At 53.6% G+C, this 46,005-nt stretch carries 33 protein-coding genes, 1 tRNA gene and 1 pseudogene; 11 read left to right on the forward strand and 24 right to left on the reverse strand.

The genetic code is table 11. The features are described 5' to 3' along the window. The 3 genes from ABJ99_RS07060 to ABJ99_RS26725 form a co-directional block, all read left to right on the forward strand. Positions 1–584, forward strand: a 584-nt coding sequence (locus tag ABJ99_RS07060; protein WP_122234984.1) for a Hachiman antiphage defense system protein HamA, incomplete at its 5' end; no start/stop codon positions are given. Further along, positions 577–3,207 (forward strand): DEAD/DEAH box helicase, encoded by a 2,631-nt coding sequence (locus ABJ99_RS07065; RefSeq protein ID WP_054085217.1) that lies wholly within the window; start codon positions 577–579, stop codon positions 3,205–3,207. The genes ABJ99_RS07060 and ABJ99_RS07065, both read left to right, overlap by 8 nt. A gap of 284 nt (positions 3,208–3,491) precedes the next feature. Further along, the gene (locus ABJ99_RS26725) at positions 3,492–4,457 is read left to right on the forward strand and encodes a hypothetical protein (protein ID WP_080378059.1); all 966 of its coding nucleotides are present in this window, start codon (positions 3,492–3,494) and stop codon (positions 4,455–4,457) included. A 351-nt stretch (positions 4,458–4,808) separates the two neighbouring features. Here ABJ99_RS26725 and ABJ99_RS07075 read toward each other — a convergent pair whose 3' ends face one another. Continuing rightward, positions 4,809–6,518, reverse strand: coding sequence for an ATP-dependent nuclease (locus tag ABJ99_RS07075; protein WP_054085218.1), 1,710 nt, complete (start codon positions 6,516–6,518; stop codon positions 4,809–4,811). A 903-nt stretch (positions 6,519–7,421) separates the two neighbouring features. Here ABJ99_RS07075 and ABJ99_RS07085 point away from each other — a divergent pair. Further along, positions 7,422–9,581: a YecA family protein gene (locus ABJ99_RS07085; RefSeq protein WP_054085220.1), complete on the forward strand. Its 2,160-nt coding sequence runs from the start codon at positions 7,422–7,424 to the stop codon at positions 9,579–9,581. Positions 9,582–9,699: 118 nt separating this feature from the next. Here ABJ99_RS07085 and ABJ99_RS07090 read toward each other — a convergent pair whose 3' ends face one another. From ABJ99_RS07090 to ABJ99_RS29030, 4 genes are all read right to left on the reverse strand, one after another. Continuing rightward, positions 9,700–11,082, reverse strand: a complete 1,383-nt coding sequence (locus tag ABJ99_RS07090) for a hypothetical protein (protein ID WP_230080989.1) — start codon at positions 11,080–11,082, stop codon at positions 9,700–9,702. A 312-nt stretch (positions 11,083–11,394) separates the two neighbouring features. Then, on the reverse strand, positions 11,395–12,618 hold the full coding sequence (locus ABJ99_RS29020) for a hypothetical protein (protein ID WP_230080990.1): 1,224 nt from the start codon (positions 12,616–12,618) through the stop codon (positions 11,395–11,397). Between the two features lie 32 nt (positions 12,619–12,650). Continuing rightward, complete coding sequence (locus ABJ99_RS29025; protein ID WP_230080991.1) at positions 12,651–13,595, reverse strand: tetratricopeptide repeat protein; 945 nt, start codon at positions 13,593–13,595, stop codon at positions 12,651–12,653. Positions 13,596–13,854: 259 nt separating this feature from the next. Further along, entirely contained in the window at positions 13,855–15,360 is a 1,506-nt protein-coding gene (locus ABJ99_RS29030; RefSeq protein WP_230080992.1) for a DUF4365 domain-containing protein, read from the reverse strand. A 277-nt stretch (positions 15,361–15,637) separates the two neighbouring features. Here ABJ99_RS29030 and ABJ99_RS07100 point away from each other — a divergent pair, with 277 nt between their 5' ends. Further along, positions 15,638–18,514, forward strand: coding sequence for an AAA family ATPase (locus ABJ99_RS07100; RefSeq protein ID WP_054085221.1), 2,877 nt, complete (start codon positions 15,638–15,640; stop codon positions 18,512–18,514). Between the two features lie 134 nt (positions 18,515–18,648). Here the strand turns inward: ABJ99_RS07100 and tnpA are convergent, their stop codons facing one another. From tnpA to ABJ99_RS07110, 3 genes are all read right to left on the reverse strand, one after another. After that, the gene (gene tnpA, locus ABJ99_RS29750; protein WP_080378060.1) at positions 18,649–18,870 is read right to left on the reverse strand and encodes an IS66-like element accessory protein TnpA; all 222 of its coding nucleotides are present in this window, start codon (positions 18,868–18,870) and stop codon (positions 18,649–18,651) included. Positions 18,871–19,125: 255 nt separating this feature from the next. Beyond that, on the reverse strand, positions 19,126–19,635 hold the full coding sequence (locus ABJ99_RS07105) for a DUF7380 domain-containing protein (protein ID WP_230080993.1): 510 nt from the start codon (positions 19,633–19,635) through the stop codon (positions 19,126–19,128). 114 nt (positions 19,636–19,749) lie between these two features. After that, positions 19,750–20,226 carry a helix-turn-helix domain-containing protein gene (locus tag ABJ99_RS07110; protein ID WP_054085223.1) on the reverse strand — a complete coding sequence of 159 codons (477 nt, stop codon included), beginning with the start codon at positions 20,224–20,226 and terminating at the stop codon, positions 19,750–19,752. Positions 20,227–20,511: 285 nt separating this feature from the next. Between ABJ99_RS07110 and ABJ99_RS07115 the strand changes: the two genes are divergently transcribed. The 5 genes from ABJ99_RS07115 (at position 20,512) to ABJ99_RS07140 (ending at position 23,219) form a co-directional block, all read left to right on the forward strand. Next, positions 20,512–21,246 (forward strand): metallophosphoesterase family protein, encoded by a 735-nt coding sequence (locus ABJ99_RS07115; protein WP_054085224.1) that lies wholly within the window; start codon positions 20,512–20,514, stop codon positions 21,244–21,246. Beyond that, positions 21,243–21,539 (forward strand): hypothetical protein, encoded by a 297-nt coding sequence (locus ABJ99_RS07120; protein ID WP_054085225.1) that lies wholly within the window; start codon positions 21,243–21,245, stop codon positions 21,537–21,539. Before ABJ99_RS07115 ends, ABJ99_RS07120 begins: the two co-directional genes overlap by 4 nt. Positions 21,540–21,881: 342 nt before the next feature. After that, positions 21,882–22,250 (forward strand): DUF6957 family protein, encoded by a 369-nt coding sequence (locus ABJ99_RS29755; protein WP_375232685.1) that lies wholly within the window; start codon positions 21,882–21,884, stop codon positions 22,248–22,250. A 48-nt stretch (positions 22,251–22,298) separates the two neighbouring features. After that, a complete protein-coding gene (locus ABJ99_RS07135) occupies positions 22,299–22,931 on the forward strand; it encodes an HAD family hydrolase (protein ID WP_080378061.1) in 633 nt (210 codons plus the stop codon). Positions 22,932–23,015: 84 nt separating this feature from the next. Next, complete coding sequence (locus ABJ99_RS07140) at positions 23,016–23,219, forward strand: hypothetical protein (RefSeq protein ID WP_054085228.1); 204 nt, start codon at positions 23,016–23,018, stop codon at positions 23,217–23,219. Positions 23,220–23,239: 20 nt separating this feature from the next. Here ABJ99_RS07140 and ABJ99_RS07145 read toward each other — a convergent pair whose 3' ends face one another. Further along, positions 23,240–23,425, reverse strand: coding sequence for a hypothetical protein (locus tag ABJ99_RS07145; RefSeq protein WP_054085229.1), 186 nt, complete (start codon positions 23,423–23,425; stop codon positions 23,240–23,242). A gap of 74 nt (positions 23,426–23,499) precedes the next feature. Further along, positions 23,500–23,868, reverse strand: a complete 369-nt coding sequence (locus tag ABJ99_RS07150) for a histone-like nucleoid-structuring protein, MvaT/MvaU family (RefSeq protein WP_024678831.1) — start codon at positions 23,866–23,868, stop codon at positions 23,500–23,502. A 355-nt stretch (positions 23,869–24,223) separates the two neighbouring features. Between ABJ99_RS07150 and ABJ99_RS07155 the strand changes: the two genes are divergently transcribed. Continuing rightward, complete coding sequence (locus ABJ99_RS07155) at positions 24,224–25,000, forward strand: hypothetical protein (protein WP_054085230.1); 777 nt, start codon at positions 24,224–24,226, stop codon at positions 24,998–25,000. A gap of 199 nt (positions 25,001–25,199) precedes the next feature. Here the strand turns inward: ABJ99_RS07155 and ABJ99_RS07160 are convergent, their stop codons facing one another. The 14 genes and pseudogenes from ABJ99_RS07160 to ABJ99_RS07220 all read right to left on the reverse strand — a co-directional run. After that, on the reverse strand, positions 25,200–26,192 hold the full coding sequence (locus ABJ99_RS07160; protein WP_005755336.1) for an SIR2 family protein: 993 nt from the start codon (positions 26,190–26,192) through the stop codon (positions 25,200–25,202). A 440-nt stretch (positions 26,193–26,632) separates the two neighbouring features. Beyond that, positions 26,633–27,679 (reverse strand): site-specific integrase, encoded by a 1,047-nt coding sequence (locus ABJ99_RS29035; RefSeq protein ID WP_230080994.1) that lies wholly within the window; start codon positions 27,677–27,679, stop codon positions 26,633–26,635. Positions 27,680–28,042: 363 nt separating this feature from the next. Then, complete coding sequence (locus ABJ99_RS07170) at positions 28,043–29,944, reverse strand: hypothetical protein (protein WP_054085231.1); 1,902 nt, start codon at positions 29,942–29,944, stop codon at positions 28,043–28,045. Beyond that, on the reverse strand, positions 29,941–30,279 hold the full coding sequence (locus ABJ99_RS07175) for a hypothetical protein (protein WP_229610940.1): 339 nt from the start codon (positions 30,277–30,279) through the stop codon (positions 29,941–29,943). Before ABJ99_RS07175 ends, ABJ99_RS07170 begins: the two co-directional genes overlap by 4 nt. Continuing rightward, positions 30,266–30,940: a hypothetical protein gene (locus ABJ99_RS26735; protein WP_080378062.1), complete on the reverse strand. Its 675-nt coding sequence runs from the start codon at positions 30,938–30,940 to the stop codon at positions 30,266–30,268. The genes ABJ99_RS07175 and ABJ99_RS26735 overlap by 14 nt, the downstream gene beginning before the upstream one ends. Positions 30,941–30,942: 2 nt before the next feature. Further along, positions 30,943–34,356, reverse strand: coding sequence for a site-specific integrase (locus tag ABJ99_RS07180; RefSeq protein WP_054085232.1), 3,414 nt, complete (start codon positions 34,354–34,356; stop codon positions 30,943–30,945). Continuing rightward, positions 34,353–35,771 carry a tyrosine-type recombinase/integrase gene (locus ABJ99_RS07185; RefSeq protein ID WP_230080995.1) on the reverse strand — a complete coding sequence of 473 codons (1,419 nt, stop codon included), beginning with the start codon at positions 35,769–35,771 and terminating at the stop codon, positions 34,353–34,355. Before ABJ99_RS07185 ends, ABJ99_RS07180 begins: the two co-directional genes overlap by 4 nt. Positions 35,772–36,653: 882 nt before the next feature. After that, positions 36,654–36,727: transfer RNA gene (locus ABJ99_RS07190), tRNA-Gly, on the reverse strand. A gap of 251 nt (positions 36,728–36,978) precedes the next feature. Further along, complete coding sequence (locus tag ABJ99_RS07195) at positions 36,979–37,860, reverse strand: alpha/beta fold hydrolase (RefSeq protein ID WP_054085233.1); 882 nt, start codon at positions 37,858–37,860, stop codon at positions 36,979–36,981. Positions 37,861–38,145: 285 nt separating this feature from the next. Continuing rightward, complete coding sequence (locus ABJ99_RS07200) at positions 38,146–38,838, reverse strand: pseudouridine synthase (RefSeq protein WP_054085234.1); 693 nt, start codon at positions 38,836–38,838, stop codon at positions 38,146–38,148. Between the two features lie 38 nt (positions 38,839–38,876). Continuing rightward, positions 38,877–39,110 (reverse strand): cysteine-rich CWC family protein, encoded by a 234-nt coding sequence (locus ABJ99_RS07205; RefSeq protein ID WP_054085768.1) that lies wholly within the window; start codon positions 39,108–39,110, stop codon positions 38,877–38,879. Between the two features lie 41 nt (positions 39,111–39,151). After that, on the reverse strand, positions 39,152–42,487 hold the full coding sequence (locus ABJ99_RS07210) for a dermonecrotic toxin domain-containing protein (protein ID WP_054085235.1): 3,336 nt from the start codon (positions 42,485–42,487) through the stop codon (positions 39,152–39,154). A gap of 349 nt (positions 42,488–42,836) precedes the next feature. Then, positions 42,837–44,652: pseudogene (gene atzF / locus ABJ99_RS07215) on the reverse strand (allophanate hydrolase). 35 nt (positions 44,653–44,687) lie between these two features. Further along, on the reverse strand, positions 44,688–46,005 hold a 1,318-nt coding region (locus tag ABJ99_RS07220; RefSeq protein ID WP_154864408.1), incomplete at its 5' end, for a carboxyltransferase domain-containing protein.

Consider the following 46,005-nt stretch of genomic DNA (forward strand, 5'->3'; position numbering starts at 1 on the left):
CAACTACCTTGAAAAACGCCGCTTCAGTGAAGGATGGCCTCCTTCACATCTTTTTTCTTGAGTCAAAATTGGCTGGTACTGCCGCGAGCGGCACTGCTGATTACGCGGAGTCGATTGCGGGTTTTGGAAGCAACAAAAAGCAATACCTGCAAGAGTATGGGCTGGCGCGCGATTTGGGGAATCTGGACGCATTGCCTCAAGCAGATAAGGATCGTCTGATGGAGTACCTGGATGTCTTCAATTCCCCTAACGCACCCAAGCGTGAGCGGTCAGTCGGTGTCATCTGTTACTCGGAGTCCCAGCACTTCGCGAACAAATTGCCGGTAGATGATGGTGCCTTGGATAAGCACGAGGTGCACTTTGGAAATCTGTACGCTAACGACCACAAACGGCACCACAAGAATGTAAGTAATCAGCTGGAAAAGCATGGCGTCGATGCGAACAAATGCATGCTCTATCTGGTAGCTGTACCCGATGTCGATGAGCTAAGAGAATTGTTCTATGACTCCTTGGGGATCTTGCCGGCGCAGTCCGATACGGCGTTAACTGTCCCATCGCCTGGGGAGGATGTGAGCGATGAGTAGTTTTGCATCAGCACTGTCTGCCCGCATGATCAGGAACGTCGATTTTAAAAAGGCGCTAGGCGCTCTACAGTCCGCTGGAGCAGCCAATACGCTGCCAAGTAATATCGCAAGATCTCAAGCTGACCCTGATATCGAGGCTTTGGGTAAGCTGCTTTACTGTGCCTCAGTATTCGCACAGTCACCTGTAGAAGGCCATGTAGCGTTAGCCCAGGCTATCGCTTTCAATGCGATGCTGGTTAGCAAAGAATCCAGCGTTTTGGAGCGATGCTCATCAGTCTTGACCGAACTCGGAAATTTCCCGGGCCTCAAATATGCTGAGCTTAACTTCAAGTCAAAGCTAACCAGCCTAGCAGGTATGATTCAACGCCATGTGGTTGAGCATCTCAATACAATCAATGTGCATGGAGAAAATATAGCCCTCACAGACTACCAAAAAGGGGTATGGGACTCTTTGGAGGGGGGCTCTTCGCTGGCGATATCTGCCCCTACCTCCGCTGGCAAATCGTTTTTGGTAATTGAGCATCTATGCCGCCGTGCTGTTTCGACCAGCGGCTTCACGTTCGTCTACATTGCTCCGACTCGCGCACTGCTATCTGAAGTCCATATGAAGATCAAGGCCCGTTTGGCGAGTGACCCTGAAATCCGTGTGACGGATATCCCGACTTTCGAGCAGATGTCCAAACAGATTTTTGTGCTGACCCAAGAGCGGTTCCAGGTTCTTCTCTCTACCACTTCTGCGAGGATTGATCTTGTGGTAGTGGATGAAGCCCAGAATCTTTCTGATGGGGCCCGAGGGATGATCCTCCAAGACTGCATAGAGCAGTGTGTTGAGCGCTACAGGCGCGCACATGTCGTGATGCTCGCGCCAGGTGCGGAAGGCTTCAAGGAAGCGCTCGAAAGCCTTGGGTTACCCGAGATCCGAGAAATAGCCACGACAGTCTCCCCCGTCCTCCAAAACAGAATCGTTGTGACTAAGGGTGCAAGCACGAGCGAGCTGAATTTCAAACTACTCTCCCCAAACGGCACAGCATCGATTGGCTCGCTTACATGTGACGTGGGAATGTCTACGCGTGAGAGTCGTTTAGCTGCGGTCGCGCTTCAACTCGGTCACAACGGAGGGTCTTTGGTATATGCCAAAACTCCTACCGAAGCCGCGTCGTTAGCTAGCTCGATTGCGATGGGCGTAACTGACCCTGACTCCCTTGGGAAGAATGATGATCTGGTTGCATTTATCAAGGCGCACATTCACCCTAAATACCATCTCATTCGGATGGTTGAGAAGGGTGTAGCTTTCCATTACGGACAGATGCCCGCATTGCTTCGTGAGGCAATTGAAAACGCTTTCCGACTAGGTTCGATAAAATTCTTGGTTTGCACTACCACTTTGTTTCAGGGTATCAACCTGCCTGCACGCAATGTTTTCATCGATACACCTGCCCGTGGCAGAGGTGATAAACAGCTTCTCGAACCAGCCCTTCTGTGGAATTTCGCTGGACGGGCGGGGCGTATGGGTAAAGACATAGTCGGGAATGTATTTTTGGTGGATTACGATTCGTGGAGTGACCATCCCATGGATAGGTTTACAAAATTCACCATAAAATCCGCCCTAGGCGAGGTAATTACTAATAACGCGCATGACGTCCTAAAATTTTTAAGAGAGGATGTTTTCTCCGCGAAGCCTCGTGACGAGGGTCGTAAAAACGCTGTTGCATCTGCTGGGATGCTAATATCCAAAGCAAGACAGGGTAGCGTGCAGAGTTTTCTCGAACGAGTGGCGCCAGAGTTAGATATTCTGGACTCTCGTTTGCTTTGCAACGCATCTAAAGCCGCTTCAGAACGTTTGGAGTTACCGCTCAATGTTCTCAATGCCAATTGGACTTTAGATCTGTTTGCTTTGAACGGACTTATGATTTTTTTGAAGGGATCTTTGGCCGATGGTAGCATCGAGCAGATGATTCCACGTCACCCCGCTGATCTGGGCAGTAAATCATTCAAGTATTATCGAGATATTTTCAACGTAATTTTCAAATACATTAAAGGTTTTGAAGGGAATTTAGGCGGTTACGTCTCAAGAATCGCGATTCGATGGATGGAGGGAAAGCCTTATCCAGTAATATTAAAGTTTGAGATTGAGGCCAAAGAGGTAGGGATTCAGAAAAAGCGTGACATTGAAAGTATGAATGTTCGTACCGTCAAAGGTTACAGGGCCAAAAGCATCAAACCACTCAATCCAAGCAAGGTGATCAAAGATACATTCGATACTATCGAGGACGTAATTCGCTTCCAGTTGGTGCAGATGGGCAAAGCCTATATTGATATTTTGGCCCACATTATGACTGAAAATGGACTGAGCCACAGGGTGCCGGAGATTTTTGATTTCGCGCTTGCGTTGGAATTGGGAGTCAATACCGTCACAGCGCGTGCTTTCCTTGAGCTTGGCCTATCTCGTATCGCGGCGGCAGAGCTGCAGCGCATAGTGCCCAATAGCGAACTCGATAGTGCCGCAGCCCGGCAGATCATTCTGGAATTTGACGGTACGGCCCACACTTTGAGCCAGGTGATCATCGACGAGATAGCGAAGGTGCGTGCGGCGCTACTCAGTAGTTCCGTGACAGCAGATTAAGGTGGACGGGCGATAGCCAGAGGGGGCGCGGCTCTGTAACTTCGCCTTCACCGGCAGCGATTGATGGATCTCGCACTGCGTTCGGCGAGGCTACTCTGCATCATATGCTAAGCTTTGAACGCAGAGTTCTGCTTACGTCAATCGAGTGACGACTCCCCGACCCGCTGGCCTCCTGGGGGTACACGTGCGACGATCGCACCGCCTCCAGGGAGCAAGCCATCTGGATTCTGGGCGAGATAGTACTTGAAGGTAGGGGCAACGCTGAACTCAACCTCGGTGATGAGATGAAAGACCGCGTATTTTACTCTTGGCAATCCGACAGCCCCGGCAACACCAATAGAAACTTCATTTTGCAGGCGCTGGAAATAGCGATCGCAGACATACACAAAGACCAGACGACCGACGTTGAACCGGTCATCGATCGGGACACCCTTGGTCTGGCTGGGTCACCAGACATTAGCCACTCCATTTTCGAAAAGATTGATGCCGCCTCAGTGTTCGTGTGCGATGTCTCGATCATCGACCTCTCGACAGCCAGGTCAACACCGAATCCAAATGTGCTGGTTGAGCTAGGCTACGCGATCAAGGCCTTAGGCTGGAACCGCATCATTATGGTGATGAACATCGCGTACGGCGGGCCCGACAAGCTTCCCTTCGACCTGAGATCCAAACGAGCGCTGACGTACACTATCGAGGCTGACGCAGATGAGAAGGCTCCCGTGAGGAAAGGCTTGACGAAAACGTTTGTGGCGGCTTTGCAACTGATTTTCGAATCCCATGGGTCTCGTAAGACAGCCCAAGCAAGCGTTGAGGCAGCCGGCACTGAATCCCCACCACGCTCGACCGATGCTGCGCTTTTCGAGCGATTCAAAACCGAGCTCCCCTCCAAAGGAAGCATCAGCTTTATTGATGAACATAACATGGCTGGGTTCTTATGGCGCCTCTCTAACCTCGACCAGTTAAGCCGTTTTTACCATGAGTGGGATGACGTCGAGCACGAGTTCATCGATGCCGAAATGGAAAAGATGCGCTCTCAGCTACATGGATTGGTTGGCGACTATCTGGGCCAGATCGCTGTCAATACGTTCCCTGCCTATAATCCGGACTTCCAAACCGTCCCTCCGGAATGGGAAGAGACAAAGCCTGAGCACTTTTTTTCAGTAGTCAATCGGTTGCACGCAACTGCAGGAGAGATTGTCAAATTGCACAATGATCTCTTCCGACTTGGCAAGATGAAATTCGATCGCTGAGCATCCAGACAGGTACGCTCCAACTGCCAGACGCTTAGCAGAATCGGTCTGAAGCCACCACAATGTGATGCGGTGGCTTAACCAAAACTGCGATGCGCGTTTCCATATGAGGACGGGTCAGGAATCTACGTTGGCATCTGCCAAGCGGCTGTTGCTTGAAAAGCTCGCACTCGCTTTATCGAATGCCCAGCTGTAAACCGTCGTGTATGGCAAGCTAGAGTGACGATCTAGGGAAAATTTGTCGAGTAAGGACGGGTTACATGATAAGCGAGACTGACGTACACACCCGTCCCAATAGATCTCCGGCGAATTTCCGTAATTGGTAGTTCTGTCTCAATGCACTGAATTAGCTCATGCTAGAAGTTCCAGTGCGGGTGCTTGTTTCGGGGTGGCTCGTGAGTAGAGCTTTTTGTAAGCCTTCTCTATTCGTTCGTCTAATGCCTCAAGCAAGCTGTCAAACTTCGGAGGATGACTGTCAAAGTAAGGGTTGTTGCGCATGTAGTCGAGCATAGTGTTCATAAATTGTTTCTTGTGACTGTCCTCTACCTCAACGGAGATGATTGTCTTCGCCGCATCATAGTCTATTTCCAGCCAGCTAGGGTGTTCTGCTTTGACTTGATAAATCCAGTCGTCTGGAAATACGCTTTCAATTGCACCTCCAGGAACATATGTGTAATCTCTATCGGGGAGAAAGCCACCCCTAGTTCCTAGATATCCCTTCAGCTCCTTAGTAGCTTTAAGACCCGCATCGTCGCAGTCAAAGAGGGATACTGCAACCACTTCCTTTCGTATGAATTCGTAGTTAGCTCTTAAGAAACCAACCAGATTACTGCAACCTCCAAAACTGGTTACCCGCAAATCACAACTCTGCATGAAAAGCTTGCGTTCATGCTTGTGATTATAGCTTTCCATGGCGGCTTTTAGATACTCAACGTCTGTCTCGCCTTCTACGAATATATTTACTTCGGAAAGGCTGAAGTAATCTGAAAACTTAACGCCCAGCGCGCCTCTGATATCAGACGTTGCATCGTGGATAGTTTTATACGTTGTGATCGTGGTACTGTTTGCCTCAGGGCTGAATGTTATGCCTGCAATATTTAGTGGATCATTTGGTAAAAAGCTCAGGCTATGTGTGGTTTTGACTACGGTTGAGGATTTGCCCAGTCGTCCCAATACCCGAGATGCCTTGTTTGCTAAGGCAGGGTGCATATAGGTTTCAGGTTCTTCGATCAGCCACACGATATGATTATCTGACTGTTGCTTTGTAACCCATTCTAGCGCTGAAAAAAGTACAGTTGACTGGACTCCCATTCCTTTAGAGTAGATTGAGGTCTTAGATCTGTCGTCTACTTCTAAATCAAGCGTGGCTATAAGGTTTTCCAGTGCATCCTCAGGATAGTCTAACGTGACGTTAACGTTTTCTACCCCTGACTGAAGGAGAGTGTCATTGATGCTGGAGCTCAAGGATTTTATACTGTTTTTTATCACTTCATGATATGGGCTAATAGCCTTGGCTATTTCTTTCTTAACAAGCGGCATTACGAAATCTGAATATATTTTTTCTACGGATTTTTCAGATGGGATTCTGTAACATTTAAAATAACTTAGTACTTTGTCTATGACATGGCGTTGTAGGTCTGAGTACTCCAGACGTCTTTTTAAGTTTTGTTTGACGCCTGGAAAGATTTGGTATACTGGTACTGGTCTGAAGACTAGGTTTAATGAAAAGCTGGTCGCGATATCATCTTGTTTTTCTTCATCCAAAAGCTTTTTCATTTTTATCAAGGCTTTGTGAATGTCGTTATCGAATGGGTCTGATAAGTCAAGTGAAAAGAAGCAGGTCAAACTTGTCTGAACACCGTCGTGGCCAAATGGGAGATCAGCTTCAGCAGAATATCCAACTTGATCAGTTCTGGCCGTGAAAAAATAGTACAGGGCCAGTAGTGTGTTAGATTTTCCGCTATTGTTCGGGCCTACAATCGTCATCCCATCTTGGAGGTTGATTGTTTGATCGCCGGTGATTGTGCGAAAGTTCTTAATTCTAAAACTTTTGATTTTCATAGGTGCTCCATCACTTTTCCCGATAATGGCACAGTGCCTGGTTTGCTGTCACCAGCGAGCTATGAGCAATCGGCTGTCCGGCACCTCTTGGTCAATGTCGATCACTTCCCCTCTGATCGTTTGCCTACTTGGCTTTTTCAAGTGGGGAGCGCTTTCATGGCCGTTGGGATTGTTCTCTTTTAGGGTCTGAATACATACCTTGAGGGGTTATGGGCAATTTTCGTCCACGCGCTGTGATCGTGGGGAGGTGGTTTTGGCAAGGGAATACGAATGGAGGCCATCGTTTTTTGGCCGTCTGCTCACGGGCCGCCGCCGCGGTCGTTGCGCTTGATAAACGTGCGTTTCGAATTGGACGTGAAGGATGAGAGGGTCGAGATCGATCTCGAAAGAGGTGATCACATCAGTGCTCGCCGAGGTATTCTCTGGGGTCGCCTGTCCTTCCTGGATGGGATGTTGAGGGGCCTACCCAAAACATCTGTGGCGAGGCTCAACGAAGAAATTGCAGGCGTGATGAGTTTTCACCAGCGCCTTGTAGCGGAGAGGCTGGTGGAGGCCGAGCGACGCAGGCTCGTGCGAGTCGAACTCTTCAGGTCTGCGTATGCACTCGTCACGACGTGGTTGGCCGTGGCAGACCGCCTGTTGAATGATTCGATAGGCGAAGGTTTAGCGTGTAGGCTGAATAATTGTGTTTACCTAAAATTTTGGTCAAATGTTCTGAGGGGCGCTCACGGTCAAAAATCAGGTGTGTGAGCTCCTGAATAGGCCTTCAAAATCTAGCTACCCTCAGGCAGACCTAAGCTGGGAGTGCCCGCCAATCGGCTGAATAGCTAGCCTTCAGGGAATAGGCGCTTCGGAGCTCAGAACTACCAGGAGTTTCCTCGCAACCCCCGGCGGAGTACCAAGATGCGTGCTGCAAATCGAAGTGAAGCTGAAGTCATTGAAGAGCTTGTCGAACTGACAGCCCAGTCTGGTTACGTTCATGCGATTGCCGGGATCTGCTACCGAGACAATATGGTGTCCTTTCAGGGGGAGCATGAAGCTTCCGATCTCAGCCATATGTACGATCCTACTCGTCTTAATCGGAACGAAACTACCATGCTGTTGGGGCTGATGATGAGGCAGCACCTTGATTTGACCGAGCCTGACAACGCAACGCTCTTGAGTTATGTAACGCTTACTGATGGCCTGATGGAGGAGCTTCATCAGTCAATGAGTGGAGCGGCCATGGGGGAAATGATCAGCCACGTCGGCAACGCAGAAGGCATGGACGATTTCTGGCAGGGTGAAATGATGAAGGAGCCAATTTTCTATGGCGCCGAGTCCGCTTACAGCTTCCAGTACCGAGATTTCTTTGTGGAGAAGCATGCTGTCGATGACGACTGGCTTATCCGAGTGAAAGGTTTTTCCAGCGGGCAAGCGTGTCGGATCGCGAGAGCTATGTGTGATTTGATGGACTCCAGAGCGACGAAGGACACTCGGTCGAGTTTCGACTTGAAGGCAGGAGAAATACCACTAGAGTCGGTGGTGAGTTTTTATGAATTTACTGCGGCAGAGGTTGCTCAGCGTGCCAGTCAGGATCTCGCAGTGGTTGAGGCATTCTTCGACGTTTTTTCGTTTAGCGGCAACAATGCCGGCTTCAAAGAGGTGGGTGACTTCAACCAGGTGAATGCGACTCCGCTGCTTCCGACTGGAAGGGGCTCAGTACTGCTGTTTTCTCACTACGCAATTTATGAGGCGCTGTACGAGTCGCCTTTTTTCTGGATGAACCAAGACAAGGCTTACAAGCAGCAGGCGTCCGACAACCGTGGCGCGTTCACTGAGCGATTCTCTTACCGTCGTTTAGTTGCGGTGTTCGGTGCGGCAAATGTCCACACCAACGTCAATTTGTACGAGGGGAAAAGGATCGTTGCTGAGGCTGATGTACTGGTTGTTTTCGGCGACCGGGTGATCATCGTCCAAGCCAAGTCTAAAAAGCTGACGTTGGCCGCCCGCAAGGGCAGCGATGGACAAATCAAGGCCGACTTTGCAGCTGCGATTCAGAAAGCCTACGACCAGGGGGCCGAATGTGCGACGGCGATTCTTTCAGGTAAGTGCCGGCTTGAAAATGATCGGGGCCAGACGGTCGATTTACCGGAAAACATCAGAGAAATCTATCCGCTCTGCGTGGTGTCGGATCACTACCCTGCGCTCGCCTTCCAGGCTAGTCAGTATCTGAAGTATTCGGCTGATGCGATCATCCGCCCTCCCTTTGTTATGGACATATTCTTTCTCGATGTCCTCGCTGAGATGCTGGACACGCCGTTGCGTTTCCTCAGCTACGTCCGCATGCGCATCGATGCGATCGAGAAGTTAATGATCAGTCATGAACTCGTCGCGCTTGCATATCACCTTCATTCCAATCTGTGGCTTCAAGACGAATTCAGCATGTTGATGTTGGATGATTCGATCGCAGCTGACCTTGATGTCGCCATGACCGTGAGGCGTGAAGGACTTGCAGGAAAGCGGGTTCCGGAGGGACTGTTGACAAAAATGAATGGATCCTACTACGAGCGTCTGATCGAGCAGATCGAGCGCCGTCCAGTCCCGTCAACAATGGAGCTGGGATTCACTCTTTTGTCGATGGGGGAAGACACGTGCAGCGCCATTCATAAAGCCATAGATAGTCTTATCAAGCAGACGAAGCTTGATGGGAAGCGGCATGACTTCACTGCTGGTATGACGGGCGCAGGGAGCGGGATCTGTGTGCATTGCAATCCTGAGCCTAGCGAAGACGCCATTAAAGTCCTAGAAGTGCAGTGCGCCAAGCGAAAGTACGTTCAGCGAACTGCAAGTTGGTTTGGCGTGTCGGTTGGTTTGGAGGGGGAACTCCAATTCGGCGTAACGCTTGAGTTTCCTTGGGAGCGCTCACTAGCGATGGATGCCCTAACCCAAGGAATGAAGCCTCCTTCATCAGTAGCTCAAGGAATGAAAGCCATGGAGCGCGCGTTGATCCCGAGGAAATACGGGCGCAACGAACTCTGTCCCTGCGGAAGCGGTGTTAAGTACAAAAACTGCTGTCTCTAGACTGCGCGTAGAGTCGTCATGCTGAGGTCTGAATGCAGATCAACGTGGGCAGCCTCGAATCATCAGAACGGCCCGCCCTGTGTACAGCAATGCCCTGGGGCGGGCTACGGAGCGGCATTTACATTGGTTTTTGCCACTCAGAGGTCGCGTGACGGTACCGGGGGTTTTGAACCTTCGGACTGCCGAATTTTTCTTTGTCGATAACGAACGATTTGGCCATGAGGTCTCGAACACCACCGAGGCGCTCCATAGACGTCAGCTCTGCCGTGATGTCCTTCACGACGGTCGTGAACGCCTTGGTCGACTGCGACTTCATGAACTCAGGGGTGGACAGAGCAAACTCGCGATCCGGTAAGCCCGGAATGCCGGCCCATCCAGTCATGGTGTTAACCGCTTTGATCAGGAAGCTTCCTTGGATGCCTTGGGCAGAGGGCACGCCGTATTTGCGTTTCAGGTCGCCGCAAATCTTGTCAACATCGCCTATCAATTTGGTCACCAACCTGTTGCCGTCACCGATACCCTTTTCATCGAACGCGACCCGTATTTCCTTCAGAGTCTGTCGGATGGTGACGAAATGGTCTTCGTTGCGAATCTGCTTGGCAGCCATGATCGCGTTCGGCACGCTGCCGGAGACCTGGGTCATCCAGGCTGAGAAAAGCGGCAGGTCGAGAGCGACAGTCTGCGCACCCCCGTGAGATTTGATTTCAGCGATGCTCGTCTGTGTTTTGCTGGAGAGGTTGGCCAGGAGGCGAGCCGTGAAGTCGTGACCGAAGAAGCCGCTTTTTTTCAGCCAGTGCAACTGATAGGCATGGCGTATCGGATGAATAAACGAGTCGGCCTTAAGGTGCTTAGCTGCCATGGAATAGTAGATGGACTTGTAGGCCAGCCAGTTCAGGGAAGCGATGAACATCTCCAGCTGCTTTGTGGCGCCGCCGAAATCTTCGGGCTTCTTCCTGGCGAAGTCTTGCTCGGTGAAGACGTGGCCATCGGAGCCTACGAGTTTCACTTCTTGCGACCAGCGTCCACGTGTGTCGCCCACATCTGCCAATTCGGCAAAGATTGCAGCGCTCAAGGCGCTGTACTTGCCGTAGGCATCAGTGGCTTGGTGCCCGAGCATTCTCATGGTCAGGTAGTACACGCTGGAAGATTTATCCCAGGTGCAGACCATGTTCATTTTCAGCTGCTCCAGGAGACCTGCGAAGTCCTCATCGACGAACTTACCTCCGCGAATCTCGGGGCGGATCAGCGCGGCTTCCCGTTGTGCAACCTCGTCGACCGTCTGCAGTTCGAACTGGGTTGGGTCAACGAAGCGCAGGTACGGGAACTGCTTTTTCCGCGCTTCCCGGTGCTGAGGCTTGTAGTTGTCGATGCACAACAGGTCATCGTAGAAAAGAATGCCCTGGAGGAAATTCTCTACAGCGCACAGGTCTCCATTGATCGTGTCGGTGTTTTGTACCGTGACAGCTCCAGTGGCACAGCTGGACAGCTGTGAGGGTGGCATTGTCTATAAGTGCGTAGGTCATGAGCTCGTTGCCCTGTCGTGTTGTGGTTACGATGATAACCACTCCTGGCCAGAAACTGAGCAGGCCGAAAAGCATCGGTGGCCGTTTCTATCACAAGGTTGATTAGCGCCAACTAGCGGATGTTGAACGGGGGGGCTCGTCGGCCCGTCATGCGGATGATTTCGCTCCGGCGGTCAAGAGAGCGCTTCGAGAAGCGCGTGAGGGTATCTGCTCCAACCCTAACTGCGACGCGTCCAGCGTCGACCATACTTAGGCCACATAGCGCTGCGTCCAGCGCCTGCGGCCCGCACTCATCGCCCGAATTTGGGGCTTTGCGCCGCTATTCGTGCTGTGGTGTAAGCGTTGGCGAACTCTGACTGGTCAATCGTGCCCTCCGTTAGGCTCTCATTGAGCTCGGTGAAGATTCGCAACCCTTCGCCAGCCGCTACAGATTCCAACTGAGCACATTTCGAACCTAGCAACCGGATGGAAACCTTCTCAAGACGCTCGTCCATTTGGTCTCCATGGTGAGACTCGACCAACAGCCTGTAAACCGCCCAGAGTCGTTTGGCACAAGCCTTCGGCAAATGACCCATGAGTGCGGCGGTGATGATCAAAAGGACTATGGTCTCAAGGGCCTGATCAGGGGCATCATTTTTCATAGCTGCTTTGACATGCCAGTGTCGCATCAGCGCAGCTAGTCCAGTCTCAGGAAGCTGAGCCTGCTCCACTAGTGCATGCAACGCCGATGCTGCATGCCCCAGCGATTTTTCAAAGGGCACTCGATAATCCCAGAGCGCCGAGATCACTGAAATGAGCCTAGGTTCAGCGTCGAGGATTTCTACGGCTTGACGTACGGTTCGTGCAGTATAGGCAGCCGGGGGGAGCAGCCGGACAATTTCGGATAGCTGTACGATTACCCCGACCCGCCATTCGCACAGCTGCGCAATTTTGCCGGCTTTTTCAATAGGGGAGAGCTGCCCAACCTCTGTCATTGCGGTCAGGACATCAAGCGTGCAGAAACCGTCGACCTCGGAACCTGCAGCACAAAATATCCGCAGCGATTCGTCATCAGAATAGAGCCGGTACCGTTCCGGCTCTTTGCCAAGTATCTCCACGATTTCACTGTTGCTGCGCCCAATGACTCTGGCGGGCGATGCCTCGCTTGCCACCTCTGGAGGGGAGGGCTGAAGGATCGAGGCGAGATGGGGTTTCAAAGCGTTCTGTAGCTCCAAGCATTTGCTTCGCTTTGGGCTTCCAAACACGGGGTTCGTGAACTCGGCAAGCTCCTCCATCGTGGCCTTGGCCACCGCAATTTGACCGAAGAAAGTGATGACGGCGTCGATCAGCCCCAAGTCGTTAAGGACTAACAGTGCTGTCCAATCCAGCAAAGGCACTCGCTTGCGCAGGTCATCGGCACCGGTCGGCTGCCAACCTGTATCGTTGACCATTGCCAAGTGATACTGGCGATCATCCCGGCTGGACGCCTTGGCAATTTCCCACAGGTGCACGATATCGCAAACGTAAGACAGCACCAGTCGTGGGCGCCACGAGAAAGGAACGGTATTCAATCCCTGCTGTAGGGAGCGCTCTGCCGCTTCTGGAAGGCCTCTCTGTCGGGCGTCATTCCAGTCAGTGCTTTCAGGCTTTCCACCAACTCCGTGCCAGAGGCGCCCTCTCGGATTTCGCCTCTCCAGAGCATCCGGGAATTCGGGAAATTCCTGAAGAATGCATCAGCGCGTGTGCGGAACTGCTCTCTATCCCTGGCAAGGTCGATGTCACTGCGTCCACCCAGAGTGCCGCTCAGGTGCATCATCAAGTAGGTGCCTTCCTGGCTCTCTACACTCTGATCCACCAGTTCGCCCGCTCGCAGGGCCAGCTCCAGTAGCCGTTCGCTCGTTGGGTCGGAAAACTGAATGAGAAAGAACAGTAACTTAATGAACTCCAATTGTTCCCCTTTGGATCTCGCAGTTTCGAGCGCTCTTTCCGCTGCCTCCACGGCGTCATCGACGTAGCCGCAACGCGTGGCAATCGTCGCATAGGTGTTCAGTGCCAGTGGATCGTCAGATCCTGTGGCTACAATTTTCAACAACCGGTCGCGGGCCTTTTCCGTTTCGCCTAGGTGATCAAGTGCCAATGCCTCGAAGGCTCCCATTCGATCGCCAGGCTCAACGCGAACTCGATTGCTTTGACACAGCTCTACGATGCCTTGCCAATCTCTCAAGGTCACCAAGGCCAACCCAAGCCGCGCAGCCACCGCAGGCGAGAAGACATAGTGCTCAGTGATCCTTTCGGAGAGTCGAACACACGCCTGCGCGCTCTGCGGGTCGGTAGGGTCAAGCTCGTGGATGAGGGTGAGTGCAATACTGACGGGCCGATCCAGTTCTTCATACCTGGCCTGCAGCGTCCTCAACGCCTCATCCTTGGCCAACCTGCTCATCTCCAACTGGAGATAAAATTGTGCGAGGGCGGCTTCGGGGGCTAGAGCAGGATCTGCTTCGAGCAGCCCCATCCACTAGTTCACGAGGCCGGTCTGAACTGATTTGTGCGCCGAAATAGACGCTGCGGTGACAGCCGCCCCAAACAGGGGGTGGCTGCGATCCACGTCACCGACGTATGCGCCAAAGCCTTGATAGCACGCCCGAAATTTACGGGTTTCATAGAGCAGAAGCGTGCCCCAGAACTGCTTGTCAGGTGAGTGGGGCAACTGATCATTTGCCGACAATGCGAGGGTGAAGTCCGCCAATTGACCCGCAATGCCCCGCAAGACCTCATGGATATGGGGTAAGTCCGGGCGCTTCTGCGCTGCATCCTTCAGGTCTGCAAGTATCGACTCTGCTTTGCCAAGGGCCGACGCTGTGGCCCCCCCAGATGTCGACGAGCTGCTCTATGTTGGAGCCCCAGCCAGATGCCTTTATGGACAGGACAGCATCGTTAATCGCAACCCAAGCTTCCTCAAGCTTTTGAAGGTCTACACCTGGAAGACCTGCGGGTGGGATAGATTCACGTCGCGGCGTAGTGGCGGTGGCCACTGCGAGGGAAAATTTGGCTCGGGCCCTAAGCAACAGCAACAGTTCACGAATGTCATCGGACGCGTCACAGGCTTCAAGGCCCGCCTCGCAGTCCGTCAGGGCATTTGCCGGTTCTTCAGACAGCCAATGTGCAAACGCTCTGGCGAAAGAGCGTTGAGGTTCCGCAAGCAAATTCGCCTGCTCAACGGCCAACTCGTAATGCCCTTGCACGGCATGCAGCCGGGAGCGAATGGCAATGATGGTTGGATCTTCACCCTCCAGTAAATCATGTAGCTCTGCAAGTGAGTCGCTATCGTTCTCGAATCGGATGCGGATCTCCGCTTCCACCTGGGCTGCTCGGAACTTGGGGAGCGGCGTTACCTCATACGCGTTCTGGTAGGAAGAGACTGCCGCTCTGTTATCTCCCGTTTGAACCTGCCAGTTGCCACGTAGGCGCCAATATTCTGCGAGCTCAAGGGTGGCCGACCCTTCGAGTTTTGGCTCTGCCTCATCGAGCTGGATCTTCGCTCGATCCAGCGCGGTGACCTGTAGATCTGCCTTGGCCTGAGTCAAGTTCCAGGCAAGCGTGCCGCGAGCTGGGTTGACCCAGTAGTCTTCCGTTGGGCCTGCCAAGGCGTTCATCAGTGCGGAGCCTCGTGCAGCCAAGCCTTTTACCACGCCCTGAACCAGGGTTAAGCGGTCATCTGCTTGCATCCCTGGGTGTGTTTGCTCTGCGCGCTCACTCAGGATATGCCCCATGCGAGACAGTTCGTTCTGGTGGCGAATGTCCTCCGAGAGATCCGTAGCTATTGTTAGTACGTTCTTTGTGGGCGCACGAAGGGTGACGGATTTGCGTTCAGCGGACAGATCGTCGACCGAGATGCGATTCAGCTCATCCCTGAGCCAAACATAGTAAAGGGGGCAGTCGACAGGATCTTCGTTCACCGATAGGTCGCAGATCACCAGAAGTACCGGTTCTACGGCTCGGGCGTAATAGCGGACAGTGGTGGCTTTCAGAGACACCGAAATGTATTCGCCATCCGCCGTCAGGTTCGGAGAGCGGGTGCCCTTAAGCTGGATACGGAAAATATCCGTCGCTTGTTGATTCGGCGTGGTCTGCACTTGGAAGTCATAGCCATAGTCGTCAGTCCCTTCCAGGCTTTGCACTCGCCAATTCTTGGGATGTCGAGCCATCAGGCAACGTGTTGCATCGGCATTGATGTCGTGCTGATCACCCGTCCCAGGTAGAGGCCCGTCAACTGGCATGGTGCTTCCTCGGTATTATCAAAAATGGGTGCTGGAGGCTTGAACGGCGTTTTGATGCAGCACTATTTGTCCTGAGTATACCGGGCGTCAAACCGGGTTTGGGATCAGACTATGGGATCAATATCTCTGTAACTGGGGCTGCGAGTCAGGTTGGGTGCATCCCCCATGTTGTATGAGACCGCCCAAGTTTTTCCGGACAGCGGCCCATCCACAACGCTCGGTAATGGCTTCCTGATGCCAGTCCGGTTACGCTGATGCATACCAGGGAGGAGGCGCAATGAGTCAGTACCTTTTAAGTTTTGCCAGGCAGAACCTTGAGGGGCGTACTGATGCGTACCTGGTGCTTCTCTGGTGTATGTACCAGGCCAACCAAAGCAAGGGCCGCTACTCCGACCACATCAAGTCACACATCACCACTGCGTCGGATCAATTGCTGGGTCGTAACTACCAGCGCGTCGCTGCTCGCTTCAAGAAAGTGCTCGATAAAAGGCCTGAACTGGATCGGATACCACCCTCGGGCTTGAGGGCGTTAGATCACCTGCGCGTCAGGAATTTCCGGGGCTTTGGCGAGTTTGGTGCCGACGACAAAGGCACGTTCATTCGATTCAGTAAGCTGAAAAACATTTTCTACGCGCCCAATGGCGGCGGCAAATCATCGCTCTGTGAAGCCATCGAAATTTGCACCACTGGGGACATCAAGGAAGCCGCCAGGCGCAAGACCAAGGTCAAGCAGTACATTGCACGAGGAGAAACCAAGCCCCAGCTCGCTCTCCTGGGAACGGATAAGCTCAAAATTGCGCCCAGTATCAGTTGGTCGAGCTGCTTCATTGATCGCAATCGCCTTCAGGAGTTTTCGCTGCTGGGCTCGAAGGACACTGGTAGTGGCGAAAGTGATGTCTTGGCGACCTTGTTCGGCCTGGAAGAGCTTCAGGAAGTCATTTCCCGATTCGTGCGCCCTGACAGCTTTACGCTCAAGGCATTCATGCGTGCCGACCAGGCCGAGGCCCTGGCGAACCTTGAACGCGCACGAACAGAGCTTGGCCAAGTGCGGAGCAAGCACAGGGCAGATCTCTACGCTGCGATTTCGCAAACCTGTCAGCTCTTGGGGCTGCGGGCCGATCAGGATTTCGAAATTCGTCCAAAGGTACAGCGGCTGCGCAAGACGATAGACATGCACATCCGTGGGGCCGAGCGACTGCGAGCGGCCAAAGCACCGGTGGTCATTCCCATCAAGCATGTTGCGCGTACGTCTGCCATCGCCAAGCGGTTGCTCAGCCGCAAAACGCAGATCGAGACACTGTTTCTGCAAAGGGCCAGTGACGTTAACTATCGCGCTGTTTTTGAAGCCTTGGAAGCTTTGGAAGCCACCGAACAGCCGTCTGAGCAGACCTGTCCCGCCTGTTTGACGCCCCTTGACCAAGTCACGGTGAACCCGTTTGAAAGGGCGCGTGATCAGATCAAGGCGCTCGGGGCTCTGGAGGCCCTGAAGCAATCCAAACAGAAAAATGATACTCAAGTTGTCCTCTGGGCTTCAAGGATCGCGACCGGGGTCAGTTCCGTGAAGGCCAATGCCTATGCCGATGTACCCTGCCCAGTGGCGATGGACGTATTGGAAGCGGTGCTCACAGAGTTCCATACGGCCACTGACCGCTCGACAGTGGCGGCGTCTGTCCTCAATGCTTTCATCGCGCTCGGTGCTGACAGTACAGCCCAGATCGAGGCCTATCTGCGTGCCTGCGAGCGCAGGCAACGGGAGGTTGATCAGGCGGAGGTTCAAGCGGCTCGTCTGGATGCGCTCATCGAACACCTCAAGCAGGTCGATGAGTCGCTGAAACGACAGTTTGACCTCAAAACCCAGGCGCTAACCGGGTTCACAGACGCCAATGACAGGATGCTTGCGCTGATAGGGCAGAGAACGGCTCTGCTCAATGACTCGGTGGATAACAGCCACTTCAACCAGTTGCTCAAGGATCTTGAGGCTGAATACCGAACGCTGTATGGCGACCTGCTAGGTTACAAGCTAGAGCTCGAAAAAGCGCGCATCACAGGGATCGAAGCCAAGGCTGCCGAGTACTACCGCGCGATCAATAATCATGACGATGACCATGAGCAGATAGAGACACTGACCTTTGAAAGGCTCACGGAGAGCTACCGCATCAAGATTACCAACGTGGACGGATCTCTGCTGGATGCGTTTGCCGTGCTCAGCGAGGGGCATCTGAGGGCATTGGGCTTATCGATTCTTCTGGCGATGGCTGAGAAAAACAATTTTCCGCTCATCGTCTTTGATGACGTCGTCAATGCGATCGACACAGATCACCGATCCAACATCATTGATCTGTTTTTCAATGACACTTACCTGCGCCGGATCCAGATGGTGGTGACCACCCATGATCGCCTCTTCTGGGAGCGCTTCTGCATCATCGCTGACCGTCATCCTCAATGCGACCAGCACGCCAACCATGTGCTCAGCTATACGAATAAAGGCATCGTGGTCATTGATCACGCAGGTGGTTTTCAGAAAAAGGTGCACGTGGCGATGTCGGTCTTCGACGTTCGGCAAGCATTGCTGTATTGCCGGATCTGGTTCGAGTCCATGGTACTGGAGTTCTGTATAGAGAACGGCGTCCAGGTCACCGCGAACTTCAACAAATCGCAGCTCAAGAAGAGTATGTACCTGCAGGTGAGTCTGGAGTACACCTTCAAGCTTGTGGAACCCTTCATTGACTACGACCTATCGCACTTCAATTTCATCAAGAATGATCTGGTGAACTGGGGCGGCCAAAACCAGGAGCATCACGCCTTTGATGAAGGAAGCCTGAACTTTGTGCACTCCAAGACCAGTGGTGAGGTCTTGAAAATCTATGACGCGATCCGTTTACTGGAATGCCAGCTTTTCATGGGCAAAAAAAAGGACTTCGGAGAAAGGTACCTTGCAGAGGTGAATGAAAAAATCGAGAAGGGCCGCAGGAAATTGGCAGGACTCGCCAGAGCACCTGAAGAGGTACAAAAGGAGCACGGGGAAGGGTTGAAGGCGCTCGAAAAGCGCGCCATTGAGCTCACGCAGGAGCTTCAGTTCATCGAGCGCTGCGTAGTGAGCATGGCTGACCGCGCGCGAGCCGGGGAGCTACCCGCTGAGTTGCCGCCTGCCTAGTGCGGTATGTTGCAGGCCACCGTTTGTATGAGCCCACCTGATCGACCTTTTCAGATTTATCAGGAATAAGCGTAATACTGTCGTTTTTTTGAACGTCGCAGCGCGTGCTAAGGACGGTGTGCGTTACGGCTGCTTTACTGTTTCGCAGGCAGTGAAGGGGCTGGAGGGAGGGGTACCGGAACGAACGCTGGCAGGATTGCGGGTGGTTGATCTCGGAAAAGTGGCAGCCACTTACGGATCACGTTGGCATTGATGCCATGACTGATGGCAACGCTGGAAATGGAGGCGCCGGGTTGCAGGCATTCCTGGACAACCTGGGCTTTGAACGACTTGGGGTAAGAGCTTCGTTGGCGCATTTAAGGGCTATCGCGTCCGCTTAAAAATAGGCGGACACCATCGCCCTTAATTTGGGATAACGGTAGGCGGGTTCACCGTTCGCTTACGCAACAGCAACCTCAGGGGGAATTTTCCGCTTTCCGGTGCTTGCGATGATATAAAAACCCGGTGGATCAGGTCTACAACTTCGGAGGACAAGCCGGAGGGCGGTTCGTAGCTGAAGGAGAGTTTATCGGCGAGGTAGAACTCGATTGCCTCGCAGTACGCCTCGATGGCTAGGCCAGCGCATTTGTGGAGGCTTTTGTGGTTGTCCACGCTACGTCAGCAACCCACGCTCGTATGAGTGGATGATCGATATTCTCCGCAATAGCGGCGAGTACCTGGCTTTGCTCACCGGCGATGTCTGCAGGATTAGGAAAGCGCATTCCGTCTCTGGTCAGCCTTGGCCCGAAGGCATCATGGCGATCAACGGAAAAATGGTACGAGCACACCACCATCAGTACTCTATAAGCCAGATAAACACCCCGCTGACCTTCGGCAAGTGCCTGTTTGGACAGAGCGCTGAAATGGGCGTCAAGCGAGTAAAATTCGAGCGTGTCGATGGTCTCCAGCAGGCGGCTTATCTTCATTTGCTGGAAGTCCTCGATCGACGCCAGTTCCAAATCAAAGAGATTGGGCTCGCTATTAGTTGCTGCATCTGGCTCTGCGGCGGTTGCTTGCAGTTGTTGCTCGCTCATTCCACTGTCAGGTTGTTGAGCTGGATCTGGTTGATCGGTGGCGTTCACTCTTCAGTTACTCCTACCTTCTGTAGTCCCAGACCTCAGCGGGTGCTCAACGAAATGAAAGTTGAAGGACTACACGCTCAATAAACAACAAGATATGAGAATCGGTATAGCGGTTCATTCCTTGCCCCGCGTCCAGAGCTTATTGACCGTCTGCTTGCTGATCCCCAACGATTCTGCAGTCATTTTCTGGGTCATCCCTTGGGCTTTGCACTTGAGGACATTCTCCAGCCGTTGCGAGTCGATCTGTCTGCCGGGGAGCCGTGTGACCAGCTTACCGTCCTTGACCTGATTGGTAATCGTGTCCAGTCCACCGTCGGCCTCGAATTCGTCGAGTTCGGTGCGCGTCTGACGTAGAAGACTGTCAATCGTCTCCCCCTTACTGGTCGCTAGGGCGAGGGTCAAAAATGTCAGGGGGCTGATCCCGAAGGTCTCGCTAATAAGCTCAAGTTTCTCAACGGTGATACCTGATTTTCCGTGTTCCAATCTTGCCAGGTAGGTGTGGCTGCTAGCTTCGGCGAGGCTTTCCCTGGTTCGCTTTTCTTTACTGCGTAGCGTGCGAAGCACTGCGCCGATCGCAAGCCTAAGGTTCATGGAGCTTCCCCAAAGCTAACGATAAAGCCATGTTGCCTAGTCCCCTTCCACTGTATATAGTTGCTTATAGGGGACTTCTGTCGTGAGCAGAGCTGGTATTGCTCAGGCGCGCGTCCCTTTCCAATAGGTGGAGCAAACGCGAAAACCTTTTATGGGGGGCTGGGCTGAGAGGCTTAGTGGTCAGTTCAATATACCCATAAACCGATCATTGGTGGCTCTCGCTTACTGGGCCAGCAAGCGCATATCAGCGGCACACCAAGCTGTCCAGCGAACCCACGAGTTGTCATGAAAATTTTGGTTTTATCTGATTTGCACAATGAGTTCTCACCGTTTCCGGCTTCAAAGCACGTGGTCGACCTAGTCGTGCTCGCAGGAGACATCGATCTGCATACCAGAGGTGTACTTTGGGCGAATGAGACGTTTACCTGCCCGGTCATCTATTGCTGCGGTAATCACGAGCTATACCGAGGCCACCTTGATCGCACGTTGAGCAAGATGAAGGCCGCTGCAGCGCATCATGTCCACGTGTTGGAGAACGAATCGTGGACTCATGGCAATGTCAGATTTTTGGTCGGAACGGGGTGGACGGATTTTTCCGCGACGGGCGATGTGGTCGCAGCATCGATGACCTGCGCGAGTGTGATGAATGACTTCAAGATGATCCGCGCAGATGCCAATTATCGCCGTCTTCGCCCGGCTGACCTCATTGCAAAGAATCGGGCGACTCGTGAGTTTTTTGACCGAGAGCTCAGTACACCTTTTGAGGGGACAACGGTGGTAGTGAGCCATCACTGCCCGATCTCAGAAGCTGCCGGCGATGAGCATGATGGTCACGTCAGCGCAGCTTATTTCAATCGCTGGCAGTCATTAGTGGAAAAGGCCAATGTGTGGATCTTCGGCCACACCCATCGATCCATCGATGTCCTGTTTGGCGAATGTCGGTTGATTTCGAATCAGCGCGGGTATCCCGGCGAAGAAACGGGATTCGACCCGGACAAGATTGTGGAGATCACCACATGACTAACAGGCAGATTTCGAGTTTATCTCCGTCGCCGGCGGTTCCGTCTCAGGTGTTGGTGGCCAGCAACATCGACTGGGGTGTAACCATAGACGCATACCTTTTGGGCGCAGCGCGGATAGGCGACAGGTATGCTGCTCAGGCTTATTTCGATCTATCGGGTAACACTGAGGATGGCATGACAGTGGTCACACCACCTGTCACGCTACTTTTCCGCAAGGATGAATTCGTGATGTTGCGCAGCGTCTGCGGAAAGGATCACTACGTTATCGTCACCGAGCAGGGGAAGGGTTAACTCAGTGGCTATAAGAGCGTTCGTACCGATCGAGGTGTTGGCAGCCTCAAGGATCAGTTTTGGGCGGGCTATCACCGCGTATTTGCACCAGCCTGAGATTGAGGGGTTTAGCCTGGTCGGTAGAGTTTATTTTGACCACAAAGATCGGTTCCGAAATGGTCGTTTGATTCGGACATCCGATGTCTTGGAGTTTATCGAAATTGCAGATCACCTTGTGGCAATTACCCTCACAGGCAGCGCGTACGTACTGATTGCGCCAGGCTGCGACCTGCTGACGCTGCCCGGAGAATGACAATGGAGCTATTACCATTCTTCGAAATGATCTCTCTAGAAAGTCAGTCTATGGCAGGAGCTTCTTCACGGGCCGCTTCTGCGATCGAGCAAAAGCTTCGGGCCTCAGGTAAGCCTTGGTGCGCGGTTTCGGGCTGGGTACTGATTGATATGTTCAGTCCAGATGGGGCTGTGCCGCTTCCGGAGCCAATGCAGCCTATGATCATGTACGCTCACCACGTCCAGATAGATAACAGCCACAGGCTTCGCGGTGGGGACAGCGTCATGTCTGGGTTTGCATCGTCCTACAACCAAGATGGGGTTTTCGAAACCGCCGGCACTATCTACATACTTATGGGCCGAGGCTTTAGGAAGAAGGCGGACGCTTCCGTGGTGAGCGCTGCCCAGTTGCGACTGAGTGATACCACGCTAACTTCGTAAGTTCTGTTCATTGAGTGCCCGACCCCTTCCCTCGGAACAAGGTGACGAATGATGAGATACAAAGCTGTGCTTTTAGATGCTTTCGGGACGATTTTGCAAATCAAGCCTGGCAGACATCCATATCGACAGCTTTTGAAGGAAGGGATTCGGCACGGACGTCGTCCGAGGGCCGACGATGCAAAAAAATTGATGAGGTTTAACGGTGGGTTGTCCGAAGCGGCTGATCACCTGGGCATCAACGTCCACCCTGCACGGTTGGCTGAAATTCAAGAGATGCTTGAGCAAGAAATTAGCTCCATCGTGGCATACCCGGATGCCCTAGAAGCTGTCGCTTTGCTGCAGGAGCGTAGTCTCCTGCTTGCAGTTTGCAGCAACCTTGCGTACCCATACGGTCGCGCTGTCAGAACGTTATTTCCGACCATGGATGCATTCGGGTTTAGCTATGAAATTGGCCTGATTAAGCCAGACCCACTGATGTATCAGTCAACCTGCGAAATGATAGGCGTCGAATCTGACAATGGATTTGGTGAGAACAGAGTCATCATGGTGGGTGATTCACTGCGCTGTGATTGTCATGGCCCACGCGAAGTAGGTATCACTGGCATACACCTAGACAGATCACAGTGTAGTGGCATCAATGATCTGATGGTCTTCGCAAGGCACGTGCTTCGCGAATCGTAGCCGCGCTGTACAAATGTCGCAGAACAAGGCACCTCGCCTTCTCAAATATCCTGAATTACGCCACTGGAGAGGTTGGAGACAGTGATGAGCGGAAGCGTGTACTGCGATATCCAGATGACTGTCGAAGAAGCTGTCGAGATGCTCGAAGTCCTTCGAGCCTTACGCGAGGCCGGTCGCCACCCGGCGCTTGAAGAAAAATTACAAGACATGCAGGCCCAGCTCACCGATTCCATCAGCTACGCAGCGTCAGACAGAATCGGATTGCTAAAATCCAAGCCCAAACATTAGCAGACTGTTTTGGGGCCTCTTCACACCTGCTCGGCTGGGCCGGGCGGGGGCGTTTGACTATTCTTACAGCATTGCTCTGAGAGCAGGACAGCTTGAGCGTTGCGCGTAAGCTGTTCCTGCATCCACGCACCAGCTTGATCGAACTCTTCCATCATCGATGCGAATTCATCTGGTGTGAGATGGACTGGGCTGGTTTGGTGCTTCATTGGGCTTCCAAAGTTTGTAGTAGTCAGAGGCCCATAGGCTAAGAGCTCACCCTCAGGGCAAGCCTGCCCAGCGATCAGGAAATCCAGGACTCCACAGTGTCCGAGCCGTATTCAGCTTTCCACTCTTTCAAAACCTTATGGTTTCCGCCTTTGGTTTCAACCACCTCACCCGAATGCGGGTTCTTGTACAGTTTCACAGCGCGAGGCCTACGTGTGCCCTTCACCGGCGCGGCAGCAGCCGTGCCTGGCTTGAAGCCGCCCAGAGGATCAAGAATCGAGATGACGTCCCTTAAGCTCTTGTTGTACTCGCCCAACAAGCCACGCAATTTGGTTTCAAATTCAATTTCTTGCTCAAGGCCTTTGTCGCCTTTCATTGCTTCCAGCGCCGCTAACTGCTCGGCGAGATGGCGTTCGAGTTGGCGGAACTCTGCGAGTTTTGACATTGGAAATCCTGTCTCTGTGTAGGGGACGTGTGGGTACGATGGTAGCACCACGCGATCCAGATCCGCTTGGCCATGGGCTAACTTGAGGCTCAAAGTGTTAAGCGGATGCAGTGCTTTTGATCCAGACAATGCCGGCTGAAACGGTAATGATCGACCCGAGCGTTGTTAGAAGAATTACTTTCGCGATGACTCCAGCCTCTCTTCGTACCTATGTACTATGACGTGGAACAAAACCCTTGGAGACAGGATGCGCAGTAGCCTTTTGTACGCCGAGATGGCTTCCGGGCGAGACAGCTATTGTCATTGTACTGGCGAAGCGTTAGAAACGGCCTTCGGCAGGCGATGAGTGTGACACATGAGCAGCAAGGCGACCTTGGAGTGGAGCTATAGCCCCGCAGGCCTGATTGACGGCTTGCTGGAGTTTGAAAAGTTTGGTGGTAGCGTTGTCGCTGCGGGTGGCAGGGTCACAGCAGATTTTGATGAGCAGGTCTATCGGGCGGATGCAACGCTTGCTGATAAATTATTGGTCGCGATCCAGGCTAGGCTGGCACCTGCCCAGCGCAGGCTCCAACAAGCAGTAGAGTTTTCACACCCTCCAACCCTGACTGTGGCGCATTCGGATGGCAAACGAGAGATTTTCCTTGAATGCTATGCCTCTGTCTCGATAAGCGATCATTTTGAAATTCAGATCATCAGGAATGGGGTCGTGATCGAGGACTCGGAGCAGGAGCGCATTGAGCGAGAGTCTCGGCAAGCTTTGTTGCTGGAGAGTCACTCGGATGATCTGATTCTCGCTCGGATACTGGCCAGTCATCGGAACTCTCTCCGTGATCCAGATAACGAGTTTGTTCACCTGTACGAAATCTGGGATGCGTTGGAATCAAAGTTTCTGAAGCGCCATCAGGTCGCGGACGCCCTGAAGATAGAATTTTCCAAGTTTGGCCAGTTTCAAGCCGTGTGTAACAGACCTACCTCCGCCAGTCGGCATCGAGGGACAGCCGACGGCGCCTTGAGACAGCCGAGCCCGGCTGAGTACGAGTTGGCCAGATCCATCGCTTGGGAGCTTGTGATGGGGTATGCGGAGTGGCTGAGTACGCAGGCGAAACTGCATGATGCCGCTGCGGGCAACTGAAGCCCTGATCGACGCTGGGTCGGGGAAAGTCGACCTTCACAGATCCACAGCTGGTTCAAATCTTGGCCTGTGCTATTCACGGAAAGTATGATTTTCTCGATCAGTTCATCGAACTCAAACCGTTCAGCCACCACCGCTACAACCCTGATCATGTGGCCCTGCGCCGAGGGAGTGATCAGACCTTCACCGACGCTCGAACTCAATAAATGTGATCCCACTGCGTGAAGGTCAGAACGTTAGGTAGGCGCCATAAGTGGAAATTACCGGTTTTGAATTTTTGAGACCAAAATGCAAGTCTCTGTGCTTCAGTTTGATTAACGCCGCTCCACTCGACTATCACGATGTGTCTGGACTGGGCATAGGCGGCGATCACATCATTGAGATGGTCATCATCCCCCGAGTACCCGAACACGATGATCTCTTGAGATTCGTTCAGACTGAGCCCTAGGTAGTTCCAGTACGTGGAAAGCACCGTCGAGGCGCCAATCACCGATCGCTTATGGCGAACGTGGGTCAGTACGATGTGATCAGACCCTTCCGGTGAAAAAGGGTTGAGCTGATGTCGATCACGTTTCCTGGCCAGTCCATGGTGGTCAAAGAATAGAGGGGAGCCATGTAGGTGGAGGTAGTATCCAAAGTCATTGTTGTATAAGCGCGTCAGTGCATCTGAGCTGAAGCCATTTGCAACCATGCCGTCCACAAGCGTGGTATGGAAATAGCCCGCCATTAGGCCAGCATCTAGAAATGCTCCATAGAGAAGCTTGTCGTAGTTGAGAGTGGCGACGTGTGACTTTGTCTGGCGAACGAACGCGATTAATGGTTCCAGAAAGGCCTGCGGGAGGCCATGGGCGTAAAGGTGCAGTCTGGTGGCTACCTTGTGAAGGTAGTTTCCCACTGCGACCGGAAATTGCAGACCTTCCTGCGATAACCAGTGAACGTTCATCCGCTGTGACATGTTGATGCTACTAAGCGTCCTGCACGCTGAGATCACCAGGTGCAGTGGGTCGAGCTGATCTTCCCGCGCGGGGATGACGCCATTTCCACCAAGGCACTGACTGATTAGCTCTTTGTGCACATCACTGATGGCAAAAGGGTCATTCCATACATCAGCCATAGCGTTGGTAAGCGAAAAATGTTGGGGATCAAGCGCCATCCCTAGGCCGTTTCCAAATATCAATGTCTTCCTTGGCATCATCACTTCCTTGGGGGGGCTGAATTTTCAATCGTTGACTGAAATAGCGTACTCGCTTCATAACTGTGTATCGCTGCTCAGTGAGCCAGCGCTTCGGTCACCACGGCCCTGGCGACTCGTAGCCCCAGCCGGCTGGTCATAAGTAAAGCGGACAAGCAGGGGGAAATGTCCTACCCAGCTCGGAGAGTAGTTGAATTTCATCAGCTTAATCTGTCCCAGATTTGGCCTCTGGTACCTATGCTCAGCATTGTCGCGCGTAGATGCGACCAGAGCATCCTCCGCCTTAGGAATTGAGTGAGAAGACAGAAGGCTGGGTTGACATTGGCCCGATGAAAAATGCCGTTATAGAGAAGTCGGTTGGTGTACTAGAAAAGGGGAGCATGGCCGGGCGGTTATTCAACCAATGGCACCGGCCATTTTTTCAAAGAGTCGATCGTCGGTCAGTCAGCCTCGTCTGGCTCCGTCTTCGGCGCATGACCACCGTTCAGTGTTGTGTCAGACGGCGTAAGGTAGTGCTGGGTCATGACGGATTCGAGGTGCCCCACCTGTTTGGGTAACTGGTCATAAGCTGGGAGTTTTCCCAAACTAAGTTCGATGACTGCGGCTCGAATGGAATATGCGGTGGGTTGCAGACCGTCGGAGATTACCTTTGATGTCCAGCCCTTGACGATTTCGGAGAACTCCCGCGCTGACATGGGTTCATTAGGGGCTTTCGAGGAGGGAAAAAGATAGCCATCGGTCTTTAATTTTTCAGACCTGATGTATCTCTCCAAGACGTTGGTGTTTTGGGGCACAACGGTATGGCGCTGCTTATCAATCAGGATCAGGAAGCCAGGATTGGAGTCATCAAGCTTTTCGAGATTGGCTTTGGCTGAAAGAAACATGTGCGAGCGTAGCCCAGTCTCAATGAGAGCAAACAGGCTCTGATCACGAAGGTTGCCGGAGGCCTGTACCACCCTTCTGACTGCCTCTAACTCATGTGGACTGATCGTCCGTCGAGGCGAGACAAGCCTAGGTGCTTTTTTGATACCTGGTTTGAGGGGCGGGGCATCACTTTTGGCCTCAGTGTGCCGAAGGCTCTGGGCAGCAGTGACGTTAGAGGGGCCAATGGTGCGGGTATCAGATGATGGTTGCGGCTGGAGGTGCTTGAAGCTGACTAGGGCTTGGAGCGGCAATGCCTCTGCGAATACCCGCAGCGTTCTGGCTGCAATAGTGGGTTCATGGCTGGAACTAAGCGTAGTCAGCATTGCCGACGCTATGGCTGTCCGCACTTCGCTCTCGGAGGGGCTCAGTGGTTTGATCGAGCTTGATTTTGAGCTTTGCACCACATCATGGTAATCGCTATACCCGAGCCATTTTGAAAGAAGCTCACGCGCGAATGATAGGCTGATCGGATTTTGGCCTGGCCACAGTTTTTGGACTCGTTTCGCGATTCGCTTGAAGCCAGATTGGGGGAGCAGATCTTCCGAATAAATCGGGATGCGCATAGCAATTCTCCAATACGTCATGGTGTCGGCTGCCCGCTGACTGTTGTCGAAATGCGTGCGAAGAGATGTGAACTAATCCTGATGCACAGAGGCTATGCGTGCCGACCGCTCGATCCAGGTTGATCGAAAGTTCGACGCTATCACGTATGGTTTAAATTGTGCAATCAAAAGCGCGGGTAGAAGCGACACATTTACCCGTTGGCATACACGGCAGACTACTGAGCTTCTGGGCCAGGGCTGCGCCTCATGTGAAGTGCGTCAGGGATGCAAATCTCAGGTATCAGTGTAAGGCAACATTTAACGGATGAGGTGAGCTGAGTTGGATGGTGATGAGGAATGAGTTCGATACCCCCCCCAGGCATACTATTCAACCAGGGGCGCTAAACGCTGGTACGCCAGCCCCTTTGTGAGCGGTCTACTCGGAGCTAGATCATGGGGGAAAGAGTCCGTGACCTTCAACCCGTATGCAACAAGGTAGGCGATCCATTCCTCCTTATAGGGCCTTGAGGCGATCAACACTACCGATAGCGCCCTGGTTTGTACCGCCGCCGTCGGGGACATGGCGAAACCGAGTGCGACGACTGCATCCTGCACTAGCTGTTTGGACAACGTTAAAAAACGCCCATCCATTTCGACGAATAATCCTTTTGCGCTGACCGAGTGCAACGTGCAGATAAACGGATCCCATTTGCTCGAATATGCCGGTCGGAGCCAGACTCGATCATATTTTCTAAAGCTTATATCTTGAGTCTCCAGAACTATCGGTGAACGGGTGCGAGTCAGCCGCTGGTTGATGGCATCAACGAGTGCCGGATGGTCGCTGACGAAGACCTCTTCAGGATGTCCTCTATGGCATTGCTCGGCATGGCGGACATTGAACGGCTCCTGCGGACAGATCGAATCTTGATTGGGCGTCAATCGTTGAGGCATCACGTTGCGCTGGACGTCTAAAGCTGCGAAATAGCGGGCAAGTTCATCAATGAAATGTGGCGTGGCTCCGGGCTTGGTTCTACGGCTGTCAATGAGCACCAGGCGTGAGGTTTCTGGGATGTTTTGCAGGGTGATCAGGAAATCGCTGAGGCTGAACAAGTCACAATCGGTAACCATGATTGTGCTGTATTTGGGGAGGTCTTGCGGCAGCCGGTAAAAAGGGATTGGTTCTTTTTCAGCATGAAGTTCATGCATGGAGCTCAGACCACTGGAGTACACGACTACCAGTGGAGCCGAGGCATATAGAATTTGCAGTACCCCCGACAACTGGGCCATGAATTCATGAAGGCACTTCAAGTCCTGCGGGCGAATGATGGATATTCTGGAGTTAACGGCAGCGGTGATTTCGTCTTCGTAATCAATATGGCTATAGGACGCAACGACTTGGCTGTATCTTGAATAACTGTAGCGAATTTCATCAGCGGTATAGGTTGGAAAAAAATTCCGCGAAAGGCGCTCAAGCTGTCTGCGGACAGCCACTTGCAGGTTAGCGTTGGACTTGAGTTGATAGTGATCGCCGTCAGTGATTACCCAACCGGCATTGGCGCTAAGCCTAAGCCCTTCTTTCAGCTTCACAGGTACGTCAGTTTCACGGAATAGCGTGCGCTCGCCGCGAATTTGCTCCAGGAACCAGCCCATGGCTTCAAGTACAGTCCTCTGATCAGGCGACAACTTCGCTCCCGTGGATGAGAGGGCTGCTCGCCTCTCGTTCTGTGACGCGAAGGCGAGGAGGGCTTTCACTTGTGCTGATGATGATTCATAAGCCTGCGAACCATAGGTCTCATAAAAGCGCTCAGCGTGGATTTGAGCTAACCCCCAAGCCATCACACGCTTAATCCGCTGATACCGTGACAGGCTTTCCTGAAAAGAAAGCCCGAGCAAAGTGCGCTCGGGTTCCAGGAGTACGTTGCACCACGGAAGCATGTCGCCGCTCGTTAGAGACTCAAGCAGTACCTCACGCGAGCCAAGACTCTGTGACAGAAGCAATTTCTTTGCCTTGGGGGGGAGGTGAAAGCTGTCTATAAAGAAACTGTTCTTGATAAGCTCGTCCCAGCCCGAGGCGTCTACACCGCACTCCAGAACTGCTACCAAATTCACCCCGTTGCTACGGGCACTCGTTCGTAGCAGGTACATGCGCCCGGCCACCAAAGGTAGTTCGAACCCAGCGGTGCGGTACCGTAAAGATACCGTCCGATCACTCCCTGTATCGTGGCAACTCGCTAGGCTAATACCGTCGAGGCGATGAAAAATTCGCTTGATCAGATATTTTTTCAATCAAGATCACCCAACATTATTCCTGACGCATGCATCATGTCTTGTTCATGACGTACTAGACGCAGCTGCTGCTTTAGGTTTAAGTTCTCTTGACGCACCAAGGTCAGTTCAACTCGAAGCTTTGAACACTCAATATTCTGCTCAGAGGGCTTTGTCGCTTGGTGATTACCGCTGTTTAGGTGCTGATTCAATAGTGATAGAAGCTGAATAACTTCGGAGCTTCCTCTCCCCGGATAAAAAATTTGTCGTGTCGCGCCGATACGCTCTGCAAGCCAGGTCAGATCAATGCTGCCTTTGCGGACAGGAACAGGGATACTATTTTTAATCAGGCTCATCAACTCTTCCCGAAGCTGAAGGGCGAAGCGATTGCTCAAGTTCAGTTGTGCTAAGTGATCCAATATTTTTGGTTCTTGCATGGCGCCAGTCCAAGAATGGTTTGCAGGTCTTTGCGTCTGAAAGCTCAGCGGGGATTGAGGTCATTGTCGCACTCGTCATTAATTTTCCACTATCAAAATAGAGGTATTGATTTTCAAGTAGGATTTTCTCAACCAAGTGACAGGTTTTCTCAAAATAATATAGATTGGCGTCTGTCCTGCTTACTGGGGTGGCAACTGGTTGCGCTCGGTGGGGCAAGTCCCCCAGTATTTTTTCGAGCACTGTTATACGGTGAGTTGCCTCGCTTAGCTGGAGACGAATTACGTCATCAGGAATGCTCGCATTGAGTATTGATTTTGGAAGTTTTACACACAATTTAACCGCGTATTGGTCAAATAATTCTTTGTGAGGCGTCGACTTTTTGCGATATAAGGAAGGATCAACGCCAACAATTGCTGCCACCCTTTGAGCTAGGATCGAGGCATTCTTGATGATTTCGCCGTTCTTCAAGAAGGATTGCAGCACAGCGTGAGTCTTGGATAGCGTGTTTGTGAGCTGGAGTTTTCGACCGGATCTATCAACTTTAAGTTGATCTGCAGGGCGAGATGAAGTCTTCCTCATTTTTACTTGCCTCCCAACTTTCGGATCGATTCCGATATCAAATCGAAAGTTTCGTCGAATGTGCAGTTTGTGGCTTTAAGAATCGACGCAATTTGGTTGGCTAGGAGCCGGAAGTAGGAAGGCTGGGGGTATTCTGCCGAGAGGAGTTCTGGGGACTTGGCGATCTTCTCAACTACGGCAGTGTAGTTGACAGACGTCAAGTGTGGATAAGCTTCGGAATCCAATATTTCTGCAATGATGCGGTGGCGAGGGTTTGCCATGTCGACCGCGTGCCTTTTTGCTCCAACCAGATCCCGGTACCGGCTTATATAGCCGGGATTGCTGTTCTCAGACTCCAGAAATGTATTGAGCTGATCAGCTAGTCGTGTATAGGACGCTAATTCGTATCGTGTGATAGTGAGATCTGAATGGTATGGTTCTAATTCTGCCGCCGGCAAATCAGTTGAGCTGAGCTGTACAATCTTCTCAATAATTTTTTCGCTTTTGCGTTGGGCCTGTCTCATACAAACATTTATTCCAGGGAGATGGTCTACACCCCACACTGCGCCATCACACAAACTGCATGTTCTAGCTCGGCGTGTAAACTCCATCAACTTCATAGGGCAATCACCATTTCTCATGCAAATGCAGTGGGTCATGAACAGCGGAACTGTTTCAGATTTTACCATCAAATCAAGACCGGTTTCTTGGCTGTTGATAAAATAGAATTGTTTACTAATGAAGTTTTGATCTCTGATAAGTTGCTGTTTGTCCTGGCTCCAGCCTTCAACAATCGCGCTCCCAGGAGAGTTTGGAGACTTTATCTTGCCCATCAGTGCCTTGTAAGCACTTTCGGTAACTATATTGTTAGCCGTGTTGATATTTTCGAGAAGCTCTTCCGCAGGAAGTATTGTGTAGTAGTCAGACATGTTACCAGATCGGTGGCCGGCTTGTCGGGCCGCGATGGTAACTTCCAGATGCCCGTAGATCCGCATATGTGTTATCCATGTCGCTCGCAGAGCATGGGGCACATGGACTGCAAGATCTTCGCCTGTTTTGCCTGGTGTGATAAAAGCGTGAAGCGAATCAGGTGATACGACCGAATTGTACAACCCTTCAAGTCCCTGGGAGAAACGTATCCACTCATTTGAATAAGTAGAGTCAGCGAACGGGAGATCGTTTCCGCCCCATGGACTGCGAAACAACGGGCAGATTTGACCATAGCCTTGCGGATCTCTCGGATCATTTTCGTAGTAAACGAGGCCTGGAGGTATACGATAGATCTCTGTTTGAAAACGTCGCTCATCAAATAAGCTTTCCATTACGTGACCATCAATCACCACGTCCCGAGAGCTTCCGGATTTGTCAGTGTTTATGTGCAACATACACAAATTAAATTCATCTATTTTGCTGCTCTCAAAACCCTTGTCAAATGTCCTCAGGTCTAGCCACTGGCCATTCTGAAGCCTCTGGCCTGCGAATAACGCAATCGCAAGCATTCTCAGGCTTGAAAGCCACGGAACATACGAGGTTATCATTTCTGTATGTTCGGCCTCAGGGACAAAGTAATCCCCGTACCACCAATGATAAATGTTGGGGATAGAGTCGATCGGAATTTCAAGATTTTCAGTTGGGTTGGTTGACCTTTGAATGGTTACTAACGCAGTAATTCCTAGTTCAGACAAATCTATCCAATCACTTCGCTTAATTATGGCGGCGTTTTCAACACTGATCCGGCCATCAATAATCATGGTTCTGAGTTGGACGCCTATTGAGTCAAGCGTATGCATGTAAGCCTTAGCAATAATAGCCGCTTCGCGTGGAAAGGGAATTTTGTTGCTTTTTGACCGGCTGCCGCTGCCTGTTGAGTCCATTTTTATATTGACAGGGTTAGAGTATTTGCCGTCTACGATGTCGTATCTAGGGCCATAAGTTCTCACTGTTTCAAAAAACAAATGCACCGCATTGATAAAAGGCTTATTAGATTTCTGTGTTCTAAGGGTGTTGCGTAACTGCAAAGCTGTTAACGGAACCTCAAAGCTGTCATCAAGGCCTTTTAAATTGCTTATTGCTTCAACAGTTTCTTCATCAATCAGGTCGTCGCACCAGTACAAAATACGCTCGAAATCTTCGATGCGCTCGGGGAGTACAATGCGAGAGTCTGGGTGCTGCTCTTTCCATAGTGGCAGGTAACAAAATACATAATCCAATAGGAATCGAAAATCATTTACTTGGGCATCGATATAGCCTTGTGATTTTCTTTTTGATTTTTGGAGTTTCTTGAAAAATTTAGATCCCATTAGGATCCACTGGCTATAGTGCTCCATAATTTCAACTTTCTGTCGACCTGGATAGAACGTATTCGATATCCAGTCAAGGTCGGCGTTTCGTTTCGGAAATTCGACCAACAGCATGTAGTCTTCTGCTGACACCGCCATGCTGAGCGTGTCCAGCAGACTTCCTTCCTCGGTCACCGCTCCGCCGGCTTCCGAAAACAACTGCTCGGCACGCTGTTTTATCTTTTGTTCACGACGATTTTCTATTGCCTTTGGTGATGGCCGAGCGTATTGCCTATTGATGTTTCTGATTTTGTAGCGTCTCAGCTTCTTGTCATGGGTAGGCAGGCTTTTGGCCTCTTCAGGTGTCATGACGTAATATTTAACGTATTCCAAGTATGTCTTTGTATATCGGGACGCATCACCTTCATGCGTGCGCTTGGCAGCCAGGTACATTCGATAGCGTTCTAAATAGAAGGCTTGATCTGGGGATATTATTTCGGGATGTAAAGTAGAAAACCTATTGACCCAGCTAAAGAGCGCGAATTTTCCATGCTTTTTTGTGCTCCCGTAAATCTCTACCATGGCGGGAACCGCCGACCACAGCTCGTTGAAATCGACGTCTTTGGGTGAATGCCAGTTGGTACGGTACTGCCAGTTACGCGAGGCTCGCTCCAAAGAATTCACACCCTTCGCGACCTCCCAGATGAAGCCATACGTATATTTCTCTTCAAATTCCGGATTTTTCTTCCAGGCGTGCGTTATATTAAATGTGTAGGGCAGCGTCACGACACCCTCTGACCACAGTATGCACAGAAACTCTTTAAATACTACTCGTAGTCCCGAAACGTCTTCAGCCCATTCTGGATCTGAGCCGGTAAGTTTGTGATAAAGTTTTGTGTCTTCTGCTTTGTCGTATTCTACCCCTTGGGATATTTCATAGATAATCTGCAGGTCTTGTTCTGATATGTTATTTAGTGGTCTCAGGTGAGATAACTTTAGGATTGCAATTCTTTTGTGATACTGCTTGTCGATAGAGTTCTCTTTGAGTCCGTTTTCCTTTGATTTGATTTTACTGATGATTAGGTTGAAAATTATATACGCTGCTGCTGCGAGTTTTTTAGCGTTTGCTACAGTTATCACTGTCAATAGATTAATCACGCTGCCAGCCTCCTGCGCAAGTCTCGCGCTAGGGCTTCGTAGGAGTCGGCACGCAGGCTGTCTATGGATTTTGTTTTATTCCAAATCAGTTTAATCTTTTCTGACGCGTCGATCTCGGCCATCATGATTTCTTGGTCGAGTTTTGCGTAGATCATAGTGGCAGTGATATTGGCATGCCCCATCAGAACTTGGATTTCGGCCAAGGTCAAACCTATGCTTGGTCGACCAGGTATGTAGACAAAGTTTCTTGCCCAGTAGCCGTAGAAGTGCCGTAAGCTGTGGGATGTATAAGGCTTGCCACCACGCTCAGTAAAAGCCATTTTGTTCTCAGTCTGGGCTTTCAACAGCGCGCGATTAAGCCTACGATTTAACGAGTTGGCTTCCAGTGCTTCCAGTAGAGGTGCGCCGTAGCTGTTAGGGCTGTCTGACACAAAAAGGAAATCACTGTCTGAAGTGGGGCGCTCGATCTTATATTCTGCCAGTGACTCAAAGAACATCTTTTTAAAGGGTTCGAACATATAGATGTGAGCAGTGGCCCTGCCTTTATATGGCAGTTCCTTCGCTGATGGGTCGCGACGATTATTCGGATCGGCCACCAGCAGCGTTCGCTCCGAGACCTTGATGTCTGAGATTTTCATGGCCCACGCTTCTGACTGCCGCAGGCTGCCCCCACATTGGAGCAGGGCCACAGTCCGCTCTAACGGTGGAAGGCTTTTGAGAAGATCTAGGATCTGGTCGCTCGGAAAGTCTTTCCGTTTCGTATCCGTGGGAGCCTTGCCGCCCTGAAGGCCGCCTATCGCCTGCCGGAACATCTCATCTGGCTTGGGTTTGAACTCCATAAGGTTCGACCGCATCTTGCTAATCTCAGATCGGTTACGTGCCCTAGGTTCGAGCTCAATGAGTTCTGCAGGCAGTTCCACTTTCTCCTCAGGGTTAAGGAGGTTTACTTTCGATAGCGAGTCCCTTAGCAGTGCCGAGTACTTGCGGAGGAAGTCGTTTGCCGCGGCTTTGTATTTGTTAGCTGAGGCGATGGTGATGGGGCTCCTGCCTAGCCGGGTCGCGATGACTCTGATCAGGTAGTCGTCACTGCCAGCAGCCTCTGTCAAGAGCTTGAAATAGGATTGTAGGGTTTCACTCAAAGCTTTCGGGTCGATCTCCCCTGCGCCAAGCGCTTTGGCTTCGTAGAGATAATCGACAAGAAATGCGTTGTGGCCTATGTACTGGTAGTTTGCGTTCTCCGACCGTTTGCTACGGGGCATCCGGTGGATGATGCGTGAATAGGCGTTGAAGGGGGCTACAGGTTCTCCGGTTGCTGCTTCGTACAGGCGGGGCGGGTCGCAGCGAATCAAGATCACATTCTTTAAACCACTACCAGCTTTTGGAGGTTGGCCTTCCGCTTCTTTTCTGGTGCCCACGGACGAGCCGCTTGGAGTGAAAGATTCGATTAAATTCGATTTTCTCATATATTGACTAGTCCCTATATGTGTGGTATGAATACACATATACACTAGGGATAGTAAATAATCACGCGATTTTCGATAGATAAATGCTATCGATACATGCTATTTGATAGGTTGTTGATTTTCTTCAGGCTTCACAATGAGTTTTAGTCTCTAAAGCTGGAACGGGACTACCCCAGCTCGGCGGCCTTGTCGGTCAGTTACATGGCCCTGGCGCGGCGTGCTGAGCGGTAGAGTGTGGTAGGGCGGTAGAACTGAGAAATGGCAGCGTAATTTCGAATTACGATCGCGGATCAGCCTGTGCATACCCTTTTGCTTGTCGGTGCCCTTTAACGCTGAGCATGTTCGACTAAGTCCTTTCTCATGGTCTGCGACTGGGCAGGAAGTATTCTGTCTCTATGTGATCATCTGGCGTGCCCATGCCCATGCGCTGGTCGATCGTCGCATTGACTGGTACCCCTAGTCACAACGCATTCCCGACGTCTTTTTGATTTGGTGACCTGTAGGGCGCTTGAGTTGCTCACGCGTCCTCTTCAGTCTCACTCATTGCTAGGAAGGCTGCTCACTGAGCGCGGAAGAGCGAATGTCTGCCGGTCTGTGGTTTCCGTTGAATCTGGTTGGCGGCGGCGTGACAGGTAGGTGGGCATTATTCCGCGCACGGTGTCGTGGGCGCATGAGCCTGCGGGCCGAGAATTGGGTTTCGCTCACAAAAAATTTGCAGTCTGGCGGGGCGTACCGTTGCTGCCGTGTGTGCCGAGGAGGGGATAGGCGATAATTGAGTGCGCGGAGATTTAGAGCGGAAGTATCTGATTAAAAACAGTTTTTCTTTGGAAGGGATGGAGCGGGTAGAGGGAATCGAACCCTCCTCGATAGCTTGGGAAGCTATAGTTTTACCAATAAACTATACCCGCATAACATAAAAAGCTTGCTCACAAAAGCGGTTGTCCAGTAAGAACCCTCAACTAAAGCTTGGGAAGCTTTCGTTTTACCACTAAACTATACCCGCTCTGAGAAGCGCTTTGAGCGGCTGACTTTGTACCAGAACCCTGCCCTGATTTGAAGCGCTAATTTCGCTGCGTGGCGCTTTTTCTGCTGATCCCCGCCCTGAAACCAACCGCCCGCTGAAGACATTCCGCAGCTGGCGGTGGCTCTCTGCGCGTTTTCAAAAGGTCAGGGTCTGGTGGCTCTGGGTCTGGTGATAGTCGTTGCGCGGCACGTGTTCCGGTTGCAGGAATGTCATGAGCACCTGTTTCGAGTCGCGGCTGGCGGCCTTGTGTTCCATGTCCAGAAAGTGCCCGGTGGCGTCGATGGTGCTGAAGCTGCAATCGCGCAGGTACCTGGAGAAGTTGGTCGCGTCGTTTGCTGAGGTGTATTCGTCCAGAGCGCCATTGATGAACAGCACCGGGGTGTTGATGTTTTTGCCGGCGGTCAGGTAATTGTCCGGATCGAGTTCCAGTACCTGACTGAAGTGGTAATGCATCTGGTCATACTCGTGAGTCTCCAGATTGCTGATATGCCGGAAGTTGAAGCGTTTGAATAATTCCGGCAGATGCTTGCCCACGGTGCTGTTGATCAAGTGGCCCATGTCGTAGCGGTTGTGTGCGCCCAGGTGCGTGATTCCCTGACGCAAGTAGTCATGCATCTTCTCGTTGATGACCGGGGAGAACGAGCTGATGACCGCGCTTTCGATACGCTTTGGTCGGTGCGCGAGTGCCACCAGCGTGGCTGCGCCGCCCCATGAGAAGGACAGCACGTGCTCGGCGTTGAAGTGATCGATCAGTTCCAGCAGCAGTTGGCCTTCCTGTTCTCGCGTCAGCGGCGTGCCATGCAGGTTGTGTGGCTTGGACTTGCCCGAATAGGGTTGGTCGTAAAGCACCACATTTAAAGCCGGATGCAGGCTGCGCACGGTCTGGGCAAATGATGCGGTGGTGGCCAGTGAGCCGTTGACCAGAATGATGGTCTTTGCGGCGGCGTCGGTGCGATAGAACTCGGTGTAAACCCGAAACTGTCCTTGTATGTCCAGCACTGCTTTTTCTGGCGACATAGTTATAACTCCTGGGGTAAACAGGTATGCGTTGCAACGACGTTGCACGAGTTTCGTGACAGGCAAGCGATAGCCGATTAAGGGCCCAGGTTGATCCTGACGAGCGGCTCGACAGGTCTTGTTATTGGCGGGCAGTTTGTCGTGGGCCAAATAGCACGCATGACAAAAGATTCTTGGAATAGGGATGTGTCGTGTCAGCCGCGTATGCACTGACATTTCGAGTCAAGCAGGCGATCAGCCATCTCGCAAGTGACCGCCGGGCAATCCGCCAGACGGTCATTACGGTTAGAACAGACTGATTTCCGGGGCGTGCAGCGCGCGGTAGTTGCCCGGCTCAAGCGTCGGGTCGAGCAATAGCTCACCCACGCTTTCTCGATGCAGTGTCACGACTTTGTTGTCGAAGTGGCCGAACATGCGCTTCACCTGATGGTAGCGGCCTTCGGTGATGCTCAAGCGTGCGCAGCGCGGCCCCAGCAAGGTCAGTTGCGCCGGTTGGGTGGTGATGTTCTCGAAAGAGAAATACAGACCTTCGGCGAATCTGGCTGCGTAGCGCTCGTCGATGATTTGCTCGGTCTCGACGTAATAGACTTTTGCCAGCCGGGTCTGCGGCTGAGTGAGACGCCGCGACCATTGGCCATCATTGGTGATCAGCATCAGCCCGGTGGTGTTGAAGTCCAGCCGTCCGGCGATATGCAGCTCGTGCCGGTCAGGCTCGTCCAGCAGGTTGATGACCGTCGGGTGTTGCGCATCGACCGTCGCGCTGACGCAGCCTTGCGGCTTGTGCAGCATGAAGTAGCGCGCGGGCTTGCCCGGCTGAAGGATTTCTTCGTCGAAGACCACGCAACTGAATTCTCGCACTTCGTGATGCGGATCGGTGGTCGTCAGCCCGTCCACTTTCACCCGGCCGCCGGCCAGTGCCAGACGCACGTTCTTGCGGTTGAAGCGCGGCAGGTTGCTGAGGAAACGATCAAGACGCATGGCTGAAGTGAGGCAAGAGAGAGCGGGCGGGCATCTTACTACGTGCCCTGACGGACGGGTTGCCCGGGCGCAGCGTCCTCGACCCCGGCGCAACGCGGGCAGAGGCAGGACTGGTTGCGGATCTCGTCAGGCAGTGCAGCAAGCAGCGCCGGATCGATGCGTTCGGAAAAGCACCAGCAGGGCTGATCTGCCGTGCGTGGATCGGCCAGGCTGCATCGGTTGCTGAAGCCGCACACGGGGCATAGCGCGGTGTCGGTAAGGGCGGTGGTCATGTCGAATGTGGGCGCCATGCTGGATGATTGGTGCAGTCGGTTCAGGCCATATTAGCAATCACCGAACCCGCTGTCGGCGCATGATAGACGGGCGCGCGGCCCAGCAGGGCCGACACTGCGGCACATCGGCAATGCACCAGCAAGATTCTGTCGTAATGGATGCCTTGAATGGACAGGCTGTCGAACAGGTCTGCCAGCGACGGCGGGGGCATGCCGAAGCGATTGCGCACTGTCAGCACATCCATCGGCGTCGGTGGCAGCCAGCCGCGTAATGATGACGCCTGGGAGTTACCGACCACGCGTGCTATTTCGTCATAGGTTTCGTCCGATGCAGTCTGAAACTTGGACAGGCTGTAATTTTTCAATCTGCCGGGCAGCGAAGTGCCTGCGATGAGTTTGTCGGTGATGAGCAGCGAGTCCAGCGTTGTGGGTTGCATCACGGCGTTGAGCGCCGTGTTCGAGCGTGCGAAAGGCCGGGCATTCTTGTTGACGACGCGGTGCAGCCTGGGGTCCATCAGTTCGTAGCCATGCGGCGCGTAAGTGCGAATCTCCGTGCCGTTGGGGATTGTTACGGTACGCGTCCACGGCGTGTAATACCCATGGGTGCTGACCACCAGGGTGCGCGCCTGACCTCTGTCAGAAGTCCATAACAAAAACCTCTGGCCCAGTTTCCAGGCATGTACCGGTATACGGTTTGGCGATGCGGCGGCGATGACGGTCCAGCGCTTGAGCAGCGCGTCGGTGTGAAAGAATTTCTCCAGCCGGGTCTGGCGCGGCGGCACAAAATGCCTGCGCAGCGTTTGGGTGCCCGGCGCTCTGCTGATCGTGATCGTTGTGGTCGGGGTGTTGCGCGCGGCAGGTTTGACGATTCTGCGCAGTGAGCGCAGCAGCCGTGGGGTATGCGGAGCCAGTTGTAACAAGCCCAGCGATAACGTGCTCAGCAGCGCCTGATTTTTCTCCGCGTAACGGCTGCCCGGTAGCTGTGTTGCGGCAATGGTCAGCGCTGTGATGCCGAGCTCCGTCGCCAGCACGGCGACAAACGCCGGTGTGAGTAGCAGGGACATGGGCACCAGCAGACGCTGTAAGTGCTGCAACCGGTCTGTCCAGTCCGCCAGCGAAACCTGCGCCGAGGTAACGATCTGATCCTTCGCATCATCCAGCGCATTCTGTTTGAGGCGTTGGTGCAAAAAAGCGAATGGCGTGTCTTCCAATGGTTTTTCACACAATGAATGGTGCATGGCCTGTCGCGTGTCCGGGTTGTACAGCGCGTCGGCCCATGGGCGCAGGATTGAAACGGGTGCGTTAGGCGCCTGTGTGCCGCCCCACAGTTTGAGCAGGTAGTCGAGCCGCGGGTGATGGCGGCGGGGGACGTAGCGCATGACCGTTTCACGCCATTGCGGATCGGCTGTTTTCCGCATCAGGTGCTGTTCCAGCGCCTTGTCATCGGCGCATTCGATGAACGCCTCGGCGTGGCCCGCCTGATAGAGCACTTTCAGTGTGCCCGGTTGTTCGAGCAACAGCAGACCGATGTACTGATGTTCCATACCGTCGATCAACGAGCCTTGAACGAAAAAACCCAGCGCCCGCCATGGCTGCTGTGCAGCGGGCGCGAGACTTTCCACTATCAGATCGAAGCCTCTGCGCGTGAGACTGCCGCGCTTGAGGCTGAGCAGCGTCTGGGCGATGAAGGTTGATCTGAACGCCTGTTCGATGCTCGTTTTCTGCTGGTCCCAGAAGTCATGAATGCGCCGGGTCATCCAGGTCAGGAAATCGAACGTGTGGATGTAGTCCTCGAGCGCCTGCGGGCTGATCTCCAGCAGCCGGCCCTGCTCACGGTTGCCCAGCCCGCCAGGGTCGAAGAAGACCACTGTGCTGCCACCGTGATCGATATAGCCCGCCGGATGATCGACTCGATAATGGCTGACCAGTGCTTCGCTCAGGCTGATCGGTTTTTCGTCGGGGGCGTGAACATAGGTAGACGGCAAGCGAGGATCGCCCAGCGGTCTGGTCGAATAGCCGGGCTGATAAGCGATGAAGACATGCTCGGGGTTGAGTGTCAGCCCATGGCGTTCCTGTAGATAGCTCGCCATGACCTGCGCAGCCATTGTCGAAGCCACCGGTAGTTGCTCCAGAATGACCGGTTGTGTCTGCCACAGGTCGATTGCGCCCGCCAGCGTCAGGCTGCGCGCCACGGGCCGGAGCAGATCGGTGTTGTCGCGGGGATTACTGCCAGGCAGAAAGCCGGCGAACGAAGCCTGCGTCAGTGCGTCGAACACATCGCCTTCGATCAGCGGGGCCTCGGCAGCAATGCCTGTATGTTGCTCAAGCGCGAATAGTGCGTGGCCGTAGAACCCTGACGCGTTCATGGCCGCCAATAAACGACCGGTCATGTAGTGTGGATCATCGCTGATGTACTCGATGACCTTGCCCTTGGCCCCGAGCAGGTGAATGTAGCAGTGCGATGTGGTTTTCGACCTGACCTGAAAGATCCCCGGCACCTGCTCGCCGTTCAGCGAGAGTGCTCGAACCTCGGACTTTTCACCGCGTCCGCTTTTATCCAGCGTCTCTGTATCGACGGGGAAGTTGCTCAACCCCAAAGCGTCCAGCGCCAGCCAATAGCCGTCCTGGCTTATATGCCGGTGGGTGTGCCGGGAGGCCAGCTGGTCGAGAAAAGCCAGCCGCGACAAGCTGCGCCAAGTGGTCTCATGCCGAGCCTGGAATGCCTCCAGCGCGGCGCTGTAATCGCTCTCCATAGGCATCTCGCCAATCCACTTGAGGACCTGCGCTGTTGTCAGCGAGGGCGCGTCGTCGGACAGTGACGTGTCGGTAATAGCGCTGCGATACAGGGCCACGAAGTAAGCGGGTTCGAAGCTGGCCAATGCCACGTCGGTCAGCGAAAGGCTGACGCTGTAGTGTTCATTGCCCTGGTCGTCCACGGCGGGTCGGTCCTCGCTGCTGAAGCTGATCTGCAAGGCGTCCGGGTCGAGCACCTTGCCGCTTTTTTGCATCAGCAGTGTGATCAGTTGTTGGCGAACGTAATCCTGGCGAGTCGGCGGAAAATCCATGTCCAGCTGACAGGCTTTGAGGAACAGTGCCGAGTCGGCAATCAGCCGGAAGCCAGGGCTGTTGCGCAGGGTCTTGAGTTGGCGTTCGACAGGCAGCGCGACGTCTTGCGGCTCATGCGCTTCGGGTGAGGTCGGCTGCTCGGGTTCTGCGGACGGAAAAAGGGCATTCGACCGCGCTGACAGTGTTGATGCGTTAAGCGTGTCGTGCCTGAGGCGGCTGTGCTCAGGGCGCAGCACGCTGGGTTGTTCCAGCAGGTAAGCCGACGGATCAAACAGCGTGTCCTCACGAAGCGGACTCCAGAAGGGATTCATGACGGGCCGTCAAAATGAAAAGAGGCCCACTATGCCGGAGAGCGTACGTGTGAAGGTCATAACTATGTATCGCGCGGCGATCCGCATTGCTCACGAAGAGGCCGGTACATCCGATGCATTTTCTGTGTCTGGCATACCGCATTCGCGAACAAGNTGCTCACGAAGAGGCCGGTACATCCGATGCATTTTCTGTGTCTGGCATACCGCATTCGCGAACAAGCGAAGCGTCGCCCGGCCCCGCAGGTGTCAACAGGATCTTGGGGAAGCGGGCTGGGCGTCTCACAAGGTTTGTGTATGACGCCGGGTATCGCGCACAAGGCAGCACGCCCGAGCATGCCGCCTTGTCTGTTTACCTTTGTTGCAGGTGTGCCCGCCAGCCACCGAGATGACTGATGTCCTGCGCGCCCTCCAGACCGTAGGCTTCGCAGATGAAACCTGTCTCCCAGCGCCCGTCGGCCAGCTGCACTTTGCCCAGCCCGAGTGGTGCCGGGATGCCGGTCAGAAACGAGCCCAGCTCGGCGCTTGGCAGCTCCCAGATTTCCACGGCAATTGCCACGCCACCCTTGGCCACACGCACCATACCGGGCCTGAACGGCGGGCCACCGGCCAAGGGCGTACAGGCGATAATCGGCGGAGCTTTGCGTGGCCTCCAGCAGTCGGCCGCCACGTTGTTTGAGCTGTCCGTTCAACGCCAGGCCGTCGAGGTGCGCGCCGCACACCACCAATCGCGCCAGGTCATTGCGCGCGGCAGTGGTCGGGGCGGGCAGCGAAGGGCTGTCGCCGCCAATCAGCGGCAGGGCGGTTTGCCGCTGAAAGGCGTCTGCCAGACTGAGCAGGTATTGATCCGTTAACGCTCTGCCGAACAGCGTGACGCCCCACGGCAGGCCGTTGTCCATGAACGCGCCGGGCACCGCGATGGCGGCGTAATCGAGCAGGTTGACGAAGTTGGTGTAGTAACCCAGTTCCGAGTTGCGCAGCACCGGCTCGGCTGTCAGTTCTGCCGAGGTCACCGGGCGTCCGATGCTCGGCGTCACCACGCAATCCAGCCCTTCGAGCGCCCGGTCGCAGATCACCTTCAACGCTTGCAGGCGGTATTGCGCACGAAAGGTATCGACGCCGCTGACCGAGGGCGCCTTGCCCAGGACCGCTCGGATCACCGGCAACACGACGTCGGGATTGTCTTCCATCAACTGCCCGGCAACGCTGTAACGCTCGGCCACCCATGGGCCTTCGTACAGCAACTGCGCCGCTTCCAGAAAGGGTGACAGGTCCACGCTGACCGCTTCGCCACCCAATGCAGTGAGGCGGTCGATGGCGTCGCCGAACAGCGACGGTCCTTGAGCGCAGCCAAAGAACTCCAGGTCCTCGGCGCGTGGTACGCCGAAGCGAAACGGGCGGGGCGCGCCGAATGCCGAGGCGTCGTTCCACTGCGGGTTGCGGCGGCTGTACTCGTCACGCGGGTCAACCCTGGCGATCAGCCCCAGTAACTGGCTGGCTTCTCTCGCCGTGGCGGTGAAGGTCGACACGCAGTCCTGGGTGCGACAGGCCGGTACGACGCCCGCTGTGGAAATAAGCCCTTTGCTGGCTTTCATGCCAACCAGATTGTTCAGCGCGGCCGGCACTCGCCCCGAGCCTGCAGTGTCGGTGCCCAGCGAGAAACTGCTGACCCCTAGCGCAACGGCCAAGGATGAACCAGAGCTTGAACCGCCCGACGGGTAGTCAGCCAGAACGCTGTTGGGGCAAGCGCCGTAGGGCGAGCGACTGCCGTTCAGGCCAGTGGCGAACTGGTCCAGATTGGTCTTGCCCATCGGCACGGCGCCCAGCGCGATCAACTGTTCGACAACCGTTGCCGAGCGTTCGGGCATATAGGCGTAGTCCGGGCAGGCGGCGGTGGTTGGAATACCGGCCAGATCGATGTTGTCCTTGATCGCGAAAGGCACGCCGTAGAGTGGCAGATCCTTGAGTTCACGACCTTCCAGCGCGATGAGATAAGGCTCCAGTTCAGCCGCGCTGAGCAGGTGAATGAACAGGTGATAGCCGGGATTGAGCGCAGCGGCTTTTTCCCGCAGGGCCAGGATCAACTGGCGCGGCGACAGATGGCCAGCCTGGTAGGCCGCGCGCACGGTGTCCAGACGCAGGTTGTTCGGCAGAGTTGTGTCGTTCATGACAGGATTCCCTCGACATTGAAAAGTTGATCGGTTCAGTCCGCTGCCAGCACCACGACCCGCTGCCCTGCGCGAACCGCCGAGCCGGGTTGCACCCTGACTTCCTGCACCACGCCGCCGACCGTTGCGAGGAGCGGGATTTCCATCTTCATCGACTCCAGAATCACCAGCACATCACCCGCTTCGACCCGCTCACCGGGTTGCACCTGCACCTGCCAGAGATTGCCGGCGATATGGCTGTCGATGCCTTGCTGGCCTGGTTGCAAGGGCAACTCTTCGCTGCTTGGCGCGGCGCCTTCGTCACTCTGGAAGTCTGCCTGGCCGTTGGCGATCCAGCGTTCGCGCTCAGCGTTGAAGGCCGATTGTTGTTGGGCTCGGAATGTTGCGATGCCGTCGGCTTCGCGGGTCAGGAAGGCCTGGTAATCGGCCAGATTCAAGGTGCTGTGTTCGATGTTCAGTGCAAAGCGGCCGAGCGGAAAATCACGGCGGATGCGCAGCAGTTCGTTGGCGCTGACCGGGTAGAAGCGAATCTGATCGAAGAAACGTAGCAGCCAGGGCTTGCCTTCGAATGCGGCCACTTCGCGATAGCGGTTCCACATCTGTAACGTGCGGCCGACGAATTGATAACCGCCAGGGCCTTCCATGCCGTACACGCACATGTAGGCGCCACCGATGCCGACCGAGTTCTCCGCTGTCCAGGTGCGTGCCGGGTTGTACTTGGTGGTCACCAGACGATGGCGCGGGTCCAATGGGGTGGCGACCGGCGCACCGAGGTAGACATCGCCCAGACCCATGACCAGATAGCTGGCGTCGAACACCGTGCGTTGTACTTCGTCGAGGTTGGGCAGGTCATTGATGCGGCGGATGAACTCCAGGTTGCTCGGGCACCACGGCGCGTCCTTGCGCACGGTGGTCATGTATTTCTCGATGGCCAGCTGGCAGGCCGGGTCATCCCAGGAAAGGGGCAGGTGGACGATGCGCGAGGCGACGTGCAGGTCTTTCGCTGCGCACACGGCGCCCCATTCGCCAGCGATAATGTCGAGCAGTTGCCGAAGCGGCAGTTGCTCGGGGCGATAGTGGACTTGCAGCGAGCGAATGCCCGGCGTCAGGTCGATCACGCCCGCCAGCGCCTTGGCCTCCAGCGCCAGCATCAAGGCATGGCCGCGCAGGCGCAGCACCAGATCCAGCTCGGGCGCCCCGATTTCCAGCAGCAGATGGGTGTCGCCGGACAACCGCGCAACGAGGCGTTTGTCGTCGTGACCGATGTCGAGAATGATCGGGCTGGGCAGTTCGCCTTCGCGAGCAAGCTCGCTCCCACGCGGGTTCACGGTACTTTGTAGGAGCGGACTTGTC

Origin of the sequence: Pseudomonas syringae pv. cilantro (genome assembly GCF_001293775.1) — a bacterium.
GTDB lineage: Bacteria > Pseudomonadota > Gammaproteobacteria > Pseudomonadales > Pseudomonadaceae > Aquipseudomonas > Aquipseudomonas syringae_P.

Coding starts and splice junctions, on each gene's coding strand:
- ABJ99_RS07175 (WP_229610940.1), bottom strand. CDS start 30,279: ATGAGCCTGATTAAAAATAGTATCCCTGTTCCTGTCCGCAAAGGCAGC.
- ABJ99_RS07195 (WP_054085233.1), bottom strand. CDS start 37,860: ATGTCGCCAGAAAAAGCAGTGCTGGACATACAAGGACAGTTTCGGGTT.
- ABJ99_RS07065 (WP_054085217.1), top strand. CDS start 577: ATGAGTAGTTTTGCATCAGCACTGTCTGCCCGCATGATCAGGAACGTC.
- ABJ99_RS07120 (WP_054085225.1), top strand. CDS start 21,243: ATGACTAACAGGCAGATTTCGAGTTTATCTCCGTCGCCGGCGGTTCCG.
- ABJ99_RS29755 (WP_375232685.1), top strand. CDS start 21,882: ATGGCAGGAGCTTCTTCACGGGCCGCTTCTGCGATCGAGCAAAAGCTT.
- ABJ99_RS07085 (WP_054085220.1), top strand. CDS start 7,422: ATGCGTGCTGCAAATCGAAGTGAAGCTGAAGTCATTGAAGAGCTTGTC.
- tnpA (WP_080378060.1), bottom strand. CDS start 18,870: ATGCGCCAACGAAGCTCTTACCCCAAGTCGTTCAAAGCCCAGGTTGTC.
- ABJ99_RS07205 (WP_054085768.1), bottom strand. CDS start 39,110: ATGACCACCGCCCTTACCGACACCGCGCTATGCCCCGTGTGCGGCTTC.
- ABJ99_RS07155 (WP_054085230.1), top strand. CDS start 24,224: ATGAGCAGCAAGGCGACCTTGGAGTGGAGCTATAGCCCCGCAGGCCTG.
- ABJ99_RS07150 (WP_024678831.1), bottom strand. CDS start 23,868: ATGTCAAAACTCGCAGAGTTCCGCCAACTCGAACGCCATCTCGCCGAG.
- ABJ99_RS07115 (WP_054085224.1), top strand. CDS start 20,512: ATGAAAATTTTGGTTTTATCTGATTTGCACAATGAGTTCTCACCGTTT.
- ABJ99_RS29025 (WP_230080991.1), bottom strand. CDS start 13,595: ATGGGGCTGCTCGAAGCAGATCCTGCTCTAGCCCCCGAAGCCGCCCTC.
- ABJ99_RS07090 (WP_230080989.1), bottom strand. CDS start 11,082: ATGCCACCCTCACAGCTGTCCAGCTGTGCCACTGGAGCTGTCACGGTA.
- ABJ99_RS07100 (WP_054085221.1), top strand. CDS start 15,638: ATGAGTCAGTACCTTTTAAGTTTTGCCAGGCAGAACCTTGAGGGGCGT.
- ABJ99_RS07145 (WP_054085229.1), bottom strand. CDS start 23,425: ATGAAGCACCAAACCAGCCCAGTCCATCTCACACCAGATGAATTCGCA.
- ABJ99_RS26735 (WP_080378062.1), bottom strand. CDS start 30,940: ATGAGGAAGACTTCATCTCGCCCTGCAGATCAACTTAAAGTTGATAGA.
- ABJ99_RS26725 (WP_080378059.1), top strand. CDS start 3,492: ATGAAAGACCGCGTATTTTACTCTTGGCAATCCGACAGCCCCGGCAAC.
- ABJ99_RS07135 (WP_080378061.1), top strand. CDS start 22,299: ATGATGAGATACAAAGCTGTGCTTTTAGATGCTTTCGGGACGATTTTG.
- ABJ99_RS29035 (WP_230080994.1), bottom strand. CDS start 27,679: ATGCGCATCCCGATTTATTCGGAAGATCTGCTCCCCCAATCTGGCTTC.
- ABJ99_RS07210 (WP_054085235.1), bottom strand. CDS start 42,487: ATGAATCCCTTCTGGAGTCCGCTTCGTGAGGACACGCTGTTTGATCCG.
- ABJ99_RS07200 (WP_054085234.1), bottom strand. CDS start 38,838: ATGCGTCTTGATCGTTTCCTCAGCAACCTGCCGCGCTTCAACCGCAAG.
- ABJ99_RS07110 (WP_054085223.1), bottom strand. CDS start 20,226: ATGAACCTTAGGCTTGCGATCGGCGCAGTGCTTCGCACGCTACGCAGT.
- ABJ99_RS29030 (WP_230080992.1), bottom strand. CDS start 15,360: ATGCCAGTTGACGGGCCTCTACCTGGGACGGGTGATCAGCACGACATC.
- ABJ99_RS07160 (WP_005755336.1), bottom strand. CDS start 26,192: ATGCCAAGGAAGACATTGATATTTGGAAACGGCCTAGGGATGGCGCTT.
- ABJ99_RS07075 (WP_054085218.1), bottom strand. CDS start 6,518: ATGAAAATCAAAAGTTTTAGAATTAAGAACTTTCGCACAATCACCGGC.
- ABJ99_RS07140 (WP_054085228.1), top strand. CDS start 23,016: ATGAGCGGAAGCGTGTACTGCGATATCCAGATGACTGTCGAAGAAGCT.